44 protein-coding genes and 2 riboswitches are annotated in these 41154 nt (G+C 71.7%); of the genes, 26 read left to right on the forward strand and 18 right to left on the reverse strand.

The features are described from left to right. Window positions 1-187 precede the first annotated feature (187 nt). Both gcvT and LCD35_RS15935 read right to left on the reverse strand, forming a co-directional pair. The gene (gcvT, locus tag LCD35_RS15930; RefSeq protein WP_224959974.1) at window positions 188-1300 is read right to left on the reverse strand and encodes a glycine cleavage system aminomethyltransferase GcvT; all 1113 of its coding nucleotides are present in this window, start codon (window positions 1298-1300) and stop codon (window positions 188-190) included. Window positions 1301-1418: 118 nt separating this feature from the next. Next, window positions 1419-1517, reverse strand: a riboswitch (glycine riboswitch). Further along, window positions 1518-1646: riboswitch (glycine riboswitch) on the reverse strand. A gap of 102 nt (window positions 1647-1748) precedes the next feature. Continuing rightward, window positions 1749-2381 (reverse strand): TetR/AcrR family transcriptional regulator, encoded by a 633-nt coding sequence (locus LCD35_RS15935; RefSeq protein WP_225044402.1) that lies wholly within the window; start codon window positions 2379-2381, stop codon window positions 1749-1751. Between the two features lie 222 nt (window positions 2382-2603). Between LCD35_RS15935 and LCD35_RS15940 the strand changes: the two genes are divergently transcribed. The 9 genes from LCD35_RS15940 (at window position 2604) to LCD35_RS30490 (ending at window position 11726) form a co-directional block, all read left to right on the forward strand. Beyond that, window positions 2604-4190, forward strand: coding sequence for a long-chain fatty acid--CoA ligase (locus tag LCD35_RS15940; protein WP_225044403.1), 1587 nt, complete (start codon window positions 2604-2606; stop codon window positions 4188-4190). A gap of 45 nt (window positions 4191-4235) precedes the next feature. Then, window positions 4236-5414, forward strand: coding sequence for an acyl-CoA dehydrogenase family protein (locus LCD35_RS15945; RefSeq protein ID WP_224966923.1), 1179 nt, complete (start codon window positions 4236-4238; stop codon window positions 5412-5414). A 102-nt stretch (window positions 5415-5516) separates the two neighbouring features. Next, complete coding sequence (locus LCD35_RS15950) at window positions 5517-5669, forward strand: hypothetical protein (RefSeq protein WP_224959969.1); 153 nt, start codon at window positions 5517-5519, stop codon at window positions 5667-5669. Window positions 5670-5846: 177 nt separating this feature from the next. After that, complete coding sequence (locus tag LCD35_RS15955) at window positions 5847-7058, forward strand: Tm-1-like ATP-binding domain-containing protein (RefSeq protein WP_224959968.1); 1212 nt, start codon at window positions 5847-5849, stop codon at window positions 7056-7058. Further along, the gene (locus LCD35_RS15960; protein WP_224959967.1) at window positions 7055-7885 is read left to right on the forward strand and encodes a phosphoenolpyruvate hydrolase family protein; all 831 of its coding nucleotides are present in this window, start codon (window positions 7055-7057) and stop codon (window positions 7883-7885) included. The genes LCD35_RS15955 and LCD35_RS15960 overlap by 4 nt, the downstream gene beginning before the upstream one ends. A gap of 26 nt (window positions 7886-7911) precedes the next feature. Next, window positions 7912-8349: an SRPBCC family protein gene (locus LCD35_RS15965; protein ID WP_224959966.1), complete on the forward strand. Its 438-nt coding sequence runs from the start codon at window positions 7912-7914 to the stop codon at window positions 8347-8349. 196 nt (window positions 8350-8545) lie between these two features. Further along, complete coding sequence (locus tag LCD35_RS15970) at window positions 8546-9451, forward strand: NAD-dependent epimerase/dehydratase family protein (protein WP_224959965.1); 906 nt, start codon at window positions 8546-8548, stop codon at window positions 9449-9451. After that, a complete protein-coding gene (locus tag LCD35_RS30485) occupies window positions 9448-10875 on the forward strand; it encodes a hypothetical protein (protein WP_308011310.1) in 1428 nt (475 codons plus the stop codon). Before LCD35_RS15970 ends, LCD35_RS30485 begins: the two co-directional genes overlap by 4 nt. A gap of 11 nt (window positions 10876-10886) precedes the next feature. After that, entirely contained in the window at window positions 10887-11726 is an 840-nt protein-coding gene (locus LCD35_RS30490) for a glycosyltransferase family 2 protein (protein WP_308016923.1), read from the forward strand. Here the strand turns inward: LCD35_RS30490 and LCD35_RS15980 are convergent. Beyond that, window positions 11692-12162, reverse strand: coding sequence for a GtrA family protein (locus tag LCD35_RS15980; protein WP_224959964.1), 471 nt, complete (start codon window positions 12160-12162; stop codon window positions 11692-11694). The two genes, LCD35_RS30490 and LCD35_RS15980, sit on opposite strands and share 35 nt — an antisense overlap. Before the next feature lie 292 nt (window positions 12163-12454). On the opposite strand from LCD35_RS15980, the gene LCD35_RS15985 reads away from it, so the two are divergent. After that, window positions 12455-13624, forward strand: coding sequence for an NAD-dependent epimerase/dehydratase family protein (locus tag LCD35_RS15985; RefSeq protein ID WP_224959962.1), 1170 nt, complete (start codon window positions 12455-12457; stop codon window positions 13622-13624). A 476-nt stretch (window positions 13625-14100) separates the two neighbouring features. On the opposite strand, the gene LCD35_RS15990 is transcribed toward LCD35_RS15985, so the two are convergent. Beyond that, complete coding sequence (locus tag LCD35_RS15990; RefSeq protein ID WP_224959960.1) at window positions 14101-14997, reverse strand: sulfite exporter TauE/SafE family protein; 897 nt, start codon at window positions 14995-14997, stop codon at window positions 14101-14103. Window positions 14998-15171: 174 nt separating this feature from the next. Beyond that, a complete protein-coding gene (locus LCD35_RS30750; RefSeq protein WP_373690029.1) occupies window positions 15172-15264 on the reverse strand; it encodes a putative leader peptide in 93 nt (30 codons plus the stop codon). A 634-nt stretch (window positions 15265-15898) separates the two neighbouring features. Here LCD35_RS30750 and LCD35_RS15995 point away from each other — a divergent pair. After that, window positions 15899-16801 carry a M23 family metallopeptidase gene (locus tag LCD35_RS15995; RefSeq protein WP_224959958.1) on the forward strand — a complete coding sequence of 301 codons (903 nt, stop codon included), beginning with the start codon at window positions 15899-15901 and terminating at the stop codon, window positions 16799-16801. Window positions 16802-17101: 300 nt separating this feature from the next. Here LCD35_RS15995 and LCD35_RS16000 read toward each other — a convergent pair whose 3' ends face one another. The 4 genes from LCD35_RS16000 to LCD35_RS16015 form a co-directional block, all read right to left on the reverse strand. Continuing rightward, complete coding sequence (locus LCD35_RS16000; protein ID WP_224959952.1) at window positions 17102-17920, reverse strand: SigB/SigF/SigG family RNA polymerase sigma factor; 819 nt, start codon at window positions 17918-17920, stop codon at window positions 17102-17104. Further along, window positions 17917-18375 carry an ATP-binding protein gene (locus LCD35_RS16005; protein ID WP_308011308.1) on the reverse strand — a complete coding sequence of 153 codons (459 nt, stop codon included), beginning with the start codon at window positions 18373-18375 and terminating at the stop codon, window positions 17917-17919. Before LCD35_RS16005 ends, LCD35_RS16000 begins: the two co-directional genes overlap by 4 nt. A gap of 271 nt (window positions 18376-18646) precedes the next feature. Then, entirely contained in the window at window positions 18647-19270 is a 624-nt protein-coding gene (locus LCD35_RS16010; protein WP_224959949.1) for a vitamin K epoxide reductase family protein, read from the reverse strand. Then, a complete protein-coding gene (locus tag LCD35_RS16015) occupies window positions 19267-20028 on the reverse strand; it encodes a thioredoxin domain-containing protein (RefSeq protein ID WP_224959947.1) in 762 nt (253 codons plus the stop codon). Before LCD35_RS16015 ends, LCD35_RS16010 begins: the two co-directional genes overlap by 4 nt. Before the next feature lie 181 nt (window positions 20029-20209). On the opposite strand from LCD35_RS16015, the gene ligD reads away from it, so the two are divergent. Beyond that, window positions 20210-21166, forward strand: coding sequence for a non-homologous end-joining DNA ligase (gene ligD, locus LCD35_RS16020; RefSeq protein ID WP_374108088.1), 957 nt, complete (start codon window positions 20210-20212; stop codon window positions 21164-21166). 61 nt (window positions 21167-21227) lie between these two features. On the opposite strand, the gene LCD35_RS29980 is transcribed toward ligD, so the two are convergent. Beyond that, on the reverse strand, window positions 21228-21362 hold the full coding sequence (locus tag LCD35_RS29980) for an archaellin/type IV pilin N-terminal domain-containing protein (RefSeq protein ID WP_255615043.1): 135 nt from the start codon (window positions 21360-21362) through the stop codon (window positions 21228-21230). A 293-nt stretch (window positions 21363-21655) separates the two neighbouring features. After that, on the reverse strand, window positions 21656-22333 hold the full coding sequence (locus LCD35_RS16025) for a GntR family transcriptional regulator (protein ID WP_224959945.1): 678 nt from the start codon (window positions 22331-22333) through the stop codon (window positions 21656-21658). A 155-nt stretch (window positions 22334-22488) separates the two neighbouring features. Here LCD35_RS16025 and LCD35_RS16030 point away from each other — a divergent pair, with 155 nt between their 5' ends. The 5 genes from LCD35_RS16030 to LCD35_RS16050 all read left to right on the forward strand — a co-directional run bounded on the left by LCD35_RS16030 (window position 22489) and on the right by LCD35_RS16050 (window position 29055). Then, window positions 22489-23709: a CdaR family transcriptional regulator gene (locus tag LCD35_RS16030; protein ID WP_224959943.1), complete on the forward strand. Its 1221-nt coding sequence runs from the start codon at window positions 22489-22491 to the stop codon at window positions 23707-23709. 296 nt (window positions 23710-24005) lie between these two features. After that, a complete protein-coding gene (gene lpdA / locus LCD35_RS16035) occupies window positions 24006-25472 on the forward strand; it encodes a dihydrolipoyl dehydrogenase (protein ID WP_224959941.1) in 1467 nt (488 codons plus the stop codon). A gap of 38 nt (window positions 25473-25510) precedes the next feature. Further along, window positions 25511-26608 carry a pyruvate dehydrogenase (acetyl-transferring) E1 component subunit alpha gene (gene pdhA / locus LCD35_RS16040; RefSeq protein WP_224959939.1) on the forward strand — a complete coding sequence of 366 codons (1098 nt, stop codon included), beginning with the start codon at window positions 25511-25513 and terminating at the stop codon, window positions 26606-26608. A 93-nt stretch (window positions 26609-26701) separates the two neighbouring features. Further along, entirely contained in the window at window positions 26702-27697 is a 996-nt protein-coding gene (locus tag LCD35_RS16045; RefSeq protein WP_224959937.1) for an alpha-ketoacid dehydrogenase subunit beta, read from the forward strand. Window positions 27698-27789: 92 nt separating this feature from the next. Further along, on the forward strand, window positions 27790-29055 hold the full coding sequence (locus LCD35_RS16050; protein WP_224959935.1) for a dihydrolipoamide acetyltransferase family protein: 1266 nt from the start codon (window positions 27790-27792) through the stop codon (window positions 29053-29055). A gap of 135 nt (window positions 29056-29190) precedes the next feature. Here the strand turns inward: LCD35_RS16050 and LCD35_RS16055 are convergent, their stop codons facing one another. Together LCD35_RS16055 and LCD35_RS16060 are read right to left on the reverse strand one after the other, a co-directional pair. Beyond that, window positions 29191-30276 carry a methyltransferase domain-containing protein gene (locus tag LCD35_RS16055; protein ID WP_225044404.1) on the reverse strand — a complete coding sequence of 362 codons (1086 nt, stop codon included), beginning with the start codon at window positions 30274-30276 and terminating at the stop codon, window positions 29191-29193. A 261-nt stretch (window positions 30277-30537) separates the two neighbouring features. Beyond that, complete coding sequence (locus LCD35_RS16060) at window positions 30538-30822, reverse strand: muconolactone Delta-isomerase (protein ID WP_224958991.1); 285 nt, start codon at window positions 30820-30822, stop codon at window positions 30538-30540. Between the two features lie 98 nt (window positions 30823-30920). Here LCD35_RS16060 and LCD35_RS16065 point away from each other — a divergent pair, with 98 nt between their 5' ends. Next, complete coding sequence (locus LCD35_RS16065; protein ID WP_225044405.1) at window positions 30921-31235, forward strand: helix-turn-helix transcriptional regulator; 315 nt, start codon at window positions 30921-30923, stop codon at window positions 31233-31235. Between the two features lie 58 nt (window positions 31236-31293). Next, the gene (locus LCD35_RS16070; RefSeq protein WP_225044406.1) at window positions 31294-31632 is read left to right on the forward strand and encodes a hypothetical protein; all 339 of its coding nucleotides are present in this window, start codon (window positions 31294-31296) and stop codon (window positions 31630-31632) included. 11 nt (window positions 31633-31643) lie between these two features. Here the strand turns inward: LCD35_RS16070 and LCD35_RS16075 are convergent, their stop codons facing one another. Both LCD35_RS16075 and LCD35_RS16080 read right to left on the reverse strand, forming a co-directional pair. Next, entirely contained in the window at window positions 31644-31826 is a 183-nt protein-coding gene (locus LCD35_RS16075) for a DUF397 domain-containing protein (RefSeq protein WP_225044407.1), read from the reverse strand. A 14-nt stretch (window positions 31827-31840) separates the two neighbouring features. Further along, entirely contained in the window at window positions 31841-32665 is an 825-nt protein-coding gene (locus LCD35_RS16080) for a helix-turn-helix transcriptional regulator (protein WP_225044408.1), read from the reverse strand. Window positions 32666-32873: 208 nt separating this feature from the next. Between LCD35_RS16080 and LCD35_RS16085 the strand changes: the two genes are divergently transcribed. After that, complete coding sequence (locus tag LCD35_RS16085; protein ID WP_225044409.1) at window positions 32874-33062, forward strand: hypothetical protein; 189 nt, start codon at window positions 32874-32876, stop codon at window positions 33060-33062. 342 nt (window positions 33063-33404) lie between these two features. Beyond that, window positions 33405-34334: a DUF5996 family protein gene (locus LCD35_RS16090; RefSeq protein WP_224958985.1), complete on the forward strand. Its 930-nt coding sequence runs from the start codon at window positions 33405-33407 to the stop codon at window positions 34332-34334. Window positions 34335-34373: 39 nt separating this feature from the next. Here LCD35_RS16090 and LCD35_RS16095 read toward each other — a convergent pair whose 3' ends face one another. Next, window positions 34374-35048 carry a TetR/AcrR family transcriptional regulator C-terminal domain-containing protein gene (locus LCD35_RS16095; RefSeq protein ID WP_224966916.1) on the reverse strand — a complete coding sequence of 225 codons (675 nt, stop codon included), beginning with the start codon at window positions 35046-35048 and terminating at the stop codon, window positions 34374-34376. A 96-nt stretch (window positions 35049-35144) separates the two neighbouring features. Here LCD35_RS16095 and LCD35_RS16100 point away from each other — a divergent pair, with 96 nt between their 5' ends. The 3 genes from LCD35_RS16100 (at window position 35145) to LCD35_RS16110 (ending at window position 36618) form a co-directional block, all read left to right on the forward strand. After that, window positions 35145-35462 carry an SCP2 sterol-binding domain-containing protein gene (locus tag LCD35_RS16100; RefSeq protein ID WP_224958982.1) on the forward strand — a complete coding sequence of 106 codons (318 nt, stop codon included), beginning with the start codon at window positions 35145-35147 and terminating at the stop codon, window positions 35460-35462. Then, window positions 35459-35983, forward strand: a complete 525-nt coding sequence (locus tag LCD35_RS16105) for a VOC family protein (protein ID WP_224966915.1) — start codon at window positions 35459-35461, stop codon at window positions 35981-35983. The genes LCD35_RS16100 and LCD35_RS16105 overlap by 4 nt, the downstream gene beginning before the upstream one ends. A gap of 116 nt (window positions 35984-36099) precedes the next feature. Beyond that, complete coding sequence (locus tag LCD35_RS16110) at window positions 36100-36618, forward strand: carboxymuconolactone decarboxylase family protein (protein WP_224966914.1); 519 nt, start codon at window positions 36100-36102, stop codon at window positions 36616-36618. A 57-nt stretch (window positions 36619-36675) separates the two neighbouring features. On the opposite strand, the gene LCD35_RS16115 is transcribed toward LCD35_RS16110, so the two are convergent. Both LCD35_RS16115 and LCD35_RS16120 read right to left on the reverse strand, forming a co-directional pair. Then, window positions 36676-37716: an iron-siderophore ABC transporter substrate-binding protein gene (locus LCD35_RS16115; protein ID WP_224966913.1), complete on the reverse strand. Its 1041-nt coding sequence runs from the start codon at window positions 37714-37716 to the stop codon at window positions 36676-36678. A gap of 106 nt (window positions 37717-37822) precedes the next feature. Continuing rightward, window positions 37823-38758 carry a YihY/virulence factor BrkB family protein gene (locus LCD35_RS16120; RefSeq protein WP_224966912.1) on the reverse strand — a complete coding sequence of 312 codons (936 nt, stop codon included), beginning with the start codon at window positions 38756-38758 and terminating at the stop codon, window positions 37823-37825. 182 nt (window positions 38759-38940) lie between these two features. Between LCD35_RS16120 and LCD35_RS16125 the strand changes: the two genes are divergently transcribed. Both LCD35_RS16125 and LCD35_RS16130 read left to right on the forward strand, forming a co-directional pair. After that, window positions 38941-39723, forward strand: coding sequence for an EI24 domain-containing protein (locus tag LCD35_RS16125; RefSeq protein ID WP_224966911.1), 783 nt, complete (start codon window positions 38941-38943; stop codon window positions 39721-39723). Further along, window positions 39720-41033 carry a M20 family metallopeptidase gene (locus LCD35_RS16130; RefSeq protein ID WP_225044410.1) on the forward strand — a complete coding sequence of 438 codons (1314 nt, stop codon included), beginning with the start codon at window positions 39720-39722 and terminating at the stop codon, window positions 41031-41033. The genes LCD35_RS16125 and LCD35_RS16130 overlap by 4 nt, the downstream gene beginning before the upstream one ends. Window positions 41034-41154 lie beyond the last annotated feature (121 nt).

Below are 41154 nucleotides of genomic sequence, written 5' to 3' on the forward strand. Positions count from 1 at the left end.
CGTGTTCTGCTGACGACCCAGCTCCGCCCCCACAGCAGCGGCCACCTCCGGATCCACCACCGCAAGCCGGTCGTTGAACAGGTCCGGTGTCGACATGAGCAATTGCCTCCTGGTGTTCGATCTGGGCTGCGCCGGACGGGTCCGGCGCGGTCCGGTCAAGGTTTCGAGAGCCCGTTGCGGGCGTGTGTCAGGCCTTGCGGCGGTAGAACGGCAGTTCCACGACTTCGGCGTCGATGGACTTGCCGCGGATGTCGACCTGCACCGCGGTACCGGGCGCGCTGTGCGCGCGGTCCACGTAGGCCATCGCGATCGGGTGACCGAGCGTCGGGGACGGGGCGCCGCTGGTGATCTCGCCGATCTCGGCGCCGTCGGCGAGCACCGGGTAGCCGTGCCGGGGCGCGCGGCGCGCGTCGGTGCGCAGCCCCACCAGGGTGCGCTCCGTCGGAGCCGCCGCGACCTGCGCCAGCGCGGCCTTGCCGATGAAGTCACCGGGCTTGTCCAGCTTCACCACGCGCCCCAGGTTCGCGTGGAACGGGGTGAGCGAGGCGGACAGCTCGTTGCCGTACAGCGGCATGCCCGCCTCCAGCCGCAGCGTGTCGCGGCAGGACAGCCCCGCCGGGACCAGTCCGCGCTCGGCGCCGGAGTCGGTCAGCGCGCGCCACACCGCGGGCGCGTCCGCGGGGGAGGTGAACAGCTCGAAGCCGTCCTCGCCGGTGTAGCCCGTGCGCGCCAGCAGCACCTGCTTCCCGGCGACCTCGCTGGGATACCCGGCGTAGTACTTCACGGTGGACAGGTCGGTGCCGGTCAGCGGCGCCAAGATCGACACCGACTCCGGTCCCTGCACGGCGATCAGCGCGTACTCGTCGGAGACGTCGCGGTGCGCGGCGTCGAACCCGGCGATGCGCTCGGCGAGCTCGGCGGAGACCACGGCCGCGTTGGCCGCGTTGGCGACCACCAGGAACCGCTGCTCGTCCAGCCGGTAGACGATGAGGTCGTCGAGCACGCCGCCCTCGGTGTTGCACAGCATGGTGTAGCGGGCGCGACCCACCGTGATCGCGGACGCGTTCGCGACGAGCGCGTGGTCCAGCGCCGCGGCCGCCTCCGGGCCGCTGATCTCGATCTCGCCCATGTGCGAGAGGTCGAACAACCCGGCCGCGGTCCGCACCGCCTGGTGCTCGGCGGTGTCCCCCGAGTAGCGGACCGGCATCCGCCAGCCCGCGAAGTCGGTGAAGTGCGCGCCGAGGGACTCGTGGACCTCGTGCAGCGGTGTCCGTCGCGGAGCGGGGGGCGACGACGTCATGGTGCGGAACTCCTCCTGGTGGGCACCGATCACGTCCGAGGGGGACCGGTTGCGGCCACTTCCAGCAGAAACCATATCCGGGGTCCTCCGACGGCGATGGGCGCGGGCGTGCGCTGCCGGTCTCCCCGGAGTCATTGGCCTGAGAGTTTCACCGCGCACGAGGGCGGCTTGCACCGTGGGCGAGGGACACGGGTCCCTGCTTTTCTCCGTGATCGCCTGCTGTCGCGCGGTAGCGGGGCCTGAGAGTTTGGTGGGGAGGATTGCTCCTTCGGCGCTGCACCCAGGAATCGCATCCTGCACGGACCAGGGGCTCCTGGCGGGGCGCAGACTCTCCCGCACGACGTCGTCGGCGTTGTAGTCCGGTGTTGTGTTGTGCTCCGGAACGCTACGGAGATCACACAGCGCAGTCAACCGAACGTGAGCGTGATCCCGTCGCCGCGCGCGGAGTTCAGCGCTGCGGGAACAGCCGGGCGTGCTGGGCGCGGAGGCCGTCGACCAGCGCCCGCAGCGCCAGTTCGAAGCTGTCGTCGTCGATCTCGGCGGCGTGCTCGCGCAGCAGGTGGGCGCCGTGCAGGTGCGGGAACCGCTCGTCGTAGACCTCGGCGTCGTCGACGAACCCGCCCGCGAACGAGCCCATCGCCGCACCGAGCACCAGGAACTTGGTGGAGGCACCGATCATCGTGGCGTACCGCTGCGGCCAGCCCGCGCTGGTCAGCCCGCCGTGCACGGCGTCGGCGCGGCGCAGCGAGGTCTCCCGGCGGGCCGGTCCGGACGCCATGAACGGCACCAGGTTGGGGTGGGCGGCGAGCGCGGCCCGGTAGGAGCGGGCCCAGCGGGTGAGGCCGGTGGGCCAGTCGATGTCGAACCCGCTGGTGTCGACGGTGCCCATCACGTCGTCGGCGACGTCGTGCAGCAGCGCTTCCTTGGTGGCCACGTGGTTGTAGAGCGAGGCGGCGCGGACGCCGAGGGAGTCGGCGAGCCTGCGCATGGACAGCGCTTCGAGGCCTTGGCCGTCGATGATCGCCAGCGCGTGTTCGCGGATGCGTTCGCGGGTGAGCTGGGGGCTCTTGGGTCTGCCCATGCCGCGCTCCTGCCTGCCGCCCGCTGCCGGTCGGCGCCCCCTCGGTGGGCGCCGTGCCCGTCCGCGTCCGCTGCGGATCGTGTCGATCAGTGTCCGGTGCGCGGCTCTTGCCGCGGTGCGCGGGGTGGTCCTAGAGTCCAAAACTAACGACGTTAGTCGTCAGGTGTCCAACGGCGGACGACCGTGCCGCCCGCACCGGCGACATCCTCACGGAGGTGGACGATGGTCAACGACGACGAGTCCCCGGAGCGGGTCGAGCCGCACACCACGCTGTCGCTCGCCTCGGTCCTCGCCGAGCCGGCGCGGCTGCGCCCGGCGCACCCCGCGGTCGTCGAGGGCGAGCAGCGGGTGACCTACGGCGAGCTGTGGGAGCAGGTCCGGGCGCACGCGGCCGCGCTGCGCGCTCGCGGGATCGAGCCGGGCGACCGGGTCGCGATCGTGGCGCCCAACGTGATCGATTTCGTGCGCGCCTACTACGCGGTGCTCACCGCGGGCGCGGTCGTGGTGCCGGTTCCGCTGCTGCTGGTCCCGGACGAGGCGGCGTACCTGCTGCGCAACTCCGGCGCGAAGCTCGTCGTCGGGCACACGAGCCAGCTGGCGCTCGCCGCCGAATCGGCGCGCCGCGCCGGCATCCCGCTGGTCTCGATCGGCCCGTCGGTGCCCGGCCCGGAGACCCCGGACTCGTTGAGCGAGGCGGCGGCCGCGGCCGAACCGGTCCGCTCCTTCGCCACCCGCGCGCCCGACGACCCCGCGGTGATCTTCTACACCAGCGGCACCACCGGCCGGCCGAAGGGCGCGGTGCTCACCCACCTGAACCTGGTGCTCAACGCGACGGTGAACGCCTTCGACGCCAACGACACCCGCCGCGAGGACCTGATCCTCGGCTGCCTGCCGCTGTTCCACGTCTTCGGGCAGACCGTCTCGCTGAACACCACGTTCCGGGCGGGCGCGACGCTGGTGCTGCAACCCAAATTCGACCCGGCCGAGGCGCTGCGGCTCATCCGGGACCACCGCATCACCCAGCTCAACGGCGTGCCCACCATGTACATCCGGATGCTGGAGGCCGCCGGGGACGACGACCTGTCCTCGCTGCGGATGTGCGTGTCCGGTGGCGCGGCGCTGCCGGTGGCGGTGCTGGAGCGGTTCCAGCGGCGCTTCGGCGCCCCGATCCACGAGGGCTACGGGCTGTCCGAGACCTCGCCGACGGCCACCGTGAACCAGCCCGCGTTCGGGCCGCGCGCAGGCACCGTCGGGCACGCGCTGTGGGGCATCGACGTCGAGATCGCCGAACCGTCCGTGGAGGACCGGATCGAACTGCTGCCCGCCGGGGAGACCGGCGAGGTCGTGGTCCGCGGCCACAACGTGTTCGCCGGGTACCTGGACGACCCGGAGGCCACCTCGGCGGCGCTCGTCGACGGCTGGTTCCGCACCGGTGACATGGGCGTCAAGGACGCCGAGGGCTACCTGTCCATCGTGGACCGCAAGAAGGACCTGATCATCCGCAACGGCTACAACATCTACCCGCGCGAGGTGGAGGAGCTGCTGATCCGGCACCCCGCCGTCGCGCAGTGCGCGGTGATCGGCCTGCCCGACCCGGGGCGCGGCGAGGAGGTGTGCGCGGTCGTGGTGCCCGAACGCGGTGAGGACCCGGACGAGGCGCTGGGCAAGGCCATCATCGCCTGGGCCGCGGAGCAGACCGCGCACCACAAGTACCCGCGCCGCGTCGTGTTCGTCGACGAGCTGCCGCTGGGTCCCAGCCACAAGGTGCTCAAGCGGGAACTGCGCAGCCGCATCGCCGAATCCTCCTGAGCCCCGACCTCGCCACACCGACCTCGCCGAAAGGACCCGCCACCGATGGTCGACTTCTCCCTGTCCGAGACCGAACGCGACATCCGCGACTGGGTGCGCACGTTCGTGCAGCGCGAGCTGGTGCCGCTGGAGCCGGAGGTGCTGCGCCGCGAGCGCGACCACGAACGCGGCCTCACCCGCGAGGAGCTGGCCGAACTGCGCAAGAAGGCGCGCGACGCCGGGTTCTGGGGCGTGCAGACGCCCGAGGAGTACGGCGGCATGAACCTCTCCGCCGTGCTCACCGCGCTGATCGAGATCGAGCTGGGCCGCACCTTCGTGCCGTTCAGCTTCGGCGGCTACGCGGACAACATCCTCTACCACGCCAACGAGGAGCAGAAGCAGCGCTACCTGGTGCCCACCATCGAGGGCGAGCGCAAGTCCTGCTTCGCCATCACCGAGCCGGGCGCGGGTTCGGACGCGAAGAACCTGCGCACCACGGCCCGGAAGGAGGGCTCGGAGTGGGTGATCGACGGGGAGAAGACGTTCATCACCGGCGGCATCGACGCCGACTTCACCATGGTCTTCGCCGTCACCGACAAGGAGAAGGGCGCCGACGGCGGCGTCACCTGCTTCCTCGCCGACCGGGACGCCGGCTGGAAGTCGGAGCCCATCGAGATCATGGGCGAGTGGGACCGCCAGCCCGCAGCGCTGGTCTTCGAGGGCGTCCGGGTGCCGGAGGAGAACGTGCTCGGCGAGGTCGGCGGCGGTTTCAAGCTGGCCATGCAGTGGATCGGCCGCGGCCGCTACCTGTTGCCCGCCCGCGCCCTCGGCGGCTGCGAGCGGATGATGGAGATGTCGATGGACTACGCCCGCAACCGGCAGACGTTCGGGGCGCCCATCGCCGACCGGCAGGCCATCCAGTGGATGATCGCGGACTCGGCGGTGGAGATCGAGGCGCTGCGCTGGCTGGTGCTGCAGGCCGCGTGGCAGGTCGACCAGGGCGCCGACTCCCGGCACGCGCAGTCCATCGCGAAGCTCTACGGCGGCACCAGGGCGAACGAGATCGTGGACCGGATGCTGCAGATCCACGGCGGCATGGGTTACACCCGCGAGCTGCCCATCGAGCGCTGGTACCGGGACATCCGGCTGCTGCGCATCTTCGAGGGCACCGACGAGATCCAGCGCCGCACCATCGCCCGCAACCTGCTCAAGGGGCACGCCCAGGTCGGCGGGGTGCTCGGCTGATCCGGCGACGCGGCGGATCGGCCCGGTCACACCCTCGATCGGATGTCCGATTCGCCGGTAACCTGGGTGCAGCGTGATCGACCGGCCCGACTGGGAGCTGCTATGTCGTTGTTCAAGAAGGTGACCGACTTCGCCAAGAGCCCGCAGGGCAAGAAGGCGATCGACCAGGCCAAGCGGTACGCGAGCGACCCGAAGAACAAGGCCAAGATCGAGCAGGTGAAGAACCGCTTCCTCGGCGGTGGCAAGAGCAAGTGACGCACCCCCACGACGGCCCCCGGCGCACCCGGGGGCCGTCGTCGTGCGGGGACCCGGTGCTCGGATCGTGCCGCGCCGGTGGCGGACCCGGCCGGTGAACCGTGATCAACGGGCTGTGCCGGGGCCGGATCGGCAGTAGGGTTCTCGCGGGCTGATTCCGGGAGCAGGGGCGGTGCGATGGGCCGGGCTTACGTGGTGGGCACGTTCGACACGAAGGCCGCGGAGCTGCGCTACGTCGCCGGGCTCGTCGCCGACGCGGGCGTGGAAGTGATCACCGTCGACGTGGGCACGTCCGGCGCGGAGTCCGCCGATGCCCCCGACGTGTCCGCCGCCGAGGTGGCCGCCGCGCACCCGCGCGGGGCCGCGGCGGTGTTCACCGGTGATCGCGGCACGGCCGTGGTGGCGATGGCGCTGGCGTTCGAGCGGTGGCTCGGCGCGCGACGCGGTGTGGGCGGGGTGCTGGGCCTGGGCGGTTCCGGCGGTACCGCGCTGATCACCCCGGCGCTGCGGGCGCTGCCGGTGGGGGTGCCGAAGCTGGTGGTCTCGACGGTGGCCTCCGGTGACATCTCGTCCTACGTGGACGCGTCGGACATCGCGATGTTCCCGGCGGTCACCGACGTCGCCGGGCTCAACCGGATCTCCCGCCAGGTGCTCGGCAACGCCGCGCACGCGCTGGCCGGGGCCGTGCGCAACACCGTGCCGGCCGTGGAGCAGCTGCCCGCGGTGGCGCTGACGATGTTCGGGGTGACCACGCCCTGCGTCACCGAGGCCGCGAACCGGCTCGCCACCGACCACGACCCGCTGGTGTTCCACGCGACCGGCACCGGCGGCCGCGCCATGGAGAAGCTCGTCGCCGACGGGCTCGTCGAAGCGGTCCTGGACATCACCACCACCGAGGTGTGCGACCTGGTCGCCGGGGGAGTGATGAGCGCGGGCGAGACCCGGCTGGACGCGATCGCGCGCAGCGGCGTGCCCTACGTCGGCTCCTGCGGCGCGCTCGACATGGTCAACTTCGGGGCGCCGGACACCGTGCCGGAGCGGTACCGGAACCGGTTGTTCTACGAGCACAACCCGCAGGTCACGCTGATGCGCACCACGGCGGACGAATGCCGCGAGATCGCCCGGTTCCTGGCCGCGAAGCTCAACGCCTGCACCGGTCCGGTGCGGTTCCTGCTGCCCGAGGGCGGCGTCTCGCTGCTGGACGTCCCGGGGCAGCCCTTCCACGACCCGGCCGCCGACCGGGCCCTGTTCGAGACCCTGGAGGCGGAGGTGCACCAGACCGAGCAGCGGCGCCTGGTGCGCGTCCCGCACGACATCAACGACGACCGCTTCGTCGAAGCGCTGCTCGGCGCCTTCGACGAGGTCCGCGCGCGAGGAGGACGGGCATGACGCGGTTCGACCGGGAGACCCTGGTGCGCCGATTCCGGGGCATGGCCGATCGGGGCGAACCGATCATCGGCGGCGGCGCGGGCACCGGGCTGTCCGCCAAGTGCGAGGAATCCGGCGGCATCGACCTGATCGTGCTGTACAACTCGGGCCGCTACCGGATGGCGGGGCGCGGTTCGCTCGCCGGGCTGCTGGCCTACGGCAACGCCAACGAGATCGTGGTGGAGATGGCGAGCGAGGTGCTGCCGGTGGTGCACCGCACCCCGGTGCTCGCCGGGGTCAACGGCACCGACCCGTTCCTGCTCACCGGGCCGTTCCTGGCGCGGCTGCGGGAACTCGGCTTCGCCGGGGTGCAGAACTTCCCGACCGTCGGGCTCATCGACGGCACCTTCCGGGAGAACCTGGAGGAGACCGGGATGAGCTACCGGCTGGAGGTCGACCTGGTCGCCGCGGCCCGGGAAGCGGACCTGCTCACCACGCCGTACGTGTTCTCCGCCGAGGACGCCCGCGCCATGACGGCCGCCGGAGCCGACATCGTGGTGTGCCACCTCGGCCTCACCACCGGCGGATCGATCGGCGCGGAGACCGCGAAGGACCTCGACGACTGCGTGGCGCTGATCGACGAGTGGTCCGCGGCCGCCGCCGACGTGCGGGAGGACGTGCTGGTGCTGTGCCACGGCGGTCCCATCGCCACCCCGGCCGACGCGGCCTACGTGCTGGGCCGCACCAAGCGTTGCCACGGCTTCTACGGGGCCAGCAGCATGGAACGACTCCCGGTCGAGCAGGCGCTGACCGAACGCACCAGGGAGTTCAAGAACCTCAAGCGCTGACGGCGCACGACGACGAGGAGGACGTGATGGCGCGGTCCTACGCGAGCAGGGTGGTCCCGGCGGCGGCCGACGAGGTGTGGGCGCTGGTGCGGGACTTCGGCGGGCTGCCCCGCTGGCACCCCGGCATCGGTTCCAGCGAGGTGGAGAGCGGCGCGTCCCCGGCGGAGCTCGGCGCCGTGCGCAGGCTCGTCGTCGGGGACGGCGGAGTGGTGCGGGAACGGCTCGTGGGCCTCGACGACGCCGCCCGCTCCTGCACCTACGAGATCACCGAGGGCCCGTTCCCGGTGCGCTCGTACCGCAGCACCATCCGGGTGCTGCCGATCACGGCGACCGGCGAGTCGTTCGTGGAGTGGTACGCCGACTACGACGCCGAGGCGGCGCACGAGGCGCAGCTGGACGAGATCTTCGGCGGTGGGGTCTTCGGCGCGGGCCTCAAGGCGCTCGCCGACCACTACGCCGGCTGACCGCCCGGCGCCGGACCGCGGCGCTCCCGCTGCGCACGGACGGGGGTCGCGCAAGCTGCCATTCGGTGGACGACCGGTGTGGGCTAGCCGACAGCTCTCGGCGGCGGCCCGTTAGAGTTCAGCCGTGCCAAGCGAGGAGACAACCCCCGAACGAGCGACGGCCCCCGAGATTTCCGGGACGCAGAGTAACGGCAGGGTGGTGGTCACCGGCGGCTCCGGCTTCGTCGGCCGCGCCGTCGTCCGCGCGCTGACCGGACGCGGCACCCCGGTCACGATCGTCGACGTTCAGGAACCCGCGGAACCCGGCGAGCTCATCACCCACGTGGCGGGCGACCTCGCCGACCCCGCGGTCCGGGACGCCGCCGTCACCGAGGGCACCACCGCGATCGTGCACCTCGCCGCGATCACCTCGGTGCTGCGCTCCGTGGACCAGCCCGCCGAGACCTACCGGGCCAACGTCGAGGTCACCCAGGAACTGCTGGAACTCGCGCGGCGGCGCGGCGTCGGCCGGTTCGTGCTCGCCTCCACCAACGCCGTCGTCGGCGACATCGGGCACGGCACCATCTCCGAGGACCTCCCGCTGCGCCCGCTCACGCCGTACGGGGCGACGAAGGCCGCCTGCGAGATGCTGCTGTCCGGTTACGCGGGCTCCTACGGCATCGCCACCACCGCGCTGCGGTTCACCAACATCTACGGGCCCGGCATGGGGCGCAAGGACAGCTTCATCCCCCGGCTGATGCGCGCCGCGCTGGCCGGCGAGGGCGTCGAGGTCTACGGCGACGGTGCGCAGAGCCGCGACTTCGTGCACGTCGACGACGTGGTGCAGGGCATCCTCGCCGCCTGCGACAAGGAGTACGGCGGCACCGCCATCATCGGCTCGGGGCGCTCCATCTCGGTGCTGGAGCTGATCGACGCGGTGCGCGCCGCCACCGGAGCACCGCTGCCCGTGACGCACGTGCCCGCCAAGAACGGCGAGATGCCCGCGGTGATCGTGGACGTCGCCAAGGCGGGCCGCGAGCTCGGCTACGCGCCTTCGGTGGACCTGACCGACGGGCTGCGGACCGTGTGGGACGACTTCCGCGCGGCCACCGGGGCGCCGTGACCGCGGCGCCGGCGCGGCTCCTCCGCGCGCACTGGCTGCTCGCGCTGCTGCTGATCGGCGGCGTGGTGCTGCGCGTGCTCGCGCAGCTGGCCTACCGCCCGGCGCTGCTCTACATCGACTCGTTCCGCTACCTCGACGACCTCGGGGTGTTCTACCCCGGCGGCATCAACCCCGTCGGCTACGAGGTCCTGCTGCTCGGGCCGCTGCTGCTGGTGGGGAACCTGGCGCTGGTGGCGGCGGTGCAGCACCTGCTGGGGCTGGCGCTCGGCGTGGCGATCTACGTGCTGCTGCTGCGGTTCGGCGCCCGGCGCTGGATCGCCGCGCTCGCCACCGCGCCGGTGCTGCTGGACGCCTACCAGGTGCAGATCGAGCACAACATCATGTCGGACCTGCTGTTCCAGGTCCTGCTGCTGGCCGTGATCTTCGTGCTCGCCTGGCGCGGCGTGCCCGGTCCGCGCACCGCCGCGGTCGCCGGACTGGTGCTGGCCGCTTCGGTGCTGGTGCGGCTGGTGGGCCTGACGCTGGTCGTCCCGGCCGTGGCGTTCGTGCTGCTGGCCGCCGGGCTGCGGCCGCGGGACGGCTGGCGGCCGCGGCTGCGCGCCGCCGGAGCCCTCGCCGGGGTCTTCGCCGGAGTGCTGTTCGGCTACGCGATGTACCACCTGGCGTGGACCGGGAGCCCCGCGCTGGGCGGCTCCACCGGCAGCGTCGTCTTCGGGCGCACCGCCGCCGTCGCCGACTGCGACGCGCTCGGGCTCACCCCGGATGAAGCGGTGGTGTGCCCGAACGAGCCGGTGTCGGCGCGGGCCGCGAACGGCATCGACTTCTACATCCACTTCTGGCACGTGCCCGCCAACACGCGCACCCTGCCGGACGACTTCGACCTCAACGCCGCGCAGAGCGGGATGGCGCGCAAGGTGTTGCTGCACCAGCCGTTCGACGTGCTCGGCGGCTTCGTGCACGACTTCCTCAAGGGCTTCGCGCCCACCCGCACCCAGTCCCCGGGCGACGTGCCGCTGCACCGCTGGCAGTTCAAGACCGAGTACCCGATGTACGCCGACCCCTGGTACGTCACCGAGTGGGCCGAGCTGCACGGCGACGGCACGCTGCGCGCCGATCCCGGGATCGCCGGGTTCCTGCGCGCCTACCAGCTCGGCGGTGGCTACACCCCGGGCATCGTGCTCGGCGGCTGCCTGCTGCTGTCCGCGGCGGCCGTGCTCGGGGCGGGCCGCGCCCGCCGCAGCGGGCTGCGCGCCGTGGTGCTGCTGCCCGCGGGGCTGGCCGCGACGGTGCTGGCCACCGCCGCGGCGATGGAGTTCTCGTGGCGCTACCAGCTGCCCGGCCTCGTCCTGCTGCCGCTGGCGGCCGGGCTCGCCCTCACCGCGATCACCGGCCCGACCCGCTCGTCCGACTCGACGAACACCTGAAGGAGATCACCATGTCCACGACCTTCCCCGACGAGGTCGACCGGGCCGCCCTCGACGGCTTCGCCGAGCGCTACGGCGACCGCCGGTTCGCCTCGGTGGTCGTGCTCATCGCCGCCTACGACGAGCAGGACGCGCTCGGCGCAGTGCTCGACGGGATGCCCGCCGAGAGCTGCGGGCTGGACGTGGACACCCTCGTCGTCGTGGACGGCGCCACCGACGACACCGCCGAGGTCGCGCTGCGCCACGGCGCGCTGACCTGCGTGGCCCCCCGCAACCGCGGGCAGGGCGCGGCGCTGCGGCTGGGCTACCGGCTCGCCGCCGAACGCGGCGCCCGCTACCTGGTCACCACCGACGCCGACGGCCAGTACGACATCGCCGAGCTGCCCGAGCTGCTGCAGCCGCTGATCGACGACGAGGCCGACTTCGTCACCGGCTCCCGCACCCTCGGCCGCACCGAGAGCACCGACCTGGTGCGCCGCGCCGGCACCCACGTGTTCGCCTGGCTGGTCAGCGCCCTGACCCGGCAGAAGATCACCGACACCTCGTTCGGCTTCCGGGCCATGAAGATCGAGGTGCCGAACTCGGTGCGCCTGGAACAGCGGCAGTACCAGTCCTCGGAGCTGCTGGTCGGCGTCCTCGCCCGCGGCTACCGGGTGCTGGAGAAGCCGATGACGATGCTGGTCCGCGCCGCCGGGCAGAGCAAGAAGGGCGGCAACCTGCTCTACGGCTACAGCTACGCCAAGGTCGTGCTGGGTACCTGGCTGCGCGAGCGCCGCTCCGCTCCGCTGCCGCAGGACCGCCCGGCCGCCGAGCGGATCAACGAGCCCGCGGCGGCCGTTCCCGAGCGGTGAAGATGAACCGGTCGATGATCAGGAACTTCACCACGAACATCACCAGGTAGGTCCCGAGGAACGCGCCCCACACGATCGCCACCTGCGGGAGGCGGTCGTGCGGGAACGCGTGCACCGCGAGCCGTTCCGCGCCGCTGGTGGCCAGCGCCGCCAGCAGCGCGGTGCCGATCGACAGCGCCGCGTAGCGCAGGATCTCCCCGCGCAGCGCCGCGCGGCCCCCACCGCCCCAGGTGCGGCGGTTGAGCACGAAGTTCGGCACCGCCCCCGCCAGCCACGCCAGCACCGTGGCGACCACCGGCTGCGCCCAAGCCGCGTAGGAGCCGACGAACACGAGCTGGCTGAGGCCGGTGGCGACCACCGAAGCCGCGGCGAACCTGCTGATCAGCCGCCAGTAGTGGCCGCGCCGCGAAGCTGCGCTGTCGGTGGCCTGCTGCACTGCCGCGTCCTTCCCGCCGTGCCTCCGCGTCCGGGCGCGGGGCGTCGCGCCGCACGATACCGGTGCGCGCCGCGTGCCCTTCCTCTCCGCCCGGCTGTGCGTTCGGCTCTTCGTTCCGGGGCGGAAGGATGAGAGCATTCCCGATGTTGTCGGGGCGGGCTCGTGCATCGCGCCTGGCAGCGCATTCCTACCGTGCCGATCGGGTCCGGGCGTTCGGGTGCCCGGAGAAGAACTGCCACCGCGGTCCTCCCACCGGCGGTGGCGCCGCGATGAACGTAGAGGAGAAGAAGGCGTGCGAATCCTCGTCCTCGGGGGCGACGGCTACCTTGGCTGGCCGACCGCTCTGCACCTGTCCGACCGCGGCCACGAGGTGGCGGTGGCCGACAACTTCGCCCGGCGCGGCTACGACCACGAGATGGGCGTGCAGAGCCTGGTGCCCATCGAGCCGATGCAGACCCGCATCGACGCGTGGCACGAGGTGTCGGGCAAGAGCATCAAGTCCTACTACGGCGACCTGGTCGACGCGGACTTCACCTACGAGATGGTGCGGGACTTCCGCCCGGACACCATCGTGCACTTCGCGGAGCAGCGCGCCGCGCCGTACTCGATGATCGACCGCAAGCACGCGGTCTACACCCAGCAGAACAACGTGGTCGGCAACCTCAACGTGCTGTTCGCGATCCAGGAGATCGACCCGTCGATCCACCTGGTGAAGCTGGGCACGATGGGCGAGTACGGGACGCCGAACATCGACATCGAGGAAGGCTGGCTGGAGGTCACGCACAAGGGGCGGACCGACCGGATGCTGTTCCCGAAGAAGCCGGGCTCCTTCTACCACCTGAGCAAGGTGCACGACAGCCACAACATCGAGTTCGCCTGCCGCATCTGGGGCCTGCGCGCCACCGACCTCAACCAGGGAGTGGTGTACGGGCAGGAGACGCCGCAGACGGCGCGGGACCCGCGGTTGGCGACGCGCTTCGACTACGACGCGATCTTCGGCACGGTGCTGAACCGCTTCGTCATCCAGGCGGTGCTGGGCCACCCGCTGACGGTGTACGGCAGCGGCGGGCAGACCCGCGGGCTCATCGACATCCGGGACACCGTGGAGTGCATCCGGCTGGCGGCGGAGAACCCGGCGGACGCCGGCGAGTTCCGGGTGTTCAACCAGATGACGGAGAGCTTCTCGGTCGGGGAGATCGCGAAGGTCGTCGCGAACTGCTTCGACGGCGGCGTCGAGGTCGAGCACCTGGAGAACCCGCGCGTCGAGCAGTCCGAGCACCACTACAACGTGGTGCACACCGGGCTGGTCGAGCTGGGCCTGGAGCCGCACCTGCTGTCGAACACGCTGATCGACTCGTTGTTCGGGATCGCGAAGGCGCACGTGGACCGGGTGGACCTCGCGGCGATGCGCCCGACGGTGCAGTGGCGGACCGGTTCCAGCCCGATGCGCGCGGACGGCTGAGCGGGCGGAGCCGTCACGGTGACGGAGGCGCGCGGGGCCGCCGTCCCCCGGTTCGTAGCCCAACTGTGCACTGAAAGGCCTGGAATATTCCAAGTTTCGCGTGCACACTGAAGCCACGCGTCGTTGATGCTTCATCGGTGGTGCCGGTCGCCCGCCGATGGGGGTTCAACCGGCCGTTCCCCCGGTTCCCGGGTGGAGATGACGCGGCCATGTCGGTGGCCGCAGGTACGGGGAGCGGCGTCCCGGGCGCGGGAATGCACGGCACTCTCGCACCCGGGGCGCCTACCGCGTGTCGGGGGGCTTCCACACGGCCTACCGAACCGTAGCCCTTTCGTATGACTCACGCGATACGACACGTGGGTAAAGCTGACGCTCCGTGTGTCACCGGTAGCCGCACAACCTCTGGTCGAGAGCGACCCGCATGACGACGCCCGCCCGCGAACCCCTGTCGCGGACGGGCGTCGTGCTGCGCGCGCTCAGCTGCCGACCGGCTCGCTCGCCTCTTCCTCCGGCAGCTCCTCCCGCCGGTCGCGCACGATCTGCGCCACCGTGAACGCCAGCGCGGCGACCCAGGCCACCACGATCACCGCGTAGATCACCGCGGGCGCGGGCAGCTCGAACGCCTTGATCAGGGTGCGGGCGTTGGTGAGCACGATCAGCCCGCCCGCGCCCACGCCGATCAGCCGCATCGGCACGATCCGCACCAGGTAGGCCGCCAGCGGCGCGGCGATCACGCCGCCGATCAGCAGCGCGCCCACCGTCGCCCAGGACAGCGGCTCGTCGGCCAGCGAGATGATGAAACCGAGGCTGGCCGCCACCGCGATGAGGAACTCGCTGGTGTCCACCGAGCCCACGACCTTGCGCGGTTCGACCTTGCCGGTGCTCAGCAGCGTGGGGGTCGCCACCGGACCCCAGCCACCGCCGCCGGTCGCGTCGACGAAGCCCGCGACCAGCCCGAGCGGCGCGAGCAGCTTCGAACTCACCCCGGTGAGCTGCTTGCGGCGCAGCGGGCGCAGCGCGAAGCGCAGCAGCACGTACAGGCCCAGCACGAGCAGGATGGTGGACATCCACGGCTCGGCCGCCTCGGTGGACAGGTTGCTCAGCGCGGTCGCGCCGAGGAACGCGCCGACGGCCCCGGGCACGCCGAGGATGAGCACGACCCGCCAGTCGACGTTGCCGAACTTCCAGTGCGAGAGGCCGGAGGCGGCGGAGGTGCCGATCTCGGCCAGGTGCACCGAGGCGGAGGCCACGGCGGGCGTGAGCCCGGCCGTGAGCAGGATGGTCGTGGAAGTCACCCCGTAGGCCATGCCGAGGGAACCATCGACGAGCTGGGCGATGAATCCGCCGAGCGCGAAGATCAAGAAGGTCTGCACGATCTCTCCGTGGGTGGCGTGCGCGAGCACCCCGTTCTTCGCGCGCGCGGGCGCCGGGGTGGTGCGGTGGGTCGGTTCGGGCGCGGGCGGACGCGTCGGGAGACCTGCCGGGCAGGGGAGACGCCGTCGCCGCGGCTCAGCGCGCCCGGATGCGGGCGGCGGCCGTGCGGGTGTTCAGCTGCGGGGTCGACATCCCGCGGAGCTGACGCGCAGCAGGTCGACGTGCAGGCGCTGGACAAGCAGGCCCCACTGGTCACCACGCGTCATGCAGTCAGTGAATCAGATCAAACCTTCGTGCGATACGAGCTTCCCAGAGTGCGGGAGGTTCCGGGCTCGTGGTTACTCGCCGGTTACTTGAGGTCGACAGCCGGGTGAGGGGCCTTGGTGGCGGTGCTTGTGCGCAAGACCACTTTCGGGGCTTCGCGGTCTTGGTCGGTGACCCACCGGGCCTTCGGTGCCGGGGTCGGTGCGCCCTTCTCGCTGCTGGGTCGCGGGGCGCCCGCGGTTCCGGGCGGTCCGCGGCGGACCTCCGTGACCGATGGGCTGCGCTGCGTGGTCGCCGGCTCCGTGCCCAGGAGGAATCACCGATCGCGCGGACGTGATCGCGGCGAGTCGTCGATCTTCTCCCGCCGGTGCCTCGCCGGAGTCGGTGATCGGCCCCGGAAGATCACGAACGTTATCGGATGGTCATCTATTTCAGTCACGCAAAGTGTGCGACTTGCGGCTGATTGCGAGCTGTACATCCACCTAAAGGGCTATCGCTTGATGCTGCCGATGACCCGGAGCTACCTTTTTCGCTGAGAACATCACGGTTCGATCACGAACAGGACTCGCCCCCGAAGAGTCCGCCCGCACCCCCGACGGGAGCGATCGGACCACCCCCGAAGACGGAAAGGCGACCATGGCCAAGCACCGGCAGGAGAGCGGCCACACCCCGAAGCCCGCTCTCCGGGAGTCCTTGCTGAACTCCTTCCGGCCGCGTTCCGAGCGCGGCAACTCCCGGGTCCCCGCCCGGAACAAGATCGCCGCGGCCGTCGTCGCGGCAGGCGCGTTCGCCGCCGTCGGCCAGCCGCTGGCCGCCAACGCGGACAAGAGCGACGAGAACCAGGCCGTCCGCCCGGTCGCCGAACAGCACGCCGCCGCGCAGCAGCAGCTCGCGGCCGCCGTGAACGGCACCCCCGAGACCGAGGCCGCGGTCCGGCTGCTCCCGCAGCAGTCCCCCGAGCCCGCGCAGGACGAGGCGCAGAAGGTGGCCAAGGGCCGCGAGATCGCCCAGCAGCGCGCCCAGGCCGCCGCCGACCAGAGGGCGGCGAAGGAGGCCGCGGACGCGAAGGCCGCCGCGGCGAAGAAGGCCGAGCTGGCGAAGGAGGCCGAGGTCCCGGCGAAGCCGGCCGCGGCTCAGCCCGCCAAGGCGGGCGGCGGCTACGTCAAGCCCGCCGACGGCACCTTCACCTCCGGTTTCGGTTCCCGCTGGGGCAGCACCCACAAGGGCATCGACATCGCCAACAGCATCGGCACCCCGATCGTCAGCGTCAGCGACGGCGAGGTCATCAACGCGGGCCCGGCCAGCGGCTTCGGCCAGTGGGTGCGGGTGCAGCACAACGACGGCACGATCACCGTCTACGGCCACGTGAACACGATCGACGTGAGCGTCGGCGAGCAGGTCAAGGCCGGCGACAAGATCGCCACGATCGGCAACAAGGGCCAGTCCACCGGCCCGCACCTGCACTTCGAGGTCATCCAGAGCGGCAGCAAGATCAACCCGCTGCCGTGGCTGCAGCAGCACGGGATCTCCGTGAAGTGAGCCCCGGGGCCGGGGGGGCCCCCCCCCCCCCCGCCCCCCCGGGCCCCCCCCCGGCCCCCCCGGGGGGGGGGGCCCCCCCCCCCGGGGGCGGGGGGGGGGGCCCCCCCGCCCGCCCCCCCCCCCCCCCCCCGCGGGGGCGGCGGGCCGCCCCCCCCGCGGCCCCCCCCCCCCCGGCGGCCCCCCCCCCCCCCCCCCCCCCCCCCCCCCCCCCCCCGCCGGGCACCAGACCGGCCGCCCGAGGTTCGGAGTCACCCCCGACCGTGCCTCGGGTGGCCTTCCCACCGGGAAGACCGACCCCCGTCAGTCCGTCGTGGACTCGGCGGGGGTTTCGGCGTTCTCCAGCCGTTCGCGCAGCCAGCCGAGGGTGCGCGAGAGCAGCCGGGACACGTGCATCTGGGAGATGCCGATCTGCTCGGCGATCTGCGTCTGGGTCATCGAGCGGAAGAACCGCATCACCAGGATCCGCCGTTCCCGTTCGTCGAGCTCGGCCAGCAGCGGCCGGATCGTCTCCCGGTTCTCCACTTCGGCCAGTTCGGCGTCATCGGACCCGATGGCCGCGCCCAGCGGGATCTCGTCGGTCGCGGTGAGCAGTTCGTCCAGCGAGGCGCTGCGGTAGGCGTTGCCGGCCTCCAGCCCGCGGAACACGTCGTCCCGGCTGATGCCGAGGTGCTCGGCGAGCTCGCTGGGCGTGGGCGCCCGCCCGAGCTCCTGGGACTGCCGGGCGATGGCCGAGGACACCGACAGGTGCAGCTCCTGGAGCCTGCGCGGCATCCGCACCGCCCAGCCGGTGTCGCGGAAGTGCCTGCGGACCTCGCCCATGATCGTGGGCACCGCGAAGGACAGGAAGTCGACGCCGCGGTCCGGGTCGAACCGGTCCACGGCGTTGATCAGTCCGAGGGTGGCGACCTGGGTGAGGTCCTCCTGCGCCTCGCCGCGATGGCTGAAGCGGCGAGCGATGTGCTCGGCCACCGGCAGGTGCTCGGTGACCAGCCGGTCCCGCAGCCGCTCCCGGCGCGGGTCGTCCTTCCCCACACCCGCGAGTTCGGCGAACAGGGGCGCCAGTTCGTCGTAGCGTTGATGTCGCGAGTGGGAGGCGTGATCGGAATCCGCCTGCTTCACTCGTGGGCCCGTCCCTTGGTCAGATCGATGCGGACCAAGTGGCCGGTGCCGGAGTCCGCGTCGGATTCCACCGAGGTTGACACACTGTCGGTCAGCGCGCTGAGCACGCGCCAGCTGAAGGTGTCCTCCCGGGCGCCTTGCGCGCGGTCGCTGACCACGGAGGCGGACAGGCTCAGCCCGAGCTCGTCGGTCTGGAACCGGCACACCAGCTGCCTGCCGTCCGAGGCGAGCCGGATCAGCGAGGAGCACGCCTCGTCCACGGCCAGCCGCAGGTCGGCGATCGAGTCGACGTCGAAGTCGGCGCGCATCGCCAGGTCCCCGGTCACCGCCCGCAGGACCGACAGCTGGGACGCGTCCGCGGCCACCCGCACTTCGACGACGGATTCGGCCGGGGCGGAGTCGGATCGCGGCGGCGGAGCGGTCCGCTCACCGCGGGCGGGCTGTGGTGCTGACACTGATACACCTCGCTTTGCGCTGGGAGATCTCGTTCCGGGGCCGGAGCCCGGCACTGCCTGCCGCACTCCCGATCCCGTTCGCGCACCGGGTTCTGATCGCATCACACGCCCCCGCGCTCGGGTGCGGCCGGTGCCGCCGCGCGGCGCATCCGCGTCGCGGAGGCCGCCGGTCGCCCGGTCGGGTGCTTGCGATTACCACTACTCACCGTCACCTCATACCCGGTGCGGTGGCCGGGCAAACGGGTGTTCCAGCCCGCCGCCCGTGCAGCGGCTAGACCAGGCTGATCCAGTAGGACCAGAACGCCTGCAGCACGAGTACCACGATCACCAGATACCACACCAGCAGCGCGAAGCTGTGGAACTTGGCCAGCGCCGCGCCCAGCGCCCGCCCGCCACCGAGGTGGCCGGAGCGCAGCACGTGCAGCGTGGTGTACCAGAAGATCGGGATGGTGACGGCCCACACGACCATGCAGTACGGGCACAGCGCGCCGATCTCGTACAGGCTCTGCACGATCAGCCAGTGCACGAACACGACGCCGAGCGTGCTGCCCAGCTGGAGGCCCAGCCAGAACCAGCGCGGAGCGGTCAGCCCGGCCAGCAGCGCGGCACCGGCGGCCATCAGCGCCGGGAACGCGGCCACCCCGATCAGCGGGTTGGGGAAGCCGAACAGCGCGGCCTGCGCGCTGTCCATCACCGAACCGCAGGAGATGATCGGGTTCAGGCTGCACGACGGGACGTAGTTCGGGTCGCCCAGCTTGTTGATCTTCTCGATGGTGAGCGCGAACGCGCTGACGAGCCCGATCGCGCCGCCGATCACGTACAGCCAGCCGAGTCCGCGCGCGGGGGCGTGCGCGGGAGCGGGTGCGGCGGCGCGGGCCTGCTCGGTGGCGGTCACTTCGCCAGCTCCTGGTTCAGCTTGTCCCGCAGCTGGTTGACGACGTCGGCGTACGTGGTGCCCTTGTCCGTGCTGGGCTCCCACTTCTGGCCGTTGATGAAGAAGCTGGGCGTGCCCTCGACCCCGGCGGTCTTGGCGTCGGCCTGGTCCTTCTTGATCCGGTCGGCGACCTGCTGGGACTCCTGGTCGGCCTTGAACTTGGCGACGTCGAGCCCGAGCTGCTGGGCGTGCTGGTCGAAGACCTTCTCCGCACGGGCCTCGTCGTCGCTCACGTTCTGCCCGTCGGGCGCGACGGCCCAGGCGGAGTAGTCGTCGTAGAGGGCGTGGTACATCTCCTTGTACTTGCCCTGCACGCCCGCCGCTTCGGCGGCCTTCGCGGCGGATTCCGCCAGCGGGTGGGCCTTGGCGATCGGGAAGTTCCGGTTCACGAAGGTGATGCGGCCCGCGAACTCCTGCTCGATCTGCTTCGTCACGCCCGTGTAGTACTGCCAGCAGGCGGGGCACTGGAAGTCGAGGAACTCGGCGACGGTGACCTTGCCGTCGGGGGATTCGGAGAGCTTGTTGCTGTCGGGGTGCGCGACGACGGTGCTGAGGTCGGGCGCGCCGTTGCCGCCCTGGCTCGCGTCGTCCTTCTGGCCCGCGGAGTAGAGCAGGATCCCGCCCACGACGAGCAGCGCGGCCACCACGACCACGATGCTCAAGATCATGTTGGTGGAGGGGCCGCTCTTCTTCAGCAGCGGGTTCGTTGTCTTCGGCATCGCTTCGTGCACCTTCGGCGGTCGGCTCGCGCGGGTGTTCCCGCACCTGCGGCAGAGAGATCCAGTTTCCCCCACCAACACGAAAGTGTGAGAGAGCGGGTGGTCACGGGACCGCCCTGCCCACTACGGGTATACCGCATCGGTGACGGAGTCCGATGTGCTCGACCTGGTGGACGCGGGACTGCGCCCGCTGCTGCGGCGGTGGACGGGGGACTGGCTGGCTCCCGCGTTGGCCACCCGCACCGCGACCCGCTTCTCCGATCCGGACTGGCTGTTCGAGCGCAAGCTCGACGGGGTGCGCGTCGTCGCGGCCCGCACCGGCGGCGCCCCCGTGCTGTGGTCGCGCAACCACAACCGGGTCGACACGGCCTACCCGGAGCTGCTGGACGCGCTGCGGTCCCAGCCGGACCGGTTCGTGGTGGACGGTGAGGTGGTGGCCTTCGACGGCGGCCGCACCAGCTTCGCCAGGCTGCAGCACCGGATGCACGTGTCCGACCCGCGGGCCGCCCGGCGCAGCGGGGTGGCGGTGCACTACTACCTGTTCGACCTGATGGCGATCGGCGACGTGGACGTCACCCGGCTGCCGCTGCGGATCCGCAAGCGGCTGCTGGCGGAGTGCTTCGAGTTCGCCGAACCGCTGCGGCTCACCGAGCACCGGCGCGGCGACGGCGAGGAGTTCTACCGACAGGCCTGCGCCCGCGGCTGGGAGGGGTTGATCGCGAAGCGGGCCGACCGGCCGTACCGCAGCGGCCGCACCCGGGATTGGCTGAAGCTCCCGTGCATCTCGCAGCAGGAGTTCGTCGTCGGCGGGTTCACCGAGCCGAAGGGCTCGCGGTCCGGCTTCGGCGCGCTGCTCGTCGGCTACTTCGAGCAGGGCGAGCTGCGGTACGCGGGCAAGGTCGGCACCGGGTACGACGAGGCGACGCTGCGGGAGCTGCGGGGGAGGCTGGACGCGCTGGCCCGGCGGGAACCGCCGTTCGCCGACCGCATCCCGGAACGGGAGGCGCGGTGGGCGGAACCGGAGCTCGTCGCCGAGGTGGGGTTCACCGAGTGGACGGCGGACGGACGGCTGCGGCACCCGAGGTTCCTGGGGCTGCGCAACGACAAGGCGGCGTCGGAGGTGGTGCGGGAGGGCTGACGCCTGCCTCCGGAGATCCCGGCGTTCCGGGCTCGCCCGAGGCAGGCCGCCGCGGTCCCCGTCACCTCAGGACGCTGACCACCGCGCTGTTCTGCGGTACGGGCTGAGGTTGGGACCATGCGGCGAGCACGACGGTCGCCAGGACCATCATCACCGTTCCGACAACCGACACGATGGTGCGGCTGCTGATCTGCATGGTTCGCGCCCCGCTTTTCTGGAGGAGTGGATCTGCTGCTGGTTTCGGCGCCGAGTCCCGGGGACGCGCGGTCCGCCTGATCCGTTCTCCACCGCCTCGGGACCTGCTGGGGTGACCCCGGTTCCGGTGGAGGAGACGTCGCCGCGAACTCGACTGCCACAGGGCATGTCGCCGCACTCCGACAATACGTTACGTGGCCGAAATATTCCCTGGTGGCGTCCGTCTCGCCCACGTGAGGGAAGGCTCGGTGCGGAGTCGTGGCGGAGCGCCGACGGACCACCGCGCAACGGCGGTCACCGCTCCCAGAACCCCTGCTGGTCCAGCCGCCGGATCACGACCTGGCCGTGGTGCGCGAGGTGCTCGTGCATCGCCCGCCGCGCCGCCTCCGGGTCGCGGTTGTGCAGCGCGCGCAGGATCGCCCGGTGCTCCGACCCGGTCGTCTCCGCGTGGTCCTCGGTGGCCGCCAGCAGCTCGCGCGGCACGTACCGGGACGTCAGCTGCACGAACCAGGCGAGCTTCGCCGAATCGGCGATGTCGTAGATGGCGTGGTGGAACCGCAGGTCCAGCTCCGCCGCGTCGCCGATGCCGAACCGCCCGGCGTGCTCCAGCTCGGCCTGCACCTCCTCCAGCCCGGCGAGCTGCCCGACGCTGATCAGCGCGGCGGTCCGCGCGGCCAGCTCACCGGCGATGGCGGCCTGCACGCGGCTGGTGTCCTCGATGTCCTTTCGGTTCAGCGGCAGCACGGTGAACCCGCGGCGCGGTTCCAGCTCGACGAAGCCCTCGCCGCGCAGCGCCAGCAGCGCCTCGCGCACGGGGGTGACGCTGACGCCGATCTCCTCGGCGAGCCGCTCCAGGTGCAGGTGTTCGCCCTTGCGCAGCCGGCCGGTCACTATCCGGTCGCGGATCCGGGAGGCCACCTCGTCGGAGAGCTGGGCGCGGGGTCGTCGGTGGGGCAGTCCTGCTCCGGGCATCGCTCTCTCGATCGTCGCCTGATTTCGATCGTCCCCGCTCGATCGTGCTGGGGGTGCGCCGCCCGTCGCGCGCGGCGTTGCTGCTGCGAACTTGATACCAGGCGGGCGGTACGACCGGATCGCTGCTCGTGGTCCGGCGGGTATCGTCGCAGGACGTGGCCGCCGATCCCGCTCGTCCGGTGCCCGATCCGGGGCACGCGATCACGCATTCGCTGGCGGCGGCCCGGCTCGGGGACGCCGAGGCGCTCGCCGGCCGGTTGATGGGCGCGATCTTCACCGACAATCCGGAGTGGACCGACTACCGCCCGGTGCCCCGCGAGGACCTCTACGACGGCTGCCGCCGCTACCTGCAACGGGTCCTGGAGATCCTCAGCGGTGCTGCGGGCGACCCGGACGGCGACGACGTGGCCGCGGAGATCGGCCGCCGCCGCGCCGAGCAGGGCGTGCCGCTGGAGGTCATGCTGCGCACCTTCCGGCTCGGCGGCCGGATCGTGTGGGAGGCCATCGTCGAGCAGGCGCACGCCGATCGCGCCGATCCGGACGTGGTGCTGGGCGCGGCGACGTCGATGTGGACGGTGATCGACGGGCTGTCCTCGACGCTGTCCACCTCGTACCGCAACACCGAGCTGGAGCGGCTGCGCCGCGACGACCAGCGCAGGCACGCGCTGGTGGAGGACCTGCTCAGCGGCCGCGCCCGGGACGCCGCCTTCGCGCAGCGGACCGCGAAGGAGCTGGACCTGCCCACCGGCGGCCGCTACCTGGTCGTGGTCGCCGAGATGCGCGCCGACGGCAGCTTCGCGCTCAGCGGCCAGCACGATGCGTTGGGCGGGGTGCACATCCGATCGGTGTGGCAAGTGCGCGCGGACACACTGGTGGGGCTGGTGGCGCTGGAGCAGCGGGACCCGGCGGGTGCCTTGGACGTGCTGCGGCCGCTGGCGCGCGGCAGGGTCGCGGCCTCGCCGGAGGTGCGCGGGCTCGCCGAGGTGGGGCTGGCCCACCAGCTCGCGGTCACGGCGATGGGCACCGTCCCGCACGGGGCGGCGCAGCTGGTGTCGCTGGACCGGCACTACCCGGAGGCGCTGCTGGTGCAGTCCCCTGAGCTGGCACGACGCCTGCTGGACTCGCAGCTGGGGCCGTTGCTGGAGCTGCCGGTCAAGGAGCGGGACATGCTGCTGGAGACGCTGACCGCGTGGCTGGAGGAGAACTGCTCCACGGCGAACGCGGCGCTGCGGCTGCACTGCCACCGCAACACGGTGCTCAACCGGCTGCACCGGATCAGCACCTTGATCGGGCGGTCGCTGCAGGGCCGGGCCGCGTACGTGTCGCTGTCGCTGGCGCTGTCGGCACTACACCTGCGGGACGGGCTGCGCGACTAAGCCGCGGAACGAATTTTTCGCGTTTTTCCGCTATCCGCGAGGGGCACGGGTTTTCCGGGGTCGCGCGCGCTAGGATCTCACCGACCGTGAGATTCGATCACCTGGAGTGCTGACCGAGGCTGAGATTGTGCGGAGTGCACAGCGACCGTCGTCGAAGTCTGGGCGGTCGCGCATAGCGCGGAAGTGGCAGCGCTCACGACACTCTGAGTGAGAATCACCCGATATTCACCCGGCTGCGAACCCGCCCGATGGCGCGGTGTCGTCAGGGCTGGTGCGGCTCGAAGGAGCACATCGAAGTGCAGGAATACGACCTCCTCGTAGTGGGCGGCGGCCCCGGCGGTTACGTCGCCGCGATCCGGGCCGCGCAGCGCGGCCTCAAGGTGGCCGTGGTCGAGAAGGAACGGCCCGGTGGCGTCTGCCTGAACTGGGGCTGCATCCCGACCAAGGCGATGCTGCGTTCCGCCGAGGTCTACGAGACGGTGCTGCACGCCGCGGACTTCGGCATCCGCGCGGAGAACGTGGGCCTGGACTACGACGCCATCACCCGCCGCAAGGACGGCGTGGTGAAGGGCCTGACCGACGGCGTCGCGGGCCTGCTCAAGGCGAACGGCGTCACCGTCGTCAACGGCCACGCCAAGTTCACCGGCCCGACCACCGTCGACGTGTACGCGGTCGGCGAGTCGGCGCTCGGCGCGAACGGCCCGCGCTACGCCGCCGAGCCCGCGGGCGACGAGCCCGTCGACCGGATCAGCGCGCGCGACGTCATCGTCGCGACCGGTTCGGTCCCGGTCCAGCTGCCGCTGCCCGGCGCGGAGCTGCCCGGCGTGATCACCTCCGACGGCGCGTTCGGCCTCACCGAGGTGCCCGGCAAGCTCGCCGTCATCGGCGGCAGCGCGGTCGGCGCCGAGTGGGCGAGCCTGTTCAACGCCCTCGGCAGCGAGGTCACCATCATCGAGATGCAGCCGACGCTGGTGCCCGCCGAGGACGCCGAGATCGGCAAGGCCCTCGGCCGCTCCTTCTCCAAGCGCGGCGTGCAGGTGCTCACCGGCGCCACCGTCTCCAAGATCGAGGAGGGCGGGAAGGACGCCGCCCTGAAGGTCTCGGTGGACGGCGCGAAGGTCTCCGAGGTCGACGCGGACGTGGTGCTGGTCGGCGTGGGCCGCAAGCCCAACACCGCATCCCTGGACCTGGCCGCCGCCGGCGTCGAGGTCGACGGCCGCGGGTTCGTGCAGGTGGACGAGAAGCTGCGCACCAACGTCGAGCACGTCTACGCGATCGGCGACGTCACCGGCAAGGCGCTGCTCGCGCACGTCGCCTCGCACCAGGGCGTCGTGGCCGCCGAGACCATCGCGGGCCACCACGCCTCGATCGACTACGGCGTCATCCCCGCGGCGACGTTCACCCACCCGGAGATCGCCAGCGTCGGGCTGACCGAGAAGCAGGCCACCGAGGCCGGTCACCAGGTGGTGGCCGCGAAGTTCCCGTTCGCCGCGCTGGGCCGCGCCCAGACCTTCGGCGACACCGAGGGCTTCATGAAGATCGTGGCGGGTGAGCAGTACGGCGAGGTCCTCGGCGTGCACGTGTTCGGTCCGTCCGCCAGCGACCTGATCACCGAGGGCGCGCTCGCGATCACCTTGGAGGCGACGCTCGACGAGCTCGCCGAGACGATCCACGCGCACCCGACGCTCGGCGAGATCGGCATGGAGGCGGCGATGACCGCCCTCGGCCTGCCGGTGCACACCGCCCCGCCGAAGAAGCGTTGATCCACCCGTTCCGCTCCTCGCACCGAAAGGGTTCCGTGATGGCTGAGACCGCGACCCGCACCAAGCCCGCCACCCGCGCGAAGACGACCCGCCGCAGCACGGCGAAGTCGGCCAAGTCCGGCGCGTTCTCCGGCGAGTCGGCCGAGCTGCTGCGCGGCTACTTCCAGCAGATGACGCTGATCCGCCGCTTCGAGGAGCGGGCCGCGCAGGGCTACACCCAGGCCAAGATCGGTGGCTACTGCCACCTGAACCTGGGTGAGGAGGCCACCGTCGTCGGCCTGATGTCGGCGCTGCGCAAGACGGACCTGCTGTTCACGAACTACCGCGAGCACGGCTACGCGCTGGCCAAGGGCATCGAGCCCGGCCGCGTGATGGCCGAGCTGTACGGCCGCACCACCGGCACCTCCAAGGGCTGGGGCGGTTCGATGCACATGTTCGACGTGGAGGCCGGGCTGCTCGGCGGCTACGGCATCGTCGGCGGCCAGATCCCGCTGGCGACCGGCGCGGCGATGGCCATCGACTACCGCGGCGGCGACCAGGTCGTGATGTGCCAGATGGGCGACGGCACCACCAACATCGGTGCGTTCCACGAGGCGCTGAACATCGCGGCGCTGTGGAACCTGCCGGTCGTGTTCGTCGTGGTGAACAACTTCCTGGGCATGGGCACCACGGTGGAGAAGTCCTCCGCGGAGTCCGAGCTGTACAAGCGCGCGTCCGCGTACCGGATGCACGGCGAGCGCGTGGACGGCAACGACGTGCTGGCGGTCCGCGACGCGGCGACGCGCCTGGTGGAGCGGGCCCGCGAGTCGGGCGGCCCGGCGCTGCTGGAGGCGGTCAGCCACCGCCTCAAGGGCCACTCGGTGGTCGACCCGGCGAAGTACCGCAGCGAGGAGTCGGTGCAGGAGGCCCGCGAGCACGACCCGGTGGTGACCTTCCGGGCGCGGCTGGTCGAGGCCGGTGTGCTCGACGAGGACGGCGCGCAGGAGATCGAGCGGCTCGCGCAGGCCGACGCGGACGCGGCGGTGGCCTTCGCCGACGACAGCCCGCACCCCGAGGTCTCGACGCTGTTCGACTACACCTACGCCACCCCGGTCGCCAACGACTCCCGCCGGCTGCCCGCCGACCCGGTGTTCTGAGGCGACCCACCCCTTCCTTCCGAGCCGCCGCGCGGCGCTCGGCGGTGACCCCGCCGGGTGCCGCCGGTGGCATGTCTTCTGGAGAAACGACTCTTGGCCGTCATCACCTACCGCCAGGCGCTGCACGACACCCTGCGCGACGAGATGCACCGCGACGACGACGTGTTCCTCATCGGTGAGGAGATCGGCGTCTTCGAGGGCTCCTACAAGATCACCGCCGGGCTGCTGCAGGAGTTCGGCGAAAAGCGGGTGCGCGACACCCCGATCGCGGAGGAGGGCTTCGTCGGTGCCGCGGTGGGCGCCGCGATGTTGGGGCTGCGCCCGGTCGTGGAGCTCATGACGATCAACTTCTCGCTGGTGGCGCTGGACCAGATCGTCAACCACGCGGCGAAGATCTACGGCATGTTCGGCGGCCAGACCAGCGTGCCGATGGTGCTGCGCACGCCCGGTGGCGGCGGCCAGCAGCTGGGTGCGACGCACTCGCAGAACATCGAGCTGTACTACGCGTTCGTGCCGGGCCTGAAGGTCGTGGCGCCGAGCACGCCGGCGGACGCGAAGGCGCTGCTGCTGGCCTCCATCCGGGACGACGACCCGGTGCTGTTCCTGGAGAACCTGGCGCTCTACAACACCAAGGGCGAGGTCCCGGACCACGTGGAGCCCGCCGAGATCGGCAAGGCCGCGGTGACCCGCGAGGGCAGCGACATCACGATCATCGGCTACTCGCGGATGGCGGGGGTGGCCACCCAGGTCGCGGAGAAGCTGCACGACGAGGACGGCATCAACGCGGAGGTCGTGGACCTGCGCAGCCTGCGCCCGCTGGACCGGGAGACGATCGTGAACTCGGTGCGCAAGACCGGGTGCGCGGTGGTCGCCGAGGACGACTGGCTGACCTACGGGATCGGCGCGGAGATCGCCGCGTCCATCTCGGACGGCGCGTTCGACTACCTGGACGCCCCGGTGCGCCGCGTCGCGGCCGCGGAGGTGCCGCTGCCGTACGCGAAGCCGCTGGAGCGGGCCGCGCTGCCGTCCGCCGAGTCGCTCACGACGGCGGTGCGCGAGACTCTCGACGCCGTCGGCCGCCGCCGCTGAGCTCGACCTGGGTCGTGCGTTCGGGTCGGACCCCGGGAGCCACGACGAGCCGGTTCACCATGAAGTCTTGAGAGTTCCCGAGGAATGTGCAGATGACTGAGATCCAGATGCCCCGCCTGTCCGACACCATGGAGGAAGGCGTCATCGCCGCCTGGCGCAAGAAGGTGGGCGATTCGATCGAGCGCGGCGAGGTCGTCGCGGACATCGAGACCGACAAGGCCATCATGGAGCTGGAGGCCTTCGACGCAGGCGTGCTGGAGAAGCTGCTGGTCGAGGAGGGGCAGACGGTTCCGATCGGCACGCCGATCGCGGTGGTGGGCGACGGTTCGGGTGCGGCGGCGGAGTCGGCGGCCGCGCCGGCCCCGGCCGCCGAGGAGCAGGCGGAACCCGCTCCGGCCGCCGCTCCGGCGGAGGAGCCCGCCGAGTCCGCGGCTCCGGCGAACGGCAGCTCGGTCGCCGAGGGCTCCAAGCCGAAGGCGTCGCCGCTGGCGAAGGCCGTCGCGAAGGACCTGGGCGTGGATCTCGCCGCGGTGCGGGGTTCCGGTCCCGGTGGCCGGATCATCCGCGCCGACATCGAGGCCGCGGCGTCCTCGGCCCCGGCTCCGGCGGCCGCCCCGGCTCCGGCCGCGCCCGCTCCGGCTCCGGTCCAGCAGGTGGCGACTCCGGCGGACGCCGAGGAGGTGCCGCTGAGCAACATCCGCAAGGTCACCGCGAAGCGGCTCACCGAGAGCAAGCAGCAGGCCCCGCACTTCTACCTGACGAGCGCGATCGACGTGACCGAGCTGGTCGCGTTCCGCGCGCAGCTCAACGAGCGGCTGCAGGCGGCGGGCGGCCCGAAGGTCAGCATCAACGACCTGGTGGTGAAGGCGGTCGCCACGGCGCTGCGCGCGAACCCGTCGGTGAACGTGTCCTTCGGCGGCGACAAGCTGATCAAGCACAAGCGGATCAACCTGGGCGTCGCGGTGGCCATCGAGGACGGGCTGATCGTGCCGGTCATCCCGGACGCGGACCGCAAGAGCGTTTCGGAGATCGCCACCGAGGGCCGGGAGAAGGCCGGGCGCGCCCGCGAGGGCAAACTGAAGCTGGACGAGATGTCCGGTGGCACCTTCACCATCTCGAACCTGGGCATGTTCGGCATCGAGCAGTTCTCCGCGGTGATCAACCCGCCGGAGGCGGGAATCCTCGCGGTGGGTGCGGCCAAGGACGAGCTGCAGCTGCGCGACGGCGAGGTGGTGGCCCGCAAGATCCTGCGGGTGACGCTGTCCGCCGACCACCGCGCGATCGACGGCGCCGTGGGTGCCGCGTTCCTGCAGCAGTTCACCGCGCTGCTGGAGGACCCGCTGCGCATCATCGCCTGACGCGCGAACTCCGACGGCCCGCCCGCCCCGTGCTCCGGGGTGAGCGGCCCGTCGCTCGTTCCAGGTGAGTGGCCCACCAGCCCGGTCTCGTCGGTCGAGTGGGCCGCTCACCTGATCAGAGTTTCAGGGGCCCGGTCAGAGTTCCAGGGGCCAGTGGTGCGGGCCGGTGCTGATCCGGTGGGTGCCGTCGGGGTGGACGGTGAGGGTGCAGCGATCGGGGGCGGGGCGACCGGCGTCCCGCCACCAGGCGTGCGCGGCTTCGACCTCGTCCCAGAGCTCGCGCGGCCCGAGCTGCAGCACCGGCCACGGATGCTCGTCGCGGATCATGCCGACGCGCGCCCAGGATCCGGTGCGGCGGTCGTGCAGTTCGACGTCGCGGTGCCGCTCGTCGCGGTCCTCGACGGTGAGGTGGCAGTGCGGTACCCGGAGCCCGATGGTGAAGGCGGCGCGGGAGAACTCGACCACCTCGTACAGCTCCGGACCGCGCAGCGCGGTGCTGCTGCGCCGCGCCGCGCGGAGTTCGTCCTCGGCCGGTTCGAGGTGGTGCCTGCGCTCCTGCCGCAGCCGCATGAACGAGAGCCGCGTGCCGCAGCGCCCGGTGGCCGAGCCGTCCGGCCGCACGTCCAGCCTGGTGAGCGCGTCTTCGCCGTAGTCGGTTCCCCACGGCAGCAGCACCAGTCCGCCGACGCGGGTCTGCTCGATCCAGGCGCGCGGGACGGCGCGCGCCGAGGCCGTCGCGATGACCCGGTCGTGGGGCGCACCGGGCGGGTGCCCGGCCGCGCCCTCGCCGGTGATCACGTCCACGTCGTGGCCGGTGGCGGCGAGCACGTCCCGGGCTCGGGCGGCGAGTCCCGGGTCGATCTCCACCGAGGTCACCTGACCGTGCGGGCCCACCCGGTCGCGCAGCAGCGCGGCGTTCCACCCGGTTCCGGTGCCGATCTCCAGGACGCGCAGGCCCGGTCGCAGGTCCAGCGCGTCGAGCATCTCGGCGACGAGCGAGGGCTTGCTGCACGAGCTCGTCGGCGTCCGCGCGTCGCCGCCGGGTTCGCCGTCCTCGACCTGCGTCACGACCGGTTCGTCGGCGTCGACCAGTGCGTGCCAGCGCGCGGGTTCCCGGTCGAGGGAGACCGGGGTGAAACCGTCCGATTCGGGGTCGTCGTCCCAGATCACCGGCGGGATGAATGCGCTGCGCGCGGTCCGGAGCGGAGCCTTGTCGTCCACCGCGGACTACTTCTCGCGCTCCGGACCTTCGTGCTTGTTCCCGTCGTCGTCCGTCCCCCACGTCTCCCACTTGTCCGGTTGCGGCGTGCCCTGCCCGTCCCGGTCGGCGTCCCGTCGGCCCATCGCTTCGCCCTTCCTGCATCGGAACCGCGTCGAATTCCAGGGTGCCGGAGCCGTCAGGCGAGGTGGGAGGTGCTGCGGGGTGAACCGGTTGGCGAGATCGAGTGCGGTGAACTTCCTTGATCGACGGGTGGGGGAGTGCTACGCCGCTTCGGCGGCGAGCTCGTGGGTGATCAGCGGGGTCACCTCGATGTCGGCCCAGGGCCAGATCGGCAGGGCGGACAGGATCGCGTGCAGCTGTTCGGCGTCGTCGGCGACCCAGACGCCGACGTTGGCCCGCTTGCCGACGACCGTCCAGAAGTGCCGGATCACGCCGTCGGCGAGCAGTTCGCGGCCGCGCGCCTTCTCGCGGGTGATCACGTCCTCGCGTTCGGCGGCGGGGAGTTCGAAGACGCGGGCGACGTCGACCTGGACGAGGAATTCCACGGGTGCTCCTGTGCATTGGTGGCCGGGCGGCGTGCCCGGCCGGGTGCCGTCACCATACATCGAAGTTCGACGAACTTCGAACTAGTAGGATCGAGCGCATGGCGCGCAACCCCGACCACCCGGACCTGCGGGACGTCCGGCTCGACCGGATCTTCGCCGCGCTCGGCGACCAGGCGCGGCTGCGGATCGTCGCGGTGCTCGCCGACCGCGCCGAGCACCAGCGGGAGGACTTCGCGGTGGAGGTCGGGCCCTCGACGCTCAGCCACCACATGAAGGTGCTGCGGGAGGCGGGCTTGGTGCGCTGCCGGTTCGAAGGCACCCGCTGCTTCGTGTCGCTGCGCGCCGACGTGCTGCGGCGCTACGACCTCGCGCTCGACGGCGTGCTGCGCTCGCTGGTGCGGGAATCGGCCTGAGTGTCCCGATCCGCGTACGCTCGATCTTCGAGCAGGTGGAACGAGGAGGGGTGCCGACGTGGGTGTCGTGTCCGTCGCCGGGCGGTGGGTCAACAAGGTCGTCGCGCCGGTGGTCCTGCGGTGCGGGAAGTGGCCCGAGAACGGCCGCACGAGCATGGCGGTCGTGTCCTACTCGGGCCGCAAGTCCGGCCGGGAGTTCACGCTCGTCGTCGCGATCCGCCGCACCGAGTCCGGCGCCACCATCGCCGTCGAACTGCCCGACCAGAAGCGCTGGTGGCGCAACTTCCTGCAGCCCGGCCCGCTCACCATCGACATCGGCGGCGACCGCCGCACCGGCCGGGCCCGCGCCGTCCGCGACGACGGCGGCAAGGTCCGGATCCACGTCGAGCTCGACTGAGCTCCGGTAGCTCAGCCGTCGAACCGGCCGTGCTTGATCGCGGTGAGGAAATCGGTCCACTGGGTGTTGGTGGTCGTTAATCGAGCGGAATCCGGGGCCTTCGTGTCGCGTATCGCGGCGCGACCGCCGATCCGGCCGATCTCGACGCAGTTGTTCCCACCGCTGTAGCTCGACTTCCGCCAGTTCTCCGGCATGCTTCCTCTTCCTGTCATGACAACGCGGCGATCAGATCCGCGGAATCGGCTGGGCTCAGCGCCGTTTTGCGCAAGGTCTCGACCGCTGCGCGATAGGTCTTGACCGCCTTCACGTCCGTGATGGTCGTGGAGGTGTCGAAGTGTTCGAGCTGCACCACCGGCTTGGCCTGCGCGAATTCGATCAAGGCCCAAGAACCGCTCAGCGCCGGCCCGCACGGTCGGTCGAGCGGGAGGACCTGGATCTCCACGTTGTCGCGCTGGCCCGCCCGGGTGAGTTCGTGGAGTTGTTCGCGCATGAGGTCCGGCGGACAGGCGGGGTAGCGGAGCCCCGCTTCGCCGATGATCGCGTGGAGCCGCTTCGGATGTTGTCCGGTGAGCACGTGCTGACGGCCGATGCGTTGCTGGGCGCGTTGTTCGGCTTCGCTGCGGCTGGACGCCCCGAACTCGGCGATGATGTGCCGCGCGTAGTCGTAGGTCTGCAACAGGCCCGGAATCATCAGCGGTTCCACGTTGATGATTTGCGTCGAGGTCCGTTCGTATTCGGTCAGAGCGGCTAGCTGCTTGTCGGTGCCGGGCGCGACCCAGTTCGGTTCGAGCGCGTCGCGAGCGAGTTCGAGGATGCGGTCTCGCTCGGTTCCGGTGACGCCGAGAACGGCGAGGATGGTCGCGGTATCGGCTTCGCTGGGAGTGAGTTTGCCGTTCTCCCAACGGGAAACGTGCGAGTTGCTGCGTCCCACCAGCTCGGCCAGGTCTCGGGAGGTCATCCCGGTGGCCCGCCTGGCTTGCCACAGCTCGACGCCAAGCGCGCGAGCCCGTGGGGTGTCTGCGCTGCTCGCCATGTCGAACATCGTAAGTCGTGACCACGTGCGTTCCCCGCCATCACCCGAAGGTGGATCTTGTGCGATCCGACGCATGCACTCACGATTGATGCATGCACCAAGATGACGGTTCGCCACCTCCGCGGCAGCAGCGATCGATCGGTTCCGCCACCTCGTTCCCGGCGCGGGTCCGGTACCGGGCCGGGGCGGCGGGGAGGTGCGGCGGGTCGTGCACATCGCGATGTCCACAGTGGAGGGTGGCTGGTCGGCGCTCTGCGGGGTGCGGTTGCCCGCCGCGGACACCGAGCAGATCTCCGACCTGCTCGGGATGCCGTGCATGGCCTGCACTCGGGTGCTCGCGGCCCGGTCCCAGGTGACGATCGGCGCCGACCCGCTGGTCGTGCTCGAAGCGGGGTAGCCCCGCTCGACCGAAGATCCGGTTCGCCGCCACGCCTTCCGCCGGCGGTGGGCCGAGCCCCGCCGGGCCGCTCCCGCCTCCCCGACCGCGAGCGCCCGGCGGGGCACCCGCATCCGCCTCCACGACCTCCCCCGGGTGGGCGCGGATGCTCCCGGGCGGTGCCGTGCCCCGAGCCGCCCGGCCGCGCCTTCCCCCGCGACCGCCTGGCGAACCGCGGGGGGAGGCGTGCGGGGAAGGGGCGTTGGTCCCGTTCTGAACTGGGATTCCGGTGGCCTTCGGCTGCTGCGTTCACCTCGTTCGCCCCGCAGCATGGGGAACGGGCGAGACCGGGGGAGGGACGCGATGACGGGATTGCGGGAGGCCACGACCTGGCCCGCGCTGCGGGTCGAGGACTGGACGGGCACGCGGGACACGCTGCACCTGTGGACGCAGGTCGTCGGCAAGGTGCGGCTCGCGCTGGCGCCGATGGTCAACCACTGGTGGCAGTCCGCGCTGTACGTCTCGGCGCGCGGCCTCACCACCTCCGCCGTCCCGCACGGCGGAGCGCTCTTCGACGCCGAGTTCGACTTCTGCGCGCAGGTGCTGCGGATCCGCACCGCCGACGACGAGCGGATCGTCCGGCTCGAACCGAAGTCGGTGGCCGCGTTCCACCGGGAGGTGATGGGCGCGCTCGACGACCTCGGGCTGCACACCGGCATCCACGCGGCGCCGAACGAGGTGCGCCACGCCATCCCGTTCCAGCAGGACACCGAGCACGCCACCTACGAGCCGGCCAGCGCGCACCTGTGGTGGCGCCAGCTGGTCGCCGCGCACCGCGTGTTCCAGGAGTTCCGCGCGGAATTCCTCGGCAAGGCCAGCCCGGTGCACTACTTCTGGGGCGCGATGGACCTCGCCGTCACCCGGTTCTCCGGCAGGCCCGCGCCGCCGCACCCCGGCGGGGCGCCGAACTGCCCGGACGAGGTGATGGTGGAGGGCTACTCACACGAGCTCAGCAGCTGCGGGTTCTGGCCCGGCGGTGATGGCGAAGGGTTGTTCTACTCCTACGCCTACCCGGAACCGGCCGGATTCCGGGGCCATCCGGTGCCGCCCGAGGCGGCGTCCTACCGGGCGGACCTCGGCGAGTTCGTGCTCGACTACGCCGACGTGCGCGCCGCGGCCGACCCGGACCGCACGCTGCTCGACTTCCTGCGCGGCAGTTACGAAGCCGCCGCGCGCGCGGGCGACTGGGACCGCCCTCTCCTGGAGGCCGCGCCCCGCGCCCGCCTCAGGTGAACGGGTCCGCCCGCCCAGGGCGGCGCGGCGGGCGGGCGGTCACCCGGGCAGCTTCCGCTCGACGGCGGTGAGGACGAGGTCCAGGCCGTACTCGAACTCCGCCTCGTGGTCGCACACCGCGAGGTGCGGGGCGATGGCCGTCAGCGACGGCAGTTCCGCGGATTCCAGGGTCCGCCTGCGCTGCCCGCCCGCCGCCGGATCGGTGCCGAAGGACGGCCCCGCGTTCACCTCGCGCAGCAGGCTGCCGACCAGGAAGCCGAGCGCGGCGCGCAGCGCGTGCACCGCCTCCCGCGGCGGACAGCCCGCGTCCAGCAGGGGCGCGACGGCCGCGGCCAGCGGGGCCAGCCCGGCCGGTGAGCCGAGCTGCCGGGTCAGCACGGTCGGCGCGGCCTTCGGGTGCGCCAGCATCGCGGTGCGGAAACCGCGCGCCACCGCCTCCATCCGCTCCCGCGGGCTGCCGTCGGCGGGCGGCGCGGGGATGCCGGCGAGCAGCGCCTCCGCGATGCCGTCCAGCACGTCGTCCTTGTCGGCGACGTGGTTGTAGAGGCTCATCGGATCGACGCGCAGCCGCTGGGCGATCTTGCGCATGCTGATCTGGTCGAGGCCCTCCTCGTCGACGAGCGCCAGCGCCGCCTCGACGACGCGCTCGCGGGACAGCGTCGCGCTGCCGCGGGGCGGTCTGCCGCGGCGGCCCTTCGGTCCGGTCGTGGTCACGGGGCCAGTGTGCCCCACCCTTGTCGATATCTACAGCGTAGGTATAAGGTCACCACCGAAAGCCTACGGTGTAGGTAAACGATCCGAGGAGGGATGATGTCGACGCTCGACGTCATCAACAAGCTGCCCGCCGCCTTCGACCGCGAAGCCGCCGACGGGATCGAAGGCACCATCCAGCTCAACATCTCGACCCCCGTGCACGTGACCGTCGCCGACGGCGAACTCCGCGTCACCGAAGGCACCGCCGACGATCCCGACGCCACGCTCACCAGCTCCGACGAGGACCTGCTGGCGATCCTGCGCGGCGAAGCCGACGGCGTCGCCTCCTTCCTCGCCGGCAAGCTCCAGGTCGAAGGGGACCTGCAGCTCGCCAAGGAGTTCCCCGGCCTGCTCGACCCGGCCGCGCTCGCATGAGCCGGTTGTTCGGCGAGATCGCGCAGAACGGCTACGTCGTGCGCGACCTCGACACCGCCATCGCGAACTGGGTCGAGGTGCTGGAAGTCGGACCCTGGTTCTACTTCGAAGGCCTGCGCTTCGAGGACTTCCGCTACCGCGGCGAACCGTCCGAAGCGCGCGTCGACCTCGCGCTCGCCAACTCCGGCGACCTGCAGATCGAACTGATCCAGCCCGCCGACGACTCCCCGTCCATGTACCGGGACTTCCTCGCCGCCGGGAACGAAGGGCTCCAGCACGTCTGCTACTGGACCACCGAGTACCAGCAGCTCTACGACACCGCCCTCGCCCGCGGCTACACCGTCGGGCAGGAAGGCGCGGTCGGCGGCGCCCAAGGCCGCTTCGCCTACCTGGAAACCGGATTCCACCCCGGCACCGTCGTCGAGATCTCCGACGTCAGCGGCCCCAAGCGGTCGGTGTTCGACTTCATCCGCAAGACCGCCGCCGAGTGGGACGGCAGCAAGCCGATCCGCCGGATGTGAACCACCCGGCGCTCCCCGAGCGCCGAGGGCCCGCCGTTCGGACGCGCACGGGCGCACCCGCGCCGCACCCGTCGCGTCCGAGCGGGCACGGGCACCACCCCGACCAGGAGGACACCGTGAGCATCCCGCTGCCCGCCGACGACGAACTCTCCGACAAGAACCGCAGGCTGCTGCGCGGACTCCCGGACGCCAACATCTTCCGGATGGTCGCCAACGCGCCGAACAGCCTCAAGCCGTTCCTGGACCTGGCCGGCTCGCTGCTCATGCAGTCCGAGTTCGACAAGCGCGCCAGGGAGATCGCCATCCTGCGCATCGCGACCATCACCGGATCGCACTACGAGTGGGCGCAGCACGTCCGCATCGCCAAGCTCGTCGGCGTCACCGACGACGAGATCGAACGCGTCGGGGTCGACGGCCCGGTCAGCGGCTTCGACGAGAGCACCCGGCTCGTCATCGACGCCGCCGAGGACCTCACCCGCAACGTCCGCCTGGACGACCGGCTGCTCGAAGCGCTGCTCGCCGAGCACGGCACGCGGCGCACCACCGAATTCATCCTGTGCTGCAGCTACTTCAACATGGTCAGCAGGTTCCTGGAATCCACCCGGGTCCCGCTGGAGGACGCCCCACTGATCTGACCGCGATCGCCCCGTTCGCCGCTCGTTTCTAACGGACTCGGACGGGGCGCCGCGCCGTCACGCCTTCGCCAGCGCCTCGTCGATCTTCGGCACCAGGTTGTCCAAGGTGAACGGGATGCTCGACACCGTCGCCGAACCCAGCGCCATCGTCAGGTCGTAGTCGTCGAGCACCACCAGCGCGCCGCGCTTGGCCGCGGGCAGGTTGTTCAGCAGCGGATCCGCGCGCACCGCCGCCACGTCCGTCGGCTTCGCCGTGGTGACGATGACGACGTCGGCGTCCAGCAGCGACACCTGCTCCTTGCTGACCTTCACGTTGAACTTGCCGCCGCTGTCCATGCCCTCGATGGACGGGGCGAGCTTCAAGCCCAGCTGCTCCAGCAGCGCGGTCCGCGCGTCCTGCTTCGTGTAGGCCGCGTAGTTGCCCGCCGAATCGGTGCGCACCGTGACGTGCGTGCGGCCCTCGAACTTCGGGTTGTCCGCGCGGACCTGCTCGATGCGGGCCTGGGTCTCGGCGATCAGCCGGTTCGCCGCGTCCTCCTCGCCCAGCGCGCGGCCGATCGTCTCGGCCTGCAGGCGCCAGTCCACGCCGTAGTCGATGGTGCCCGGCGGCTGCGCCACCACCGGCTTGAACGCGTTCAACCGGTTGAACTGGTCCTGCGTCAACGCGCTCTGCACGCCGAGGACCACGTCCGGCATCAGCGCGATCACCGCTTCGACGTCCACGTCGCTGCCCAGCTGCTTCGGCTTCGCCTGCCCCAGCATCGGCTCCACCCACGGGCCGACGCCCGACTCCCACGGGCCCCACGCGGTGAGCCCGACCGGCACCACGCCCAGCGGCAGCAGCACGTCGTGGTCGGTGATGCCCAGCGAGACGACCTTGCCCGGAGCCGCGGGGATCTCGGCGGTGCCGAACTTGTTCGGGATCCGCACCGGGAAACCGGGGCCCGCCGCCTGGCCCGACGGCGCGGGCGAACCACCCGCGCAGGCCGCCAGACCTGCGGCGAGCAGGCCGGTCGCGCCGGCCAGGAAACCGCGCCTGCCCAGGCGGGTCCCGCCGAAGGGCTCGACCCGCGGGTGTGTTCGGTCAGCAGAGGTCATCGCGCATCCTTCATCCGGATCAGTCAAGCGAGGCTAACCTAACAAAGCCGCGCCCGGCTGTGGTGTGACTTCGGACGACCGCTCCGCGAGACCCGTCACCCGGCGATCACTCCGAACCGACCAGCTCCCGGCGCAACCGGGCGGTGCGGCGCGACGGCTGCACGCTGTCCAGCTCCGCGTTCACCGTGCCACCGAGCAGCACCGCGAACGCCGTCACGTACAGCCACAGCAGCACGCCCATCGGCGCGGCCAGCGCACCGTAGACGGGGGAGTGCTCGATCGTCACGTCCAGGTAGATCCGCAGCGCCAGGCTGCCCCCGAGCCACACCAGCAGCGCCAGCGCCGCCCCCGGCAGGTGCTCCAGCCACGGCGCCCGCAGCGGCAGCGACAACGAGTACAACGTGCACAGCGAGGCGATCGACCCGATCACGATCACCGGCCAGTACAGCGCGTACACCACCACCGACGCCTGCGGGAACCAGTCCGCGATCACCGACGGGCCCACCGCCAGCAGCGGCAGCAGCACGATCCCGCCGAACAGCGCCACCGTGTACAGCAGCACCGACATCAACCGCTGCCGCACCACGTTCCGCTGGCCGGCCAGGCCGTACACCACCGAGATCGTGTCGATGAAGACGTTCAGCGCCGCCGAACCCGACCACAGCGCCAGCACGAAACCGATCGAGATCACCCCGGCCCGCCCCGAGCTGAGCACCTCGTCCAGCACCGGCTGCAGCAGCTCGTCGATCGCCTGCGGGGACAGCACCGTCGCCGCCCCGGACACCAACGCGTTCCGGACCGCGGTGATCGTCTCCCCGCCGAGCACGCCCGCCAGGTAGCCGAGCGTGCCGACCAGGCCCAGCAGCACCGGTGGCATCGAGATCAGCGTGAAGAACGCCGCCTCCCCGGCCAGCCCGGTCAGCCGGTGCCGCGCGCTGGCGCCGATGGTCTTCTTCGTGAGCCGCCACAGGCCGCGCAGCTGCCGGTTGCGCGGCTGCCCGTGCCAGATCCGGTCCACGAGCGTCCGCTGCGGTGTCAGCACGATCCAGTTCCCCTTTCCGGCGCCGCGTTCGAGAACGCGGGGTCGTGCACGCTGCGACTCGTCCGCCGCGGCTCGCGTTGCGGGAGAGTGGGCCAGATCACGGGAGTGCGGTCCTGATCCGGGCCTCGGCGGTGGAACCGGGCCCGATACCGTGCGGCGAGATCCACTTCCCCTGGAGCGGCATGAAGAACCTCATCGCCGGAGCCCGCGCGCTGGGCACCGGATTCGGCCTGATCGTGCGGTCCCCGCGGCTGCTGCTGATCGGCGCGATCCCCGCACTGCTGAGCGCGGTGCTGCTGCTCGGATCGCTCGGCGCGCTGCTGTACTTCAGCTCGGACCTGGTGACCGCGCTGACCCCGTTCGCCGACGGCTGGACCGACTGGCTGCGCCAGGCGTTCCGGGTGGTGCTGGGCGTGGCCCTGGTCGGTGCGGCCGCGCTGCTCGGCTCGATCTCGTTCATCGCGCTGACCCTGCTGATCGGCGGACCGTTCTACGAGCACATCGCCGAACAGGCCGAACAGCGGCTCGGGCTCGACACCGCCGACGACGGCGCCGGGTTCGCCCGGCAGCTCGGCCGCGGGGTGCGGGACGCGGTGAAGCTGGTGCTGGTGGCGCTGGCCGGCGCGGTCGTGCTGTTCGCGCTGGGCTTCGTACCGGTGCTCGGGCAGACGGTGGTGCCGGTGCTGGGAGCCGTGTTCGGCGCCTGGGTGGTGGCGCTGGAGATGGTCGGCCTGGTGTTCGCGCGCCGCGGCCTCACCGTGCGGGACCGGCACCGCTCGCTGGCGGCGAACAAGGCGAGCACGCTCGGCTTCGGGCTGCCGACCTACCTGCTGTGCCTGGTGCCGGTGCTGCAACTCGTGATCATTCCCGCCGCCGTCGTCGGCGGCACGCTGCTGGCGCACCGGCAGCTCGACGGCACCGAGGGCACCGGGACGTCCCCCGGGCGACCTACAGTGCGGGAATGACGCAACCCACCACTCCCGACGACTCGTACCTGAAGTCCGTTGCCGCGGCGACCGAGCGGGCCGTGGCCACCGCGGCACCGATCCGCTCCGAGCACGACGGCGCGTCCGCCGCGGTGCGCGACCGGGCCGAGCGGTGGCTCGACGAGCACGCCGCGGACCTGCTGGGACTCAGCCACGACCTGCACGAGCACCCGGAGGAGGGCTTCGCCGAGCACCGCTCGGTCGCCGCCGTCGCCGACCTGCTGCGCGCGCAGGGCTTCGACGCGCGGGTCGGGGTGGGCGAGCTGCCGACCGCGCTGCTGGCGAGCACCGGCAGCGGCGGCCCGCACGTGGCGGTGCTCGCCGAGTACGACGCGCTGCCCGGGGTGGGGCACGCCTGCGGGCACAACATCATCTGCTCGGCCGGCGTCGGCGGGTTCCTCGGCGCCGCCACCGCGGTCGGCGAGGTCGGCGGCAGGCTCAGCCTCGTCGGCACGCCCGCCGAGGAAGGCGGCGGCGGCAAGGAGATCCTGGCCCGCGCCGGGATCTTCGACGACGTGGACGCGGTGGTGATGCTGCACCCGTTCTCGCACGACGTGGCCACCCACCCGTTCCTCGGCCGCCGCCAGGTCGACGTGACCTTCCACGGCATCGCCGCGCACGCCTCGGCGCAGCCGTTCATGGGCCGCAACGCGCTCGACGCGGTGGTGGCGACCTACCAGGGCGTGGCGGCGCTGCGCCAGCACATGCCCTCCGGCGACCGGGTGCACGGCATCATCACCGACGGCGGGCAGCGGCCCAACGTGGTGCCGGAGCGCGCCGCCGCCCAGTTCTACGTGCGCTCCGCCGACCCCGACTCGCTGCGCGACCTCGCCGACCGCATCGACCGGATCGCGCGCGGTGCCGCCGAGATGACCGGCTGCGGCGTGGAACTCGTCTGGGACCGGCAGTACCCGTACCTGCCGATCCGGCACAACGACGCGCTCGCCGCCCGCTGGGCCGAGCACCAGGCCAGGCGTGGCCGCACCTCGCTGCCCCGCGGCGTGGTGCCCGAGTACCTCACCGGCTCCACCGACCTCGGCAACCTCAGCTACCGGATGCCCGCCATCCACCCGATGATCGGGCTCGACGACGCCGGACTGTCGCTGCACACCGCCGGATTCGCCACCGCCGCCCGGTCCGAGGCCGGGGACCGGGCCGTGCTGGACGGCGCGACCGGCCTCGCCCTCACCGCCCTCGACTACCTGGCCGACGAACGGCTGCGCGCCGCCGTGCACGCCGAGTTCGAGCAGGCCGGCGGAGCACTGGACGTGCCTTCTTTCTTCGATTGATCGGCTCGTTTTGCTTTGCGGGTGGGGTGGCGGAACCTCAGCTGTCCCCTCGCTGCGGGATCTTTTTCCCGAGTGGGGTAGGCACCCGGGTAAAAAGTGTTCAAGGGAGGGGAAAGCTGAG

It is taken from the genome of Saccharopolyspora sp. 6V (genome assembly GCF_020176785.1).
Taxonomy (GTDB): domain Bacteria; phylum Actinomycetota; class Actinomycetes; order Mycobacteriales; family Pseudonocardiaceae; genus Saccharopolyspora_C; species Saccharopolyspora_C gregorii.

Excerpts from the sequence above, each read along its gene's own strand:
- LCD35_RS16115 (WP_224966913.1), bottom strand. The coding sequence starts at position 37,716 with ATGACCTCTGCTGACCGAACACACCCGCGGGTCGAGCCCTTCGGCGGG.
- LCD35_RS16100 (WP_224958982.1), top strand. The coding sequence starts at position 35,145 with ATGTCGACGCTCGACGTCATCAACAAGCTGCCCGCCGCCTTCGACCGC.
- LCD35_RS15960 (WP_224959967.1), top strand. The coding sequence starts at position 7,055 with ATGACGCGGTTCGACCGGGAGACCCTGGTGCGCCGATTCCGGGGCATG.
- LCD35_RS15945 (WP_224966923.1), top strand. The coding sequence starts at position 4,236 with ATGGTCGACTTCTCCCTGTCCGAGACCGAACGCGACATCCGCGACTGG.
- LCD35_RS15995 (WP_224959958.1), top strand. The coding sequence starts at position 15,899 with ATGGCCAAGCACCGGCAGGAGAGCGGCCACACCCCGAAGCCCGCTCTC.
- LCD35_RS15950 (WP_224959969.1), top strand. The coding sequence starts at position 5,517 with ATGTCGTTGTTCAAGAAGGTGACCGACTTCGCCAAGAGCCCGCAGGGC.
- LCD35_RS16015 (WP_224959947.1), bottom strand. The coding sequence starts at position 20,028 with ATGCCGAAGACAACGAACCCGCTGCTGAAGAAGAGCGGCCCCTCCACC.
- LCD35_RS15935 (WP_225044402.1), bottom strand. The coding sequence starts at position 2,381 with ATGGGCAGACCCAAGAGCCCCCAGCTCACCCGCGAACGCATCCGCGAA.
- LCD35_RS15965 (WP_224959966.1), top strand. The coding sequence starts at position 7,912 with ATGGCGCGGTCCTACGCGAGCAGGGTGGTCCCGGCGGCGGCCGACGAG.
- LCD35_RS16025 (WP_224959945.1), bottom strand. The coding sequence starts at position 22,333 with ATGCCCGGAGCAGGACTGCCCCACCGACGACCCCGCGCCCAGCTCTCC.
- LCD35_RS15955 (WP_224959968.1), top strand. The coding sequence starts at position 5,847 with ATGGGCCGGGCTTACGTGGTGGGCACGTTCGACACGAAGGCCGCGGAG.
- LCD35_RS16130 (WP_225044410.1), top strand. The coding sequence starts at position 39,720 with ATGACGCAACCCACCACTCCCGACGACTCGTACCTGAAGTCCGTTGCC.
- LCD35_RS29980 (WP_255615043.1), bottom strand. The coding sequence starts at position 21,362 with ATGCAGATCAGCAGCCGCACCATCGTGTCGGTTGTCGGAACGGTGATG.
- LCD35_RS15940 (WP_225044403.1), top strand. The coding sequence starts at position 2,604 with ATGGTCAACGACGACGAGTCCCCGGAGCGGGTCGAGCCGCACACCACG.
- LCD35_RS16075 (WP_225044407.1), bottom strand. The coding sequence starts at position 31,826 with ATGCCGGAGAACTGGCGGAAGTCGAGCTACAGCGGTGGGAACAACTGC.
- LCD35_RS16105 (WP_224966915.1), top strand. The coding sequence starts at position 35,459 with ATGAGCCGGTTGTTCGGCGAGATCGCGCAGAACGGCTACGTCGTGCGC.
- LCD35_RS16065 (WP_225044405.1), top strand. The coding sequence starts at position 30,921 with ATGGCGCGCAACCCCGACCACCCGGACCTGCGGGACGTCCGGCTCGAC.
- LCD35_RS16050 (WP_224959935.1), top strand. The coding sequence starts at position 27,790 with ATGACTGAGATCCAGATGCCCCGCCTGTCCGACACCATGGAGGAAGGC.
- LCD35_RS16125 (WP_224966911.1), top strand. The coding sequence starts at position 38,941 with ATGAAGAACCTCATCGCCGGAGCCCGCGCGCTGGGCACCGGATTCGGC.
- LCD35_RS30750 (WP_373690029.1), bottom strand. The coding sequence starts at position 15,264 with ATGACGCGTGGTGACCAGTGGGGCCTGCTTGTCCAGCGCCTGCACGTC.
- pdhA (WP_224959939.1), top strand. The coding sequence starts at position 25,511 with ATGGCTGAGACCGCGACCCGCACCAAGCCCGCCACCCGCGCGAAGACG.
- LCD35_RS16090 (WP_224958985.1), top strand. The coding sequence starts at position 33,405 with ATGACGGGATTGCGGGAGGCCACGACCTGGCCCGCGCTGCGGGTCGAG.
- gcvT (WP_224959974.1), bottom strand. The coding sequence starts at position 1,300 with ATGACGTCGTCGCCCCCCGCTCCGCGACGGACACCGCTGCACGAGGTC.
- LCD35_RS30490 (WP_308016923.1), top strand. The coding sequence starts at position 10,887 with ATGTCCACGACCTTCCCCGACGAGGTCGACCGGGCCGCCCTCGACGGC.
- LCD35_RS16080 (WP_225044408.1), bottom strand. The coding sequence starts at position 32,665 with ATGGCGAGCAGCGCAGACACCCCACGGGCTCGCGCGCTTGGCGTCGAG.